32 protein-coding genes (1 of these 32 only partly in view) are annotated in these 48,611 nt (G+C 44.1%); 18 read left to right on the forward strand and 14 right to left on the reverse strand.

Annotated elements, in window-relative coordinates; genetic code table 11:
* From ACRN9H_RS08805 to gdhA, 6 genes are all read right to left on the reverse strand, one after another.
* A protein-coding gene (locus tag ACRN9H_RS08805) for a TorD/DmsD family molecular chaperone (RefSeq protein ID WP_432313339.1) crosses the window boundary here: on the reverse strand, window positions 1-469 show its 5' portion. Its footprint begins 191 nt before the window's first position; 469 of the gene's 660 nt are visible here — the first part of the coding sequence; it begins with the start codon at window positions 467-469; its stop codon lies beyond the left edge, outside the window.
* Between the two features lie 56 nt (window positions 470-525).
* On the reverse strand, window positions 526-1,188 hold the full coding sequence (locus tag ACRN9H_RS08810; RefSeq protein ID WP_432313340.1) for a DMSO/selenate family reductase complex B subunit: 663 nt from the start codon (window positions 1,186-1,188) through the stop codon (window positions 526-528).
* Window positions 1,189-1,202: 14 nt separating this feature from the next.
* Window positions 1,203-3,719, reverse strand: coding sequence for a DMSO/selenate family reductase complex A subunit (locus ACRN9H_RS08815; protein WP_432313341.1), 2,517 nt, complete (start codon window positions 3,717-3,719; stop codon window positions 1,203-1,205).
* 33 nt (window positions 3,720-3,752) lie between these two features.
* Window positions 3,753-5,762 carry an MtrB/PioB family decaheme-associated outer membrane protein gene (locus ACRN9H_RS08820; RefSeq protein WP_432313342.1) on the reverse strand — a complete coding sequence of 670 codons (2,010 nt, stop codon included), beginning with the start codon at window positions 5,760-5,762 and terminating at the stop codon, window positions 3,753-3,755.
* A 14-nt stretch (window positions 5,763-5,776) separates the two neighbouring features.
* A complete protein-coding gene (locus ACRN9H_RS08825; RefSeq protein WP_432313372.1) occupies window positions 5,777-6,703 on the reverse strand; it encodes a DmsE family decaheme c-type cytochrome in 927 nt (308 codons plus the stop codon).
* Window positions 6,704-7,874: 1,171 nt separating this feature from the next.
* On the reverse strand, window positions 7,875-9,221 hold the full coding sequence (gene gdhA, locus ACRN9H_RS08830; RefSeq protein WP_432313343.1) for an NADP-specific glutamate dehydrogenase: 1,347 nt from the start codon (window positions 9,219-9,221) through the stop codon (window positions 7,875-7,877).
* A gap of 1,093 nt (window positions 9,222-10,314) precedes the next feature.
* Between gdhA and ACRN9H_RS08835 the strand changes: the two genes are divergently transcribed.
* The 5 genes from ACRN9H_RS08835 (at window position 10,315) to ACRN9H_RS08855 (ending at window position 15,977) form a co-directional block, all read left to right on the forward strand.
* On the forward strand, window positions 10,315-11,988 hold the full coding sequence (locus ACRN9H_RS08835) for a ribulokinase (RefSeq protein WP_432313344.1): 1,674 nt from the start codon (window positions 10,315-10,317) through the stop codon (window positions 11,986-11,988).
* A 1-nt stretch (window position 11,989) separates the two neighbouring features.
* The gene (locus ACRN9H_RS08840; RefSeq protein ID WP_432313345.1) at window positions 11,990-12,697 is read left to right on the forward strand and encodes an L-ribulose-5-phosphate 4-epimerase; all 708 of its coding nucleotides are present in this window, start codon (window positions 11,990-11,992) and stop codon (window positions 12,695-12,697) included.
* Window positions 12,698-12,758: 61 nt separating this feature from the next.
* Window positions 12,759-14,261: an L-arabinose isomerase gene (araA, locus tag ACRN9H_RS08845; protein ID WP_432313346.1), complete on the forward strand. Its 1,503-nt coding sequence runs from the start codon at window positions 12,759-12,761 to the stop codon at window positions 14,259-14,261.
* Between the two features lie 121 nt (window positions 14,262-14,382).
* A complete protein-coding gene (locus ACRN9H_RS08850) occupies window positions 14,383-14,997 on the forward strand; it encodes a beta-phosphoglucomutase family hydrolase (protein WP_432313347.1) in 615 nt (204 codons plus the stop codon).
* 263 nt (window positions 14,998-15,260) lie between these two features.
* Entirely contained in the window at window positions 15,261-15,977 is a 717-nt protein-coding gene (locus ACRN9H_RS08855; protein ID WP_126491924.1) for a FadR/GntR family transcriptional regulator, read from the forward strand.
* A gap of 104 nt (window positions 15,978-16,081) precedes the next feature.
* On the opposite strand, the gene ACRN9H_RS08860 is transcribed toward ACRN9H_RS08855, so the two are convergent.
* Complete coding sequence (locus ACRN9H_RS08860) at window positions 16,082-17,017, reverse strand: glycoside hydrolase family 43 protein (RefSeq protein ID WP_432313348.1); 936 nt, start codon at window positions 17,015-17,017, stop codon at window positions 16,082-16,084.
* Between the two features lie 205 nt (window positions 17,018-17,222).
* Between ACRN9H_RS08860 and ACRN9H_RS08865 the strand changes: the two genes are divergently transcribed.
* The 8 genes from ACRN9H_RS08865 to ACRN9H_RS08900 all read left to right on the forward strand — a co-directional run bounded on the left by ACRN9H_RS08865 (window position 17,223) and on the right by ACRN9H_RS08900 (window position 26,772).
* Window positions 17,223-18,956 carry an IlvD/Edd family dehydratase gene (locus ACRN9H_RS08865; protein ID WP_432313349.1) on the forward strand — a complete coding sequence of 578 codons (1,734 nt, stop codon included), beginning with the start codon at window positions 17,223-17,225 and terminating at the stop codon, window positions 18,954-18,956.
* Window positions 18,957-19,016: 60 nt separating this feature from the next.
* Window positions 19,017-19,787 carry an SDR family NAD(P)-dependent oxidoreductase gene (locus tag ACRN9H_RS08870; protein WP_432313350.1) on the forward strand — a complete coding sequence of 257 codons (771 nt, stop codon included), beginning with the start codon at window positions 19,017-19,019 and terminating at the stop codon, window positions 19,785-19,787.
* A gap of 107 nt (window positions 19,788-19,894) precedes the next feature.
* Entirely contained in the window at window positions 19,895-20,950 is a 1,056-nt protein-coding gene (locus ACRN9H_RS08875; protein WP_432313351.1) for an aldose epimerase family protein, read from the forward strand.
* Between the two features lie 107 nt (window positions 20,951-21,057).
* A complete protein-coding gene (locus ACRN9H_RS08880; RefSeq protein ID WP_432313352.1) occupies window positions 21,058-21,999 on the forward strand; it encodes an ABC transporter substrate-binding protein in 942 nt (313 codons plus the stop codon).
* A gap of 33 nt (window positions 22,000-22,032) precedes the next feature.
* On the forward strand, window positions 22,033-23,532 hold the full coding sequence (locus tag ACRN9H_RS08885; protein WP_432313353.1) for a sugar ABC transporter ATP-binding protein: 1,500 nt from the start codon (window positions 22,033-22,035) through the stop codon (window positions 23,530-23,532).
* On the forward strand, window positions 23,533-24,645 hold the full coding sequence (locus ACRN9H_RS08890; RefSeq protein ID WP_432313354.1) for an ABC transporter permease: 1,113 nt from the start codon (window positions 23,533-23,535) through the stop codon (window positions 24,643-24,645).
* Window positions 24,642-25,604 (forward strand): galactofuranose ABC transporter, permease protein YjfF, encoded by a 963-nt coding sequence (yjfF, locus tag ACRN9H_RS08895; protein ID WP_432313355.1) that lies wholly within the window; start codon window positions 24,642-24,644, stop codon window positions 25,602-25,604. Before ACRN9H_RS08890 ends, yjfF begins: the two co-directional genes overlap by 4 nt.
* On the forward strand, window positions 25,597-26,772 hold the full coding sequence (locus ACRN9H_RS08900; RefSeq protein ID WP_432313356.1) for a glycoside hydrolase family 43 protein: 1,176 nt from the start codon (window positions 25,597-25,599) through the stop codon (window positions 26,770-26,772). Before yjfF ends, ACRN9H_RS08900 begins: the two co-directional genes overlap by 8 nt.
* A 308-nt stretch (window positions 26,773-27,080) precedes the next feature.
* On the opposite strand, the gene ACRN9H_RS08905 is transcribed toward ACRN9H_RS08900, so the two are convergent.
* Window positions 27,081-27,974: an MBL fold metallo-hydrolase gene (locus ACRN9H_RS08905; RefSeq protein WP_432313357.1), complete on the reverse strand. Its 894-nt coding sequence runs from the start codon at window positions 27,972-27,974 to the stop codon at window positions 27,081-27,083.
* Between the two features lie 135 nt (window positions 27,975-28,109).
* Between ACRN9H_RS08905 and ACRN9H_RS08910 the strand changes: the two genes are divergently transcribed.
* Window positions 28,110-29,060 (forward strand): GlxA family transcriptional regulator, encoded by a 951-nt coding sequence (locus ACRN9H_RS08910; RefSeq protein WP_432313358.1) that lies wholly within the window; start codon window positions 28,110-28,112, stop codon window positions 29,058-29,060.
* Between the two features lie 224 nt (window positions 29,061-29,284).
* On the opposite strand, the gene ACRN9H_RS08915 is transcribed toward ACRN9H_RS08910, so the two are convergent.
* From ACRN9H_RS08915 to ACRN9H_RS08925, 3 genes are all read right to left on the reverse strand, one after another.
* On the reverse strand, window positions 29,285-31,663 hold the full coding sequence (locus ACRN9H_RS08915) for a beta-L-arabinofuranosidase domain-containing protein (RefSeq protein WP_432313359.1): 2,379 nt from the start codon (window positions 31,661-31,663) through the stop codon (window positions 29,285-29,287).
* A gap of 192 nt (window positions 31,664-31,855) precedes the next feature.
* Entirely contained in the window at window positions 31,856-32,803 is a 948-nt protein-coding gene (locus tag ACRN9H_RS08920) for a glycoside hydrolase family 43 protein (protein WP_432313360.1), read from the reverse strand.
* A 100-nt stretch (window positions 32,804-32,903) separates the two neighbouring features.
* Window positions 32,904-34,319, reverse strand: a complete 1,416-nt coding sequence (locus ACRN9H_RS08925; RefSeq protein WP_432313361.1) for an MFS transporter — start codon at window positions 34,317-34,319, stop codon at window positions 32,904-32,906.
* Between the two features lie 213 nt (window positions 34,320-34,532).
* Between ACRN9H_RS08925 and ACRN9H_RS08930 the strand changes: the two genes are divergently transcribed.
* Together ACRN9H_RS08930 and ACRN9H_RS08935 are read left to right on the forward strand one after the other, a co-directional pair.
* Window positions 34,533-35,603 carry an arabinan endo-1,5-alpha-L-arabinosidase gene (locus ACRN9H_RS08930; RefSeq protein ID WP_432313362.1) on the forward strand — a complete coding sequence of 357 codons (1,071 nt, stop codon included), beginning with the start codon at window positions 34,533-34,535 and terminating at the stop codon, window positions 35,601-35,603.
* A gap of 2 nt (window positions 35,604-35,605) precedes the next feature.
* Window positions 35,606-37,501 (forward strand): family 43 glycosylhydrolase, encoded by a 1,896-nt coding sequence (locus tag ACRN9H_RS08935; protein ID WP_432313363.1) that lies wholly within the window; start codon window positions 35,606-35,608, stop codon window positions 37,499-37,501.
* Window positions 37,502-37,628: 127 nt separating this feature from the next.
* Here the strand turns inward: ACRN9H_RS08935 and ACRN9H_RS08940 are convergent, their stop codons facing one another.
* From ACRN9H_RS08940 to ACRN9H_RS08950, 3 genes are all read right to left on the reverse strand, one after another.
* Window positions 37,629-38,387: a sulfite exporter TauE/SafE family protein gene (locus ACRN9H_RS08940; RefSeq protein WP_432313364.1), complete on the reverse strand. Its 759-nt coding sequence runs from the start codon at window positions 38,385-38,387 to the stop codon at window positions 37,629-37,631.
* Window positions 38,388-38,604: 217 nt separating this feature from the next.
* Window positions 38,605-40,581 carry a glycoside hydrolase family 97 catalytic domain-containing protein gene (locus ACRN9H_RS08945; RefSeq protein WP_432313365.1) on the reverse strand — a complete coding sequence of 659 codons (1,977 nt, stop codon included), beginning with the start codon at window positions 40,579-40,581 and terminating at the stop codon, window positions 38,605-38,607.
* Between the two features lie 93 nt (window positions 40,582-40,674).
* Entirely contained in the window at window positions 40,675-43,497 is a 2,823-nt protein-coding gene (locus tag ACRN9H_RS08950) for a TonB-dependent receptor (RefSeq protein WP_432313366.1), read from the reverse strand.
* Between the two features lie 570 nt (window positions 43,498-44,067).
* Between ACRN9H_RS08950 and ACRN9H_RS08955 the strand changes: the two genes are divergently transcribed.
* A complete protein-coding gene (locus ACRN9H_RS08955; protein ID WP_432313367.1) occupies window positions 44,068-47,409 on the forward strand; it encodes a LamG-like jellyroll fold domain-containing protein in 3,342 nt (1,113 codons plus the stop codon).
* 150 nt (window positions 47,410-47,559) lie between these two features.
* Window positions 47,560-48,456: an SMP-30/gluconolactonase/LRE family protein gene (locus tag ACRN9H_RS08960; RefSeq protein WP_432313368.1), complete on the forward strand. Its 897-nt coding sequence runs from the start codon at window positions 47,560-47,562 to the stop codon at window positions 48,454-48,456.
* Window positions 48,457-48,611: the final 155 nt, after the last annotated feature.

The following is a 48,611-nucleotide window of genomic DNA, read 5'->3' on the forward strand; positions in this document are numbered from 1 at the left end:
ATGTGTTATTAGGCTCATCTAATAACTGTTGCAATAGTAAATCAATAGCGGAATAAAATAATGCTATATGGTCTAATGGCTGGTTATATTTCAACTCAAATTTAATACCTACTTTTTTATAGAAGTTAATGAGCTGAATAGTCGATTGGTCATTTAAAATTTGTTGTTCACCTAAATATACCGAGCCCCAAGGCATAGCACTGGGTTCGCCGGGTCCAAAATACAACTGACCGTAATCGAGCTTAATGTCGTTAATTTGTTCAGCTTGCCATGTTGATAGAAATTTATTTAATAGGATCTTACCTTGTGTATTAGATTCTGAACTTATCAATATTGGCCAACTTTGATCTAGCTGGTTGTCATTGAAATACTGTATAGATTCTACGGTGGGATAATCTAAAAAAACATTATGTAATAAACGTGCGATAGCATGTAGTTCAAGATATATATCAGTCGTTTTATTGGTCATTATGGTTTCCTGTATTTAAATAGATGCCCAGAAGGGCATCTATTTAATGAGTCGTGTTAAACTTCAGAATAATTCAACACTTCACCTTGGCGGCCACCATTCTTGTTCGCTTTAATGATCAAGTTTGGTGAGGTAATACTTTCTGGTGGTAGTGGTGCCGTATGTCCATCGCCATTACCATATTTAGCACGTAAGTTTACCATTGTATCAAAATCCAGTGCTCGTAATGGGCATGAACCGACACAAATAGGTTGCTTTCCTTCTGCTAATCGATCGTAGCAACCATCACATTTTGTCATCACTTTTCGCTGTGGATCCAATTGTGGTGCGTCATACGGGCAAGCTTCAGCGCAGCTACTACAACCAATACATAAATCCGTGTGAACAAGGACTAATCCATCTTCACGGCGTTTATGCATCGCACCAGTGGGGCAAGCTTTAACGCATACTGGTTCGTTACAATGGTTGCAACCAATAGAGGTGTAATAGGCGAAAATATTTTGCTCGAAACTACCATCCGCATTTGTTGACCAGCTACCGCCTCCATATTCATAAACTCGACGCCAGTTAATACCTTCTAATGCAGGAACCCCTTGTTCGATAGGGTTAGTTTTGCGGATAATATCACCTTGTCTGTCTTTACAAGAGATATGACACGCTTTACAGCCAGTGCACTTGGTGGTATCTAAATAAAAACCATATTGAGTTTGTTCTGTCATTTTTAATTACTCCATCAAGCGCTAGCAATTTGTACACGGTTTGTGTGTTGTGGGTTACCTTTGGCAAAAGGACTTGGCTGGTAACGAGTCAGAGTATTGATACATCCACCAATATCGATGATATGACCTGACGGACCGACTCTTCCTGAAGGGTCGGGTGTATACCAAGCTCCTTGGCCAAGGGCAAGCACACCGGGTGCTACACGTGGGGTGACCCTGACTGGTAACTCTATTGTGCCGCGTTTACTCCAGATAAGGACTTTTGCTCCTTGAGTAAACCCTTTTTTGTTGGCGTCGCCAGGATTCATCCACACAGCATCCTCAACAGCTTCACGTAACCAAGGGACGTTGTGATAACTTGAGTGTGTACGGCCTTTAGTGTGATATCCCATTAATTGGAATGGATAATCTTCAGATGTTTCATCATCCTCATAACCTTCCCAAGTCGCTTGGTACATCGGAATACTAGAGATGTAATCGCCTTTGACTTCATCATTAAATTCCCATTCGGCGCCTTTTTGCGCCATTTGTAATGAGAAAATTTCGATTTTTCCTGATGGGGTATTTACCTTACCAGTCCCATTAATGTAGCTCTCTAATGCTACTGTCGCTTTACCATCAAATGCGCGGAATACCCCTTGTTTTTGCGCTTCTTCGTATGTGCTAGGAAGCGGTGGGATTGCGTTAGCATTGTTACTATTTGTGCGCGTTTTTTCGTAAAGCTCAGCTAGCCATCCCGCCTCATCTTTACCTTCGGTGTACTCACCAAGCTTACCCATTTTGTCTGCAATTAATGCACACATATCGTACATTGATTTACATTCCCAAAGCGGGTCAATAGCGGCTTTCATTGCCACTAAATAGCCCATAATACCCGAGGCATAGCTGTCATTTACTAAGTCGTTTGACTCTAGCCACGAAGTATCTGGCAAGAGGATGTCAGCAAATTTAGCCGATGGTGTCATCCAGCAATCACACACAACGATGAATTCACACTTGGTATCATCTTCAAGTATTTTAGCGATGCCGTTTGAATCTGAATGCTGATTAATAAGCGCATTTGAGTTAAGGGCAAAGATAGCTTTTAGATCAGCACCGAGTGGCGTATCTAAGTCAGCAGTGCCTCTAATTCCATCTTTTCTAGCAGTCATTTCATGACCACGCTCAATCGCATCGGGGAAAGTAAAGAACGAGATAGATTCTTTTACTGGGTTAGATAAACCCGACATTCCGCTATTACTGAGGCTTCCTTGACTTGGAAGTGCACCATTACTCACACCTGGCTGGCCGACTTTACCAGTCAAGAAAGACAGCATGTAGCAAGAACGCATTGCTTGCTCGCCATTTGCGTGTCGGTTTACTCCCGCGCCAGTGATAATGAAAGGGGCACGTGCATTCATTATTTTGCTAGCGATTTTCTTAATATTGGTTTCGGATATACCACATACTTTAGCTGCCCAGCTTGGTGTTCTAGGACCTTTTGTAGAGAATGTTCCTTCGCCTAAAATATAATCTTTGTAGTTATCATCAGGATTAATATAGGGCACATAGGCTAGTTTCTTTGGATCATCAGAGCGTTCGAACTCTGCTTTTAATTTAATCAACGAGTCTTTGTCATAACCAACACAAAACTTATCTAAAAAGTTTTTTGAATTACTGTCAACCCAACCTGAGCTTATCATTTCATAGGCAATACCTTCTGCTAATGCAGCATCAGTACCCGGGCGGATAGGGAACCAGTTGTCCTCTTTTCCGGCCATTGAGTCGGTATAACGAGGATCAATCATGATGATTTCAAGTGCATCGTTTGCCTTGATAGCTTGCAAGAAATCATAGCCTTCACCTGATCCAGATTGGCGCATTTCACTGGGGTTGTAACCCAAACCAATAAATAAATCACTGTCTTTTAATGACAGTAAATTAGAACCTGAAGTACTACCAAAGCCGGTTGCAGCAGCGGCCTCATTTTGTTGCGCCCAAGAATAGTTACCATAAATATTAAGGAAACCACCATTAAGGTTTAAGATACGGTTAAAACAGTTTGAACTAGAGAACCCATAGTAGGCACCGGTTCCATACAGTTTTAATATTGATTTATTGCTATATTGACTGGCAATACGTTGTAGCTCGCTTGCTACTGTCGATGCGGCTTCATCCCAGCTAATCGGAACAAATTTTCCTTCACCGCGTTTACCAACCCGTTTCATTGGCGTTTTTAGACGATCTGGCGCATAAGTGCGTTGTCGTAAAGAGCGACCGCGTGCACAAGCACGGATTTGATGGTTGACCCCATATTCATCAGTAGTTTCGTTATCCGCCTCAACACGCGTGATAATCCCATCGCTACTAAACACTTTTACAGGGCAGTTTGAGCCACAGTTAACTAAACAAGCTGACCAACTGATACTCTCATCCGCTACCGGTGGTGGCGTAGGTGTGACATTGGCATCATCAGAGCCGGTTTTACAACCCGTAAGAGAAGCGGCACAGCTTAATGCGGCACTGGCTTTTAAAAAACTTCTACGTTCCATAGATATATCCTCTCGTAGCATAAACGATGCGTCTTAGCGCAATTTGTAGGTAAACGACAGCATCACTTGGTGTGCGTTGTAGTTATGGTTGATATCGCCCAAGGTAATCATCCCCGGAATATCATTAACCCCTACGTTGGCTGCATCGGTATCGAAATAGCGTTCATAGCGGTAAGTTAATTTGAGTGCCATTTCTTCACTCAGGGCATAATCTGCATACATGCTGGCACTGTGGTTGTATGAGTAATAATCACCATAAGTGCTAAACGTATCTGCATTGCCCACATTGTTATAAAGTAGGGTGTCACTAATAGAATTACTGAATAAGTAATCTATCCCCAGTGTCAAACTGTCTTGCATTAACCCGCTGTAGCTTAAGCCTGCACCTAGATTGATAAATTCATCTTCAATATCGTCCTGCCAATCGGGAGAACTAAAGCTTTGACTACCTACTTGATGAGAGTTAATCCACTGTTGGCTCCCATACACATAACCATCGACATACTGATTAAATTGGATATTTAAATTAGCGTCATAGCCATAATCTTCTGATTCGGTTAATCCTATCTTGGTGTTGTCATATTCGTCTTTGGCATAACGCGTTGTAACGTCAAGGCTCATCCAGTCAGTGGGGGTGTGGATGACTTTGAGTTCAAATGCATTACGGTCACGATCAGCGAGGTAATACTTACGTAATAAGCTGTTATTTTCTGATGAGGTGAGCGTACTCGCTTCGTATAGAGATCCACTGCGGTTGGCATGTTCTACTTTGAAGTTGACGTTGAAGTTGTCGACAGCACGAACATTGAACTTCATCCATAAATTATCGTCATTCGTTTGTTCTCGGTCGCTAAAAGTACGCTCGACTTCTTTGCGATCGTAGCCAGTTTGTAAGCGATAACCACTGGCAATACGGTAGCTTGCGTTGACTTTATAAGTATTACGCTCTAAATCGCGAGGGGTGTTTTGTCTAAAGGCTCCGGTTAAGCTATTAAAGTTGTATTGAGCAAACTCGGCGCTAGAGCTTTGGTTATCACGTTTACTGTAATCAATGCTGCCACCTAAACGTAAACGGTTAGTGAGCATTGAAGTCAACGCAAAGCGGCCGTCTAACGTATCGACTTGACCATCCCAGTTTTGCAGTGGATTACCGCTCATTTGGATTAGATTTTCATCTTGAATCATACGACCACTGACAATACGTCCATTCATTACTGTACGGTCGAGTTGGTATTGGCCAGATAACGATACTTGATGAGCTTGATTATCTGGTGCAGCCGAATACACATCATTAACATATGGAAGGCTTAAATTATCGATATTGTTTTCATAATAGCTGCCAAAATAGCTCAACTCAGTTAACCAGTTATCACCTAATAAGTGCAGCCCGGCATCTAATTGTTGAGTCGTTGAGTCTATTGGTAAGCCAAAATTTATAGGGTTAGGAGATACGAGGCTACTGGACTGATATCCTGTTTTATCTTCTTGATTATATTTAACAAACATGCCATAAGAATCTTGACCATATTTAAATCCTAAACCAACTTTTTCACGTTGTTTATTTAAGTCAAATTCATTAATACTGTTATAAGGCGTCAACAGGCCATTATTATGCCAAAGTGAACTTTGAACATCGCCAGCCTTATAGGTATTAATAGAATCAATATCTACATTAATTTTATACAAACCCGCTTGACCACCTGATAAGTGAACAAAACCATTGTCCATACCCAACTGGTAGGCTTGAATATTCGCGCGATAACCTGACTCACCTTGATATTTAATATCGCCGCTCACTGTTGCAATAGCACCATTGCTTGCTGTGCCAAAAGCGTTACCAGCATGAATATCATCAACGTCGTTATAACCCACAGCAAACGCAACTTCACCTTGGTATCCAGCAGAAGTCGTACAGCGATTACATTCGTAATTTTTTGTATTCACAGACTCCATATTGGCATTACCCACTGCGAAGTTAGCCGCCATAATAGGTGATGACATAGCTATCATGGATAAGGTGATTAAATTCAATTTAAATAACATAAACTTGCTCTCCATTAACGTTGCAACAAACTGCCCGCTGGATGATTCGAACCATGAATTTTGCTGTGACAATTTAAGCAACTATTACCACCGCCAAATGCATCCATACCCGGTTCTGGAACAACACGACTGGCGTGACCGTCATCGGCATGACATTGTTGACATAACTGTGGTGCACGGCTTTCAAGCATATTTTCATTTACACTGCCATGGGGGTTATGACACGAGACGCAGTTTTCTGTTACAGGAGCATGTTCCCACAAGAAGGGGCCACGTTTTTCAGCATGACAGCTGTAGCAAGTATCATTAACTGTGGGTTGGATCAGTGCACTTTCACTCATTGAACCATGAGGAGAGTGGCAATCGATGCAAGTCATCTGATTCCATTTCATTGGATGTGATGACCGCTTATTCATGTCAGCTTTTTCTTGGGTATGACATGAGGTACAAGTATCATTTACACTCAGCTTATCCAGTGCGGGATCTTTAGCTGCATGAATTGTGTGACAATCGCTACAAGCGATTTCTTCTAAGTTATGGGTACTGGTATGCCACGCCATCTGTTTTGGGTCATTATGGCACCCTTGGCAAACGGTATTTTGGGTGGGAGCGGATAATTTACTGTCTTTCCCAAAGGCAATCATCGGTTCTTTACCACCACGATTATGATTACCTTGTGGGCCGTGACATGCTTCGCACTGTAAGCCCGCCATAGGCGATTTATTGTGATTAGTTTGACCATGTACACCGTCAAATAGGCCCATCACTTTTTCATTCTTGCGGTGACAGACTAAACAACTATCCGCACCTTTAGGAGAATATTTTCCTTCGGAAAATTTCTCATTTAGTTGCAATTCAAGTTGTTCTGAGCTGAGATTGTCCCACGGAGCTGCAATTGCATTAAATGCACATCCGTAAACTATGAGTGAAAGCATAAACATGATCTGCTTACATACGTTCATAGTATTACCTGCCTTATTAATAATGAGTACCTAATAAGTAGTAGTTTATTGGTAAGCAGTTTATTATTCCAATAATAAAATTTTGAATAATAACAATTGTGATCGAGATCTATGGTTTAAATATAAGGAATAAAACATTGACCCAGATCAATGTTAATTTATTTTAAACGCTATTTATTAAATTAATTTATAACTGTGATTTATATAACAACAATATCTAGTGATATTGTGCATTTAATTTTTAACCATATAGTAAAATACAGGCTTATTGAGAATAGATATTATTACCCAATATTTATGCTTGGTAATAATGAGGTGCGTTTCTAACTTAAAAATCTCTCCACAAACATTCGGGGAGAAGTATAGTGTTTTATCAGCAAGCTACTTTATATCTTTAATCCAAAATAAAGGTGAGATAGGTATAAAAAATTACTTCGAAGAGTGTTTGATATTCTATTTATAGTTAATTTCCACGTTTCCAGTGCGCAGCTCAAGCGTCTGTTAAAATAATTCGTTAACTGAGTAAAATTCAGTGATGAAACTAATATTATCTAATTAGGTTAGGGGAGTCATAACTAAGCATCAAGACATGTAAAACTAACACCTCGAGCAAACGCTAATGATTGTGAACATACCATAAAAAAATCAGAGTCGCGAAGTGAGAAAAAGTCATTTGAAATGAGAACCACACTTTTACAATTAATCGTTGCTGTGATTCATTGCGTAATATTGATTTTTTACACATTCAACAGTAAAGTCAATCGCAGTAAGCGATTGCAAGATTTCTCATGGGGAATTAGACGCAACAAATTGAAAATAAAAGATTATTTAATTCAAGAGTTTGGATTCAAACGCCTACTCCTTCGCCATATTCGAAAGCAAAAAAGCCATTGATTATCAATGGCTTTTTTGCTTCTGGCATTTGAAAAATCATTTTCTCAGACCCAAAACGGATGACTGAGACATATGTACTTATTTCGCGCTACAAATTGCAGATAACTAATCATACGGAGACGTCGCATGCTCTTTATTTATCTGCTGACATCAAAATATCCTTGCTCATAATAAGCAGCGAGTTAAGGCCACAGGCAGCACCTTAGTTTTACTAGCAGTTATTCAAACTAGCATGCTTACTCATCAAGCTGGCGGATTAGTAAACACCCTGTGCCAACATGGCATCAGCGACTTTGACAAAACCAGCAATATTAGCGCCATCCTCGTAGTTCACATGGCCTTCTTCGTCCATGCCGTAATTCACACAGGTTGCGTGAATACTTTGCATTATCTTCTTTAGACGAGTATCAACTTTTTCTCGACTCCAAGAGAGACGCTGAGCATTCTGACTCATTTCTAACCCAGAAGTTGCTACTCCACCAGCATTGGCGGCTTTACCTGGCGCAAATAACACCTTGGCTGCGTGGAAGGCTTTTATTGCTTCGGCGCTGCTCGGCATATTTGCCCCTTCGGCTACCATTAGTACGCCATTGGCAATGAGCGCGACGGCATCTTCTTCCAATAATTCGTTTTGGGTGGCACAAGGCAGCGCGACTTGAGTAGGCAGATGCCAAGGCGTGCGATCACTAAAGTATTCAAATCCCATCTCGAAGGCGTAATCAGCTACACGCTTACGCTGCTCATTTTTTAACTCCATGAGTCTGGCGAGTTTCTCAGGGGTAAAACCTGACGGATCGTAGACAGTGCCATCCGAGTCTGAGGCGGTGATGACACAAGCCCCCAATTCCATCGCCTTTTCAATAGCGTATTGTGCCACGTTACCGGATCCCGATACTGAGACCGTCATGCCAGCCAGTGACTGAGCCTGATTAGCTAACATGGCCTCGACAAAATAAAGTAGGCCATAACCCGTGGCCTCCGGGCGTACCAAGCTGCCGCCAAAGGAAAGTCCCTTACCAGTGAATACACATTCGGCGCTGTTGGTAAGCTTTTTCATCATACCGGCCATGTAGCCCACTTCGCGCCCACCAACGCCGATATCGCCAGCGGGTACATCAGTGTTGGCGCCTAAATGACGATAGAGTTCCAACATCAGTGCTTGGCAGAAGCGCATCACTTCACCCTCACTTTTACCTTTGGGATTGAAATCGCTGCCACCTTTGCCTCCGCCCATGGGCAGGGTCGTTAGGGCATTCTTCAAGGTTTGCTCGAAAGCAAGAAATTTGAGCACAGAGAGATCTACCGAAGGGTGAAAGCGCATACCACCTTTGATGGGGCCGATGGCCGAACTGTGTTGGATGCGATAACCGCGATTTACTTGTACCTGACCTAGGTCATTGACCCAACTCACTCTAAACTGGACAAGTCGCTCAGGCTCAACCAAACGTTCTAGCAGCCCATGCTGCAGGTAACCAGGATTTTGTGCCAAAAATGGCCAGATAGAAGTAATAACCTCATTTACGGCTTGAATGAACTCTGGTTGGTTAGGGTTGCGCTGGGCCACTTGGGCGATAAAACTCTCTTTAGAAAGGGAATGACTCATCGATAACTCCTACTAGTAAATTACATCGGCTTTATGCCAGATAATGGCCATGCCCTATATCGACCTAAGTGCTACATGTTTGGTTTGCCTGACAGTCGGCTTACGAAAGAAGCCGTCTCATTTGTACCGTGACACCAATACATTAAACACCTAAAAGCGTCTTTTTATGCATTTAATTAACATAAATAGCAATATTTAGTTTTGTGTTAACTTCGGCAAAAATCACTAAATCCATATATTTTAAAAAATAAGCATTATAATATAGTAAGTTAACTATATTGTTGAGGGTGTGAGATGATGAAAAATAAATACTCAAGCAGCGTGTTTAAAGGTGTTGTTATATGCAGTGCCAGAATGAGGCACTTTTTAGATATTGAACCTAATCAGGAAGGGCAGGCAGAACTCTTAAAATAACAAGGTGCGCTTAGATTGTATTGATAATGCTATTGTTCATGATGGTTTAGATAATAATGTTTAAATTGTGGCCGAGTATGCAGAGCAGTATCACGGTTGTGCATTAACTAACAAACCAAACGTATATAAATGCAGTAGATGGATAGCTAACGTTTAGTCTTTGTCATTAATTGATTTTCAACGCACATACGCTAACAGCTTATTTGCTGACCTATTTCATTCTGAGCACGCACAACAAATCAGTAACGATGCAGCCATGTTGGCTGAAGTTCTATATATCGGTATATGATCCGTATTTGTTACATTTTTCACCAATTCACAATATCATCTATTCTCTAAGATTATCACTCTTGCAAATTTGATTAACCTGTTGATGTTGGCTCACCTTACCGAACGTAGCCTAGCCAAGTTCAATGCCTAAAATATTGATATAGTTAATATATTTATACTATTTTCATCACATACATCCTCCTTCTCATCTTAAAAGTGTATCGATACAAATCACTCTAGACACAACCATCATTTGTTGAATTAGTTTCTGATGTTAAAAAAATTATCATTCTTTGATAAAAATAATATTGTAATACCATTAAGCTATAGTAGTATTGTAGTACTAAATGATATTCACAATATTTGTGATCACATGGCTGATTGCAGAGTTCAATGTACGGGGATGCTAATGTCTAATGTTTTAGGGTCTTACGCGTTAGGGCTGGATTACGGCTCTGATTCTGTTCGCGCGTTATTGGTTGATACACAAAGCGGCGCTGAAGTTGCTACCAATGTGGTGTACTACCCACGCTGGAAAAAGGGACTGTATTGCGTCCCAGCTAAAAATCAATTCAGGCAACATCCTTTAGATTACATTGAAAGTTTAATTGAGGTTGTACAAGGACTTTGGGCTAAAGCACCCGCAGGCGCAGCGGCAAACGTTTGTGGCCTAAGCTTTGACACGACAGGCTCAACACCGATTGCTGTTGATGAAGCTGGCGTGGCATTAGCGCTAAAAGAAGAATTTACGTCTAATCCTAATGCGATGTTTTTACTGTGGAAAGACCATAGCGCGATTCTTGAAGCCCAGCAAATTACCGCTGCGTCTAAAGTCGCCAAAGAGAATTACCTTAAATATGAAGGTGGGATCTACTCATCTGAGTGGTTCTGGGCCAAAGCCTTATACGTACTGCGCCATGACACTGAAGTGAGACAAGCAGCTTACAGCTGGGTCGAGCACTGTGATTGGATCACAGCATTAATGACAGGCACCACTCACCCTAAGGTATACAAGGCGGGTCGCTGCGCATCAGGCCATAAAGTCATGTGGCACGAGTCGTGGAACGGTTATCCGCCCAATGAATTCTTTGTTGCTATCGATCCATTACTGGACGGAATTCGTGATCGCTTACCCGTTGAAACCTGCACCTCAGATAAAGTCTGCGGCACCTTAACCCCCGAGTGGGCAGCCAATCTTGGACTATCAACCGACGTTATCGTGTCGTTCGGCGCGTTCGATTGTCACGCGGGTGCGGTGGGTGCCAATGTGAAGGAGGGCGTACTTACCAAAGTGATGGGCACGTCGACTTGCGATATCACAGTTGCCAGTTATGAAGACATTGGCGAGCGCTGTATTAAAGGCATTTGTGGTCAAGTCGATGGCTCAGTCATGCCAGGTTTAATTGGTCTTGAAGCAGGGCAGTCAGCCTTTGGCGATCTTTACGCTTGGTTTAAAGACCTCACCACTTGGCCGATCAAACATATCAATACTTCTGCGTTATTTGACGAGGAAGTGAAAGCCAAACTGATTGCACAGCTCGAGGATGAGACTTTAACTGAGCTGGGTAATGCTGCAGCAACTATTCCCGTGGGTGACACTGGCATAGTCGCGCTCGACTGGATTAACGGTCGCCGTACCCCCGATGCAGACCAATCTGTGTCTATGGCGATAAGCGGCTTAACCATGGGCAGCCATGCACCGCAAGTGTTTAAAGCATTAGTCGAAGCCAGTGCCTACGGCGCCAGAGCCATCATCGAACGCTTTAAGGAAGAGGGCGTGCGAATCGATCAAGTCGTCACGATTGGCGGTATCTCTAAAAAGTCAGATTTCATTATGCAAACCTGCGCTGACGTGTGGAATTGCAACATCGACGTACTGGAAAGCGAGCAGAGCTGTGCCTTGGGCGCTGCAATTTATGCTGCAACCGCTGCAGGCGTGTATCCCGATGTGTTAAGTGCGCAAGCCGTGATGGCCTCGAATGTTGCCAAAACTTATGCACCCAATCCTGCCAATGCTGAAAAATACCAAGCGCTTTATCAAGCGTATTTAGCCCTAGGGCATTATGTTGATGGAGCGAAATAACATGTCATATCTTGAACTGAAACGCGAAGTTTATGAAGCCAATATGGAGCTTGAGAAGCGCAATTTAGTGACTTACACCTTTGGTAATGTGTCGCAAGTTGATCGCAGGCTCGGTGTAATTGGCATTAAGCCGAGCGGTGTGCCCTATGAGGATCTCAAGGCCGAAGATATCGTTATTGTCGATCTTGAAAACCAAATTGTCCAAGGGCGTTTACGTCCATCATCCGACACCAAAACGCACACTTATTTATACCGTCAATGGCAGAGTATTGGCGGCATCACCCACACACATTCGACTTATGCAACTGCATGGGCGCAGGCGCAAATCGCCATTCCTTGTTTGGGTACCACACAAGCCGATTATGTTTACGGCGAGATCCCATGCACAGCTGTGATGCGTGATGACCAAATCAGCCGCAATTACGAAGAAGAAACAGGCGTACAAATTCTCGATTGCTTCGCCGACAGAAATCCAAGCGAGTCACCTATGGTAATCGTAGCGGGGCATGCGCCATTCACTTGGGGAGACAGCGCGGCAAAGTCGGTTTATCACGCTGTACTACTCGAAGAAATCGCGCGAATGGCTTATCTGACCAAAACCTTGTCGCCAAGTATCACGCCATTAAAACAAGAGCTTATTGATAAACATTACTTACGTAAGCACGGTAAAGACGCCTATTACGGCCAAAACAATGTTCAGAGTAAATAGTGCCCAAAATCAATCAGCTTCACGTTACCAGCATCATCAAATTTATAGGGTAGAGAGCAATATGAAAGCATTCAAACAAAAGCAAGTGTGGTTTGTGACCGGTTCGCAGGATTTATACGGGCCTAAAGTGTTGGAGCAAGTGGCAAAAAATAGTGAGCAAATTGTCCACGGTTTTAATCAGTCAGACGCAATTTCAATGGAAGTCGTCTATAAACCTACGGTTAAATCACCCCGCGAAATCTATGCTGTTTGCCAAGCGGCCAACAGTGATGAAAACTGTGTAGGCGTTATCCTGTGGATGCACACTTTCTCGCCTGCTAAAATGTGGATCGCGGGTTTGAATGAACTCAGCAAACCTTTTATGCATTTGCATACTCAGTTTAATGCCGAGCTGCCTTGGGCCGACATTAACATGCACTACATGAACACCCATCAAAGTGCCCACGGTTGCCGCGAGTTTGGTTATATCGGCACCCGCATGCGCAAAGAGCGCAAAGTGGTAGTAGGCCATTGGCAAACAAACGATGTACAAGCCCAAGTGGACGATTGGTGCCGTGCTGCGGCTGGTTGGAACGAAAGCCAAAATCTTCGTATTGCACGCTTTGGCGACAATATGCGCCAAGTCGCAGTGACCGAAGGCGATAAAGTAGCGGCGCAGATTCAATTCGGTTACGAAGTGCATGCCTACAGTTTAGGTGAGCTAAATGATGCAATTAATGCCATTAGCGAAAATGATATCACGGCTCAAATCGACCGCTACGCGAGTGAATATGTCATTAGTAATGAATTGTTTAACGATGAATACCAACTTGACCGCTTAAGAAAAGAAGCGCAAATCGAACTGGGCTTAACCCAATTCTTAAAAGATGGCGAGTTTGGTGCCTTTACTAACTGCTTTGAAAACTTAACTGGCATGACAGGTTTACCAGGGCTAGCGACACAACGTTTGATGGCAAACGGAATCGGTTATGGCGGCGAAGGCGATTGGAAAACCGCCGCTATGGTACGCATCATGAAAGTCATGGGCCAAGGCCGCACCGGTGGCACTTCTTTTATGGAAGATTACACCTATAACTTTGGCGTGACAGACCAAGTGCTCGGCGCGCACATGCTTGAAGTGTGTCCGTCTATTGCCGCTGCTAAACCACGTTTAGAAGTACACCGTCATACGATTGGTGTGCGCTGCGATATACCGCGGCTGCTGTTTACTGGTAAAGCAGGACCTGCCATCAACGTATCGACTATCGATCTTGGTAACCGCTTCCGTATTATTCTCAATGAATTAGATACAGTGACACCGCCACAGGAATTGCCAAATCTGCCCGTTGCCTCGGCACTGTGGGAGCCGCGTCCAAATCTGTCTATTGCTGCAGCAGCTTGGATACACGCGGGCGGCGCGCATCACTCAGCCTATAGCCAAGCCATCAGCACTGACAACATAGTCGACTTTGCAGAAATGGCGGGGGCTGAACTGGTGATCATCGATGCTGATACTCGTATTCGTCAGTTTAAAAATGAGCTTCGCCAGAATTCCGTATATTACGGTCTAGCAAGAGGACTATAATCTCAAGCTAATAGTGCAAAGCCGCCTCAGGGCGGCTTTTCAATTTATGCACGTTAATGTGTGAGCGTCAGACGAGTTGAGCTGGTCAATTTATTTCAGTCTTAAAGGTTGGGAAAGCAGTATGTACGCAGATTTTGATGGCATTATTTTCGATATGGACGGCACCTTGGTCGATAGTGGCCAGCTGCATGAACAGGCGTGGCGAAAAACATTAACCCACTTTGGGATCCCTATTGATGGCGCATTAATGCGATCCTTAGCAGGCGTGCCGACAATTGGCACCCTTGAAATCTTAATTGCCCATTTTGGTGTAACACCGACCGCAACATGTGAAGCAATGAATGACTATAAAGAAGCCTTGGTTCGTGAAACCATGCACCTCTATGTTAAGCCAACCCGTTTAGCCGAATTTGCCAAGCAAAATAAGGGCAAGCGCCCTATGGCAGTAGGTACAGGCGCATATACTGAGGAAGCGGTTGAGATTTTAACCCTGTGCGGCTTACTCGAGCTAGTCGATTATGTGGTTGGTGCCGACCAAGTCGTCGCGCCCAAACCTGCACCAGATACATTTTTGCGCTGCGCCGAGTTGATGGGGATTGCCCCTGAGCGTTGTATCGTGTTTGAAGATGCGAAAGCAGGTATTCAAGCAGCACAATCAGCGGGCATGTTTGTGGTCGATGTCTTGATCGATTTTGATATTAAAAACGATTATTTCCTAACGGAGTCATCTCGCTGAAACCTGTCGAATATAGGCATAAAATGAGCCGTAACAGGTAAATTAACCCTGTCCCTAGCAGCCTTACAGTGTAAAGAAAAGCGTGAGAGTGGGGTGACGGCGAAAGGATGAATTAGCGCGAAACCCTCATAAATTCTTGGCTTTATGAAAATTACCTGTTACGTTTTTAAGGAAAGGTAGTATCATAACATTTGATCAATTTCGGCTTTTTTAGCGAGTTATTTTAGATTCTGTTCGGCTATATCGGGACATAAGAGGGCGCAATGGCAAATCAGGCAAACAACCGACCGCAGAATATCCACAACTGGGTGGCCAGCGAACTTGGCTCGCGTATTGTTGGCGGATTTTATGCTCCTGGTGAATATATTCCCAATGAGAACACCATTTGTGAAGAACTTGAGGTGTCTCGCACTTCGCTCAGAGAAGCCTTTAAAGTGCTGACCGCAAAGGGCTTAATTGAATCGCGTCCCAAACTGGGCACCCGTATTCGTGAGCGCCGCCATTGGAATATGTTCGATCCCGTGATTTTAAATTGGTTTTCTCAATCTAAACCCTCGCCTGAATTTTACACGTCGCTGTATGAAATCCGTGAGGTGTTTGAGCCCGCTGCTGCCGAACTTGCCGCGAAAAAACGTACCCCAGCGCAACTTGAAATCATAGCGGCAGCCTATGCCAAGATGGAAGCGGCGCAAGTGGGCACAGATGAGGTCTATACCTCGGATATTGATTTCCACATGGCGATTTTAGATGCAACCAACAATGAGTTTATGGTCTCTTTAGGCGTATCAATTCAGTCAGCTTTACTCGAAATTTTTAGATTAAGTAGTACCATCCAAGATGATTTCCTCGAATCACTGCCAGGCCACAAGGCCATTTATACTGCGATTGAAGCAGGGGACAGTGAACGTGCTAAAGCAGAAATGAATAAACTGCTCTCGACCTCCCAAGATACGCTAAAGAAGAATATCGAGCACAAATAGCATCACGCACATGCTTGGTGAACAACAAAAAGGTGAGCCGATATTCGGCTCACCTTTTTAGTTTCTACAACTGTCCTCGCACCATATTAGCCATCATCAGAGTATTACTGCGCCGAAGTAATGCCTTCCGTCGTCATCTGGATACGCTTAATCGTGCCATCTTCATTGTAATAAAGCGGGTCGATGGCAACGGTTCGTCTAAACTCGCCGCCACCATTTTGCGAGGCGCCGGTATGGTAGATAAAATAAGATTTGCCTTTAAATTCAATAATCGCTTGATGATTTGTTGGTGAGTTACCCGCCACTTCATTCAGTATGCCTTGGTACTTCCACGGGCCTTTTACATTATCGCTGGTCGCGTAGGCGATTTTTTCGGGGAAACCTGAGGCATAAGAAAGGTAATAGGTTTTATCCTTTTTATGCACCCATAGCGCTTCGGTGAAATTAGGCACATCAATAGCGTGAATCGGGCCATCGAGTTCGATCATATTAGGCTTTAGTTTGGCATAACGTGGCTTTGAGTTACCCCAAAAAATATAGGCCTGCTGATCATCATCAATAAATACCGCAGGGTCGATATCATCCCAGTCGATGTCTGTATCGGTTGTCATATCATTGGTGATCAGTGCCGTACCACGCGCATCCTTAAAAGGACCTAATGGGCTGTCTGCAACGGCCACACCAATCGCAAAGCCATTAATCTTGGCGTGTCTTGCTGTAACATACCAATAGAACTTACCTTCTTTTTCAATTATATGGCTTGCCCAAGCATCGCCTTTTGCCCACCTAAAATCCTTAACCGCTAACTTACTGCCGTGTTCAGTCCAATTCAGCATGTCCTTTGAACTAAAGACCAGCCAATCGTGCATCTCAAAGAAGGTTTTGTTGTCTTTGGCCACATCATGCCCAGTATAAAGGTACACAGTATCCCGATGGACCATAGCGGCAGGATCGGCAGTAAACACCTCGGGGAACACAGGATTAGCGGCAAATGCCGCCGAATTGAATACTAAACAAATACTCAAAAGTGCCTTTTTCATAATTCCTCTATTGTTTTTTGACATTTTAGTATTATAGTAATACCAATACTTTTACCCACTAGCAATCTTTAAAGCACAAATGATTAACGACTGCCTTTTTGCCACTTTGGGCGAGGGCAGAGCGGCATACAGTGGCGAGGTGAGTGTCAATGCGGTAACCGAGTGCATTCACTAAGGCACAGATTGTTATAACGAAGGTGTGAAAATGAATAATAAAAAAATAAAAGCACTTCGTTCGGCGAGTTGGTTTGGGAGTGATGACAAGAATGGCTTTATGTATCGCAGCTGGATGAAAAACCAAGGCATACCCGAGCATCATTTTCAAAATAAGCCTGTGATCGGCATTTGTAACACTTGGTCAGAACTCACACCCTGTAACGGCCATCTGCGCGATTTAGCACAAAGGGTCAAAAATGGTATACGTGAGGCAGGGGGAATACCGGTTGAATTCCCCGTATTTTCCAATGGCGAATCCAATTTACGCCCAAGCGCTATGCTGACACGTAATTTAGCGGCGATGGATACTGAAGAAGCGATTCGCGGTAATCCGATCGATGGTGTTGTCTTGTTGGTTGGCTGCGATAAAACCACACCCGCATTATTGATGGGCGCCGCCAGTTGTAACTTGCCGACAATAGTCGTCACTGGCGGACCTATGCTCAATGGCAAGCATAAAGGTAAAGATGTGGGCTCAGGCACTTTAGTCTGGGAACTGCACCAAGAATATAAAGCAGGCAATATCAGTCTGGCTGAGTTTATGAACGCCGAAGCCGATATGTCTCGCTCAACGGGTACCTGTAATACCATGGGCACAGCATCAACTATGGCTTGCATGGCGGAAAGTTTAGGTACAAGTTTACCCCAAAATGCCGCCATTCCTGCTGTAGATTCACGGCGTAATGTGTTGGCCCACATGTCTGGCATGCGTATTGTCGACATGGTGCATGAGGATTTAACGCTGTCGAAAGTATTGACCCGCGAGGCATTTATCAATGCGATAAAAACCAATGCGGCGATTGGCGGCTCGACCAACGCAGTGATCCATTTAAAAGCGATAGCAGGTCGTATCGGTGTTGAATTGTCATTGGACGATTGGTCACACGGCTACGATGTGCCCACCATAGTGAATCTAAAACCTTCAGGTCAGTACTTGATGGAAGACTTTTACTATGCAGGAGGTTTGCCAGCGGTGTTAAAGCAGCTGTTTAATCATGATTTATTGAGTAAAGACACCTTAACAGTGAACGGCCAAACCCTGTGGGCAAATGTAATGGATGCGCCTTGCTACAACGAAGAGGTCATCATGAACATCGATGCGCCCTTAGTGGTAAATGGCGGAATTCGGATATTAAGGGGAAATCTTGCTCCCCGTGGCGCAGTAATCAAGCCTTCGGCGGCCAGTCCTCATTTAATGAAACACAGTGGTAAAGCTGTGGTTTTTGAGAGTTTTGATGACTATAACGCTCGTATAAACTCTCCAGAATTGGATATTGATGAAACCAGTATTATGGTGCTCAAGAATTGCGGCCCCAAGGGATATCCGGGCATGGCGGAGGTAGGTAATATGGGATTGCCACCTAAGCTATTGAAAAAAGGCATTAAAGATATGGTCAGGATTTCCGATGCGCGCATGAGTGGCACCGCATTTGGCACTGTAGTCTTGCATGTTGCACCCGAAGCGCAGGATTTAGGTCCCTTAGCGGCGGTGCAAAATGGCGATATGATCACGCTTGATACCTTTGCGGGTATTCTGCAACTTGAGATCAGCGCTGACGAATTAGCAAATCGATTGGCTAAGTTAGCCTCGGTGAAACCCGCTCCCATCGGCACTGGATATTTGTCTCTTTTTAAAGAAAGAGTGCTGCAAGCGGACGAAGGTTGTGACTTTGATTTTCTAGTGGGATGTCGAGGTGCTGATATTCCGGCACATTCCCATTAAACATGGCGCCTTTTTCTTTTATAATGAAACCAAATAATTATTTTAAAAAAAGGTTGAGTTATGAAGTTGAGTAATCAGTACCCGAGCTTAAAAGGAAAGACCATTTTTATCAGTGGTGGCGGTACGGGTATTGGCGCCTGCTTAGTGAGATCTTTTTTAGAGCAGGGTGCAAAGGTTGCATTTGTAGACATTCTTGTGGATGAGTCAAATCAACTGGTTAACAGCTTATTGGCCAACCAAGCTGATGCAGTCTTAAAGTTTTATCCCTGCGATCTGATTGATATCGACGCACTAAAAACTGTGTTAGCAACAGTAGAACAAGAATTAGGGGCGATCTCAGTCTTAATCAATAACGCCGCCTGCGATCAACGTCATAGCATAGATGAAGTGACGCCCGAGTATTGGGATCACTGTATAAACACCAATTTACGGCATTACTTTTTTGCGGTTCAAGCTGTTAGGCAGCAAATGCAGCGCCTCGGTGGTGGTTCAGTGATCAACTTAGGCTCGATGAGTTGGCACAATCGTCAGTCTGGCATGGCGGGTTATACCGCTTCTAAAGCCGGCGCTATGGGATTGACCCGAGGACTCGCCGCAGATTTAGGTAAAGATAAAATTCGAATTAATACCCTAACGCCAGGCTGGGTGATGACTAAACGTCAATTAACCCACTGGGTAGATAAAGATACGGCAAAACATATCGAAGATAATCAATGTATCAAAGACTATGTGATGCCAGAAGATATCGCAGCCATGGCATTATTTTTGGCTTCAGATGATAGCAAACTCTGCACTGCACAAAACTTTATCGTTGATGGTGGTTGGATTTAGTCATTAACAATACCGTTTGTGGTTCATTAAGTCGTTATTTATTACGCGTGGATAGGCGAGGAGTGCTGCTGATAAAAATTTAAATACTAAAAGGTGACACTACCGTTATGCAACTCTCAATATCAACGCAAAAATTAACTCATGCCGCATTTCCTGGAGAGTTGCATTTAATCACCTTAACCAATAGCCATGGTTTGGAGGTATTATTATCTAATTATGGCGCGAGCATTTGGTCGGTTAAACTTCATGACAAAGAAGCACAACCGATTGATTTAAGTTTGAGTTACCAAAACATTCAAGATTGGGCAAAAAACCCTTATTATTTTGGTATTACTGCAGGCCGCGTTGCGAATCGAATAGGCGGTGCTCAATTCTCACTCAATGGCAAACACGTTCAATTAACGCCAAACGAAGGTAATAATCAACTTCATGGCGGCGCCCAAGGATTAAGCCATTGTCTCTGGCAATGTGAAACTCTGCGCTACCAAGATGCTGTCGCGGCAAGCTTCACCATAATCAGTCCTGATGGTGACCAAGGCTACCCAGGTGAGCTAGTGATAAAAGTTGAATACAGATTAAATGAAAACAATGAGTTAACTATTATCTATGAAGCAAAATCGGATCAAACAACGCCAGTTTGCTTAACTAATCATACTTATTGGAATCTAGCCTCCGATAAACAAAACGGAATACTAGGCCATTCTTTGCAACTCCAATCAAAACATATTTTAGCCTTAGATGCAGAGCAAATTCCTACGGGTGAATTAATCCAAGTAGAGAATACCGCCTTTGATTTTAGACAACCTAAAATGATTTTACGTGATATTCATACCTTAGATAATGGCTATGATCATTATTTTGTCATGGATAAAAAATACAGTAGCACATCAAATTTAAACGTCATTGCTAATTTGGTCGATCCTATTTCAGGACGTGAAATGGAAATAAGTACGACAGAACTAGGATTACAATTTTATAGCGGAAATTTTTTAGATGGCTCGCATTTCGATAATCACGGTCAGCCATTAATTCAATATCGCGGTTTATGTTTAGAAACCCATGGCTATCCAAACGCCGTTAATATTGATCATTTTCCGACTGTGATCCTAGAAGCCAATACCTTGTACAAACAAATTACGGTACACACATTTAAAAACATCTGAGCTTTATAAATTTTATAACCAGTAAATAACGAAACGTTTTAAGTTTGATCTTCTGAATTAAGAAGGTCTGGGGATTTTTGTCACTAAAATTTTGAAAGGGAATAATAATGAAAAATTTTAAACTAGTTTCAGCGTTCAGTTTATGGGTAGTTAGTGCCAGTTGCGCATTCGCGACAACTGTCGGGTTTTCACAGGTAGGGTCAGAAAGCGGTTGGCGAACTAGCTTCAGCGAGGCAGTAAAAGCAGAAGCCAAGCAAAGGGGCATTGACTTAAAATTTGCCGATGCACAGCAAAAACAAGAGAACCAAATCAAAGCCGTACGTAGCTTTATCGCCCAAGGCGTCGATGCCATTATTATTGCGCCAGTGGTCGAAACGGGTTGGAAACCGGTACTTAAAGAAGCCAAACGTGCCCACATTCCTGTTGTTATCGTTGACCGTAATATTAAGGTCGATGACGATTCATTATTCCTGACCCGCATTGCCTCTGACTTTACCGAAGAAGGCAGCAAAATCGCCCAATGGTTAATGGATAAAACCCAAGGAAAATGCGATATCGCCGAACTACAGGGCACTGTTGGTGCCACTGCCGCCATCGATCGTGCCGCCGGTTTTAATGCCGTTATCGCAAATTACCCCAATGCCAAGATTGTCCGCAGCCAAACGGGTGAATTTACCCGTGCTAAGGGTAAAGAAGTGATGGAAGGTTTCCTTAAAGCACAAAACGGCCAAGCACTGTGCGCCGTTTGGGCACATAACGACGAAATGGCACTTGGCGCCGTGCAAGCCATTAAAGAAGCTGGACTAAAACCGGGGACAGATATCTTGATTGTTTCGGTTGATGGCGTACCGGATTACTTCAAAGCCATGGCCTATGGGGAGGCCAATGCGACAGTAGAATTGAGCCCCTATTTAGGCGGACCAGCCTTTGATGTTATCGATGCATTCCTTAAGGGAAAAAAAGACCAATCTAAACTGATTAGCACTACGGGTGATGTTTATACCCAAGAAACCGCCGCCGCTGAATATGAAAAACGTCGCCTGCGTTAATCGACGATAACGCGTTTCTTGGGGAGACAAGCTATGAGCCTTATCTTAGAACTGCAGAATATCAGTAAGCATTACCCCGGCGTGAAAGCGCTAGAAGAGGTGAGTTTACGTTTATATTCAGGGGAAGTTCATGCCCTCTTGGGCGAAAACGGTGCGGGTAAGTCCACACTGGTGAAAGTGATGACAGGGGCACAATCCAAAGATGGCGGGGATATTGTTTTTCTGGGTGAAAAACAACATTTTTGTACGCCGATTGAGGCACAGAAAATCGGGATCAGCACGGTTTATCAAGAAGTGAATCTGGTTCCGAATCTTTCCGTGGCGCAGAATTTATTTCTGGGCCATGAGCCTAAACGTTTCGGGTTAATTCACTTTAACAAGATGTATGCCGATGCCCGCAGCGTGTTGACTCAGTTTAAGCTAGATATTGATGTCACCGCGCCCCTGTCGCAATACTCTATAGCCGTACAACAGCTTATCGCCATTGCCCGTGGCGTAGCCATCTCAGCCAAAGTGTTGGTATTAGATGAGCCAACGGCCAGCCTTGATGCGGACGAAGTGCAAGTGCTGTTTGGCATTTTGAATCAACTTAAGCAAAAGGGTGTGGCCATAGTGTTTATCACCCATTTTCTCGATCAGGTTTATCAGATAAGTGACCGCATCACTGTACTGCGAAACGGTCGTTTTATTGGTGAATATCTCACAGCTGAGTTACCCCAATCCCAATTGATTGAAGCTATGCTCGGGCGTTCATTGCTAGAGCAACTGGTTGATAAAAAGATTGAAGATAATCCAGCAAAGGGTACTTCAGCGGTACTTCTTTCCCTTGAGGGCGTGTCCGTTAAAGGCTCCATTCAAGCCATGACGCTCACGGTACCTAAAGGTCAAGCAGTGGGTCTTGCTGGCTTGTTAGGTTCAGGGCGCAGTGAAGTTTGCAATGCAGTTTTTGGACTGGATTTGCTTGAAAGCGGCAGCATTCACTTAGCGGGTAAAAAACTAAACCTTTCACAACCTGTAGATGCCATTCATGCGGGGATCGCACTTTGTCCTGAAGATCGCAAAATTGACGGCATCATTGGGCCTTTATCCATTCGCGAGAACATCATTTTAGCCTTACAGGCGAGAGTAGGATGGTGGCGCTGTTTATCGAAAGCAAGGCAAGAGGAAATTGCCCAGTTCTTTATCGATAAATTGCAGATCGCCACGCCCGATGCCGACAAACCCATAGAGCAGCTCAGTGGCGGTAATCAGCAGAAAGTGATCTTAGCGCGCTGGCTTGCCATCGAACCGATTTTGTTAGTGCTCGATGAACCAACCCGCGGTATCGATATCGGCGCCCATGCCGAAATTATCAAACTGATTAGATCCCTGTGTGACGATGGTATGTCGCTGCTCGTTGCCTCCTCCGAATTAGATGAACTTGTCGCATTCTCCAACAAAGTCGTGGTGATGCGCGACCGTTATGCGGTGCGTGAATTAACGGGATCAGAACTCACCTCACAACACGTTATGCAAGCCATTGCGGAGGGATAAATGAAAAGCTCAGCAGAAATGATGTCGCCGGAGGCTTTACCTATGAATAGCCAGCAAACAATGACCAAAGAAAAAACAGACCGTTATCAAGCGGGTAAGTCAAAGTCCTTCGGTCGTTATCTTTGGCCTTTATTAGCGTTAGCCTTACTGCTGCTAGTTAACTTGTTTATCGACAGCAGTTTTTTCCATTTAACCTATCAAGATGACCGTCTTTATGGCTCCTTGATTGATATTTTAAACCGCAGTGCGCCGGTAGCGTTGCTCGCGATTGGCATGAGTTTAGTCATTGCCACAGGTGGGATTGACCTCTCTGTTGGTGCTGTGATGGCAATCGCAGGCGCGGTCTGCGCTAACCTTTTGCTGGTGCCGGATATTAGCTTAGTGACAGTGGTATTGGCGGGTTTGATGGTTGGCCTCGCGGCGGGTTGCATTAATGGTGCCTTGGTCAGTTTTTTAGGGATCCAACCTATTGTGGCGACTTTGCTGCTCATGGTTGCTGGGCGCGGCGTCGCTCAGCTAATCAATCAGGGGCAGATCATTACCTTTCAACATGAAGCATTTGCGGCAATCGGTGTTGGGCAGTTTTTAGGCTTACCTATGCCGATTTGGATTGTCATTGGCATGTTGCTACTGACCCAATTATTGCTGCGCAGAACCGCTTTGGGACTTTTTATTGAGGCCGTAGGTTGTAACGCCAAAGCGAGTCGTTACCTTGGGATTAATGATAAATCCATCAAGCTGTTCGTGTATGCCATTGCCGGATTATGCGCAGCGTTAGCCGGCATGATAAGCACTGCCGATATTCAAGGATCAGACGCTAATAATGCGGGCTTATGGCTTGAGCTCGACGCCATCTTAGCTGTAGTGATTGGTGGCGCAGCATTAACCGGTGGGCGTTTCTCACTCGTGTTGTCGATCATCGGCGCACTGATCATCCAAACCTTAGCCACTACGATTATCGTCAGCGGTTTACCTGCCAAATTTAACCTGTTGATCAAAGCAATAGTGGTCTTGAGTGTACTGTTACTGCAGTCTGAGAAATTCAGACGTCAGCTATCGGGATTATTCAAACTTCGCACCTTCAACAGTGACAAGGCTGGAGACAAAAAATGATCGCTAAACGTTTTATACCCCTATGGATCACCGCCTCCTTGCTGCTGGTGATGTTTTTGATAGGTTCAATGCAGTTTGAAGGCTTTGCCAGTGTCAGAGTCGTGACTAACTTATTCCGTGATAACGCTTTTTTACTGATCACCGCACTCGGGATGACATTAGTGATCATCTCTGGAGGCATCGATTTATCCGTAGGCTCAGTGATTGCCTTAAGTGGCGTGCTCACCAGTGTATTAATTACCGAATATCACTGGCATCCACTGCTCGCATTTGCACTGGTTTTGCCCCTTGGCACACTCTTTGGTGCCTTGATGGGCAGCATTATCCACGTTTATAAGCTTCAACCCTTTATTGTGACCTTGGCGGGGATGTTTTTAGCACGTGGCATGGCAACCACCATCAGTGAAGAATCAATCGCGATTGATCATCCGTTTTACGATGCCATTGCTGATTTGAGCATTGCCTTGCCCGGTCATGGTTCGCTTGATATCAGCTCACTGATTTTTATTCTGTTTTTCATCATTGTTGCCGTCATGATGCACTACAGCCGTTTCGGAACCAATGTGTACGCCCTTGGCGGTAATGCGCAATCGGCAGAGTTAATGGGGATTTCTATCGCGAAAACCACTATCAGTATTTATGCGCTCAGTAGTTTTCTCGCAACCTTGGCGGGAATTGTCTTCACCTTTTATACCTTTTCCGGTTATGCGCTCGGAGCGATTGGAGTCGAGCTCGATGCCATTGCCGCTGTGGTGATTGGCGGCACTTTACTTACCGGCGGTAGGGGCTTTGTGTTAGGTACTGTGCTTGGGGTGTTTTTAATGGGCGTGATCCAGACCTACATTACCTTCGATGGCACGCTCAGCAGTTGGTGGACCAAGATAGTGATTGGATTATTACTATTTTTCTTCATCGTGTTACAAAAACTCTTGAATGGACGTAAATCTAGCCATGGATAAGTTAACCTCAATGACTCGCTCTAAACCTATTAGCTATAAGCATGCTAGCTCCCAACATGGTAACGCTAATCAAATTCACCCTAAATCAAGCCGTTTTTCGGCACTGGCGGTGTCAATTGCGCTGTCGGTTTGTATGGCAGGCCCTGCGAATGCAGTGCCTGTACTTGAGCATAAAGCTGTCGTTCATCAGGCCATTACCGCACAAAATACCAAATCCACTGTTCAAAACGCGCCTTTTATTGCCCGCAGCGCCGATCCTTGGGTAATTAAAGCCGACGATGGCAGCTATTACTTTATCGCCTCTGTACCTGAATTTGATCGAATAGAACTGCGCCATGCTGCTACGATTCAGGCTCTGAGCCAAGCACAGCCTAAGATCATTTGGCGTAAGCATGAGTCTGGGCCCATGAGCATCGACATTTGGGCGCCCGAACTACATAAGATTGATGGCCATTGGTATATCTATTATGCCGCCAGTGATAAAGACCTGCGTTTTCATAACCGTATGTTTGTATTAGGCTTAAATGGTGATGATCCGATGGCGGGTGAGTGGCAGGAACTCGGACGCCTTAAGACAGCGCACGATGCATTTTCCTTAGATGCCACCAGCTTTCAAGTAGGCGAACAGCGTTATTTTATTTGGGCGCAGCAAGATGAGGCTAAAAGCTACAACACGGGATTGGTGATCGCCAAAATGGTGTCGCCGACACAGGCGTCAGCACAGGAAACCATCATCACCGAACCTTTGCTCAACTGGGAAAGATTAGGTTTTAAAGTCAACGAAGGCGCTGCCGTGCTCATTAAAAATGGCAAAGTCTTTGTGACCTATTCCGCTAGCGCCACAGATGATCGATACGCTATGGGCTTGCTGTGGGCGGATCAAACGGCCGATCTCCTCGATCCCAATAGCTGGCACAAAGCACCCACATCCGTATTTAGCAGTAATCCAGTGCTTAAACGTTTTGGCCCTGGGCACAACAGCTTTGTACTGGCAGAAGACGGTAAGACGGAGTTAATGTTCTACCACGCCCGCAATTACCTTGAACTACAAGGAACGCCACTCACCGACGGCAATCGCCACAGCTATTATCGCGCGATATCCTGGTCAACAGATGGCATGCCACAGTTTGATAATGAGCTCAGCGATGCGCAAACGTTTGCTAAGTGAACCTCAAAATTTTTATAACTTATAAAGCGGCATAAGCAGTAATAATCGGAGTTAAAATAACCTTGAGTGAGCACAGACTGATGCAGATATTAGAATTTTTGTGTTTAACTCATACAGGCTTTCCATGGTATCCACTCACCTATGTAGTGACCAACAAAATTTGGCCACTGTTTTAGAGATTGAAATCCATAATATTACATTCATGCTAGCGAGTGAATCAGACTACCGTAGAGTGATTCACTCGCTACTTCGAGTACTCACTTATCCCGTTTATTCTTCACCCACAACTAATTAATCAAGAAGCTATATTACAACTTCAACGATTCACCATCTTCAGGAATTAATACTTGTTTTTCTATACCGTTTTCTTTCACAAACTCCCTGAGCTCTTTACGAGTCAATGCTGCGTGATTGACCGTATCCATGTGTACAGCAACAATGTTAGCTTGAGGTGCATGTTTAATAGCCCGAAGTGTATCCTGTTCCCCCATGATAATAGAACCTTCAAGGCTGTCTAAACGAGCATCACCCGTGTTAAGAACAACGACTTCAGGCTTAAATTGACGTAACGTATCTTCTACTTCATTACGCCAAATGGTATCACCGACAAAATATACAGTACTGTAATTATCTGCTTGTAACACCACCCCCATAGCTTCTCCTAACAGTTTAGCTACCTCTGGGATTGCATACATTTCATCCGTGCCATGCTGCCCACCTGTTTTGGTTAAACTAATGCCATTGAACTGAGTTTTAATGCCTAACACGCGCACATCTTTAAAGCCTTGAGCGCGAATAGTATTTGCATCTTCTTCATTTTGAACAAATAAAGGCAGCGTTTTAGGAATTACACTTTGTGCTGCATCATCCCAATGATCAAGATGTGTGTGAGTAACAATAACGGCATCTACATTGTCAATTACAGCTTTAGCTGTCATGGGTAAATCGACCATCGGTATGCGTATTTCACTACGGTAAGTACCTGCAAAGCCTGGATAGGTATCTTTCTTTGACAACATAGGGTCGATCAAAAATGTGGTATTACCATATGTAATTTTTGATGTTGCATTTCGGATATGCTGAAAGTGTACCTGTTGTGATTCTGCATGCAGAACTGGAACCGATTCGGCTAATGCATTGGTACTATTAATGATAGATGCAAACCCTAAGGTGAGTAGTGTACTGATAGCTTTGCTTTTCATAGTGTATCTCTTTGGCTGTTGATTAATGTAGCCATTATCCTTGGTACTTATGAGTATAAACATTGACCCAAATGACAAACTTCGAAACAATTAGGCCAAATAGTGATATAACGTTTACAAGTGAGCACTTTGCATATGCAAACACCAATAGTAGCTTTAGTTCTCTACCCCCATTTCAGTGCGTTCAATGTTGCGGTACCTCAAGCCGTGTTTTCGATGATGCCAGATGGCCAACCTATTTTTGATTTAAAAATTGTGTCAGTTGATGGTGAGCAACAACATGCGGATAATTGGATAACGATACAACCAGATGGTGGGCTAGAGTTATTGGAATTGGCTGATATCGTTATCATTCCTGGATGGCATGAGCTAAACAGTGCACCAGCACCTAATTTATCTAAAGCACTGGTTCGAGCCCATGAGAGAGGGGCAATGGTAGTAGGGCTTTGCTATGGCGCTTATGCGTTAGCTTACTCAGGACTATTAGATGAAAAAGAAGCGGCGACTCACTGGATGGCAGAGGACGATTTTACCGTTCGCTTCCCAAATATAAAGCTAAATACAAATGCACTTTATGTTGAGAGTGACCATATAGTCACATCTGCTGGTACTGCTGCGGCTTTAGACTGTTGCTTGTATATTTTGAGGTCTTTCTATGGGACAAAAATAGCGAATAAAGTTGCACGTATCTTAGTTGTACCACCACACCGAGAAGGAGGTCAGGCGCAATTTATTGCACAACCTATCCCAAAATCAACTCAAGATGCTGAGATCAATCGGTTACTGGATTATTTACGTGAAAACCTCGACAAACAACATTCCATTGCAGATTTAGCAGAGCGATTATTTATGAGTCGCCGTACCTTTACTCGACATTTCAACAATGCTACCGGTATGTCATTTGGGAAATGGCTTATTAACGCTCGTCTACAACGAAGCATTGAACTTCTTGAAAGTACGTCACTTTCTATCGAAAAGGTATCTGAAATGATGGGTTTTCAAACCGCAACGTCATTCAGACAACATTTTAATCAACGTTTTCAAGTTAGCCCAAGTGCTTGGCGTAAAACGTTTGCGGGAAACTAACGATGTTAGGGCTATGTTGGAAGCAACTCTAAAATAAACTATAAACGCCGATTTTACTGAGTGTTCGATTTTTACAAGCACACTATTTATCGAAACCCCGTTTTGGGCAAAAACACGTTAGCCAAAAGCTAACGTGAAATGAGTGGGTTCAGCCCGTGAAGCAGACTAGGCAAGTCTGATCCACTGTAACGATTTGTGACATAGACTTTATTACTCTCACACTATTACAGATGTTCAGTGGACTGCAGTAATCTTACTTCATATAAACCACCTGCAATCGAGCCGGCTTTAGCGACAAACTTAACGGTAAAGGGCTGAGTGGGGGCGCTCAGCATTTCGTCGGGAATAGGGTAGTCTTGGCTATAAAAGTCTGCGCCTTTTTCTCCGCTCAATGTCACTGTTGTGAGTCTCTTGCCGTTAATGTGGATCTCAAACTCTCGGCCTGTATCTAAGCCGAAGTAGGTGAGCCTTAATATCGGTGCGGTTTCTCCTTTTGCATTCAACTGATAACTAAACCAATCGTGGGCGTGGCGCCAATGGCGGGTGCCATTGAGTCCAGCTTCACTCTTGGATGCCTTAAAGAAATGATCGGCTTCAGGTTGTTGCTCACCGGGCAAGACTAAATCGAGAGTTTGCGCCGCAAGCTTAGCTTCAAATTGAGATTTCATACTCAGGGCTTGCTGTCGCTGTTGCCACTCATTAGGCGCACTTTGCCCAAAATAAACCGTGTAACGACTGTCGTGGAGGCGAAAGAAGGGGATCAGCTCTAAGGGCTTAGCCTGATTCATCCGCGCCTTGCCGGTAGAAAACTTAAGTTCACTGAACGGCAAGCGGGTGATCTGCTGCAAAAATGCGGTGCCATCGCTAATAAAAATCGGCGCTTGGTCGGGTTCGCACATAGGGCCTTTGGCAATGTGGCCCATGCGGCTACTATCACCGATAAAGTTTAAGGATTCATTGGCAATCGGCTGTGTTTTGGCCGCCAGAACAATCGGCCCATACAGGACTGAGTAATAAGAGCTTTTATCGGGTATTTGTTCTAACGTCACAGTCATGGGTAAGGTGATACTAATCTTATCGCCCTTATGCCACTGACGTTTGAGCTTGATGTATTGGCCTGCAACGGCGTTAAACTTTTGCGCTTGACCATTAATACTCAGCGTCAGGTCATTATGTTGCACCCACTGCGGGTATCGCACATTAAGGGTAAACTGCGCATCCTTGTCTACATTGATTTCTGAAGTATTAGTATCTGGGAACGAGGTTTTCTGCGTCAGAGTGATGCCTTTTGCCTGCCAATGCACCTTGGAATCGACAAAAAGATTCACATAGAAATCATCGCCCTCGCTGGCGTAGATGAGTTCACCGTACTTAGCGTGATTTTCAATCCCAGAGCCGACACAACACCACATGCTTTGCTGGGCAGAGGAATAGACGCGGTAGTGATCGGGCCTCATCGGCGTAAAGTACACAAGGCCGCCGTTGTCAGGATGTTGAGACGACAGAATGTGATTATAAAGGGCGCGCTCGTAGTACTCGATATAAGCTAAATCGGCTTTATTTTCATCGAGTAGCTTGTTTTCATACAGTAGCTTGGACAGCTTTAGCATGTTGTACGTGTTACAGGTTTCGGGCCCTTCGGCCGACTCCAACATACTGCTGAAATCTTCACTGGGGTGAAAATGCTCCCGCACACTGTTACCGCCAATGGATACCGTGCGTTTATGCACAACTTGCTGCCAGAAGTAATCGGCACTGTCTAACCAGGCCTTGTTATGACTCAGTACGGCAATGCGGGCAACGCCGACGATTTTCGGAATTTGCGTATTGGCATGTAAGCCTGTGAGTTTATCTTGATGATGCAAAAGAGGTTGTAGCAAAGATTGTTCGGTATAGCGCTGAGCTAAAGTTAAGTACTTCTCTTGCCCTGTAATAGCGTAAACATCGGCTAAAGTTTCATTTAAACCACCGTATTCGGTGCGCAGCATAAGTTGCAGCTGCTCGTCGCTCAGCTTATTGCTTAAATGCAGCATCCAATCGGCGAAATTCACTAGCATTTTTTTAGCTGTGGGATTATGGGTGTACAGATAGGCATCCTTCAAGCCTGCAAACACTTTATGGACGTTATACCAAGGTACCCAAGCTTGGTTAAGGGTAAATAAATCCGCCTCTATCTTACCTTGCTCAATTTGCTGCCATAGCTGACGGCTATTAGGCACACCGCCAAGATAACCATTACCATGGGCTTGCTGACACTTTTCTAACTCTACCACCATGTAATTGAGTCTATCGAGTACCGCTTTATCGCCCGTTGCCGCGTACATCAGCGCGAGTGCTGAAAGATAATGCCCACCGATATGACCATCTAAACCCGTATCTTCCCAATTCGGATAATTCTCAGCCGTGGTCACTATACCCGCATCCTTACGATAGGGCGCTAATAACCGTTCGGGATCCATCGACATGATGTAGTGCAAGTCGGTTTGCTGGGCATGCAGAAAAGGGCCGGCGGTAATACGCACATCATTAAGTGGGATAGCACTTGGCGCTGCAAAGCCGAGTGGAGTGAATAAACAAAGGCTTAAGAGTAATGCGGATTTCATGTCAGTATCCTTTTATTTGAGCGTAAATTTACCGTCCTTATGTACCGAATAAGTCATAGCGATGGCGAAGACAACTATTGGTAAAGGTTAGCCATACTAAAAGCACGCTAATGCGGCAGTAACAAAAAGGCCCCGAAAATACCAAAGTTTGTTGGTACAGGAGCCTTAAATTTAAGTCTTTAAAAGACGCATTTATTCTTGGATTGAAGGCTTGCCAAATACTGGCATCCCCGCATCATCCCAACGCAACGCCTTCACATAGGTATGACGATTGGGATCCCATAAAGGGTCGCCTTCAATTTCAGTGTAAGTGCGGGCGTGATACACCAAAAGATCGGTTTCACCATCTTCAGCAAGCGTAAAACTGTTATGTCCTGCACCGTAAACACCGTGCTCATAACAACTTGTCATCACAGGTTCTGATGCTTTATGCCATTGAGCTGCATCGAGTAAATCTGCATTCTCATCAATAGACAGTAAACCCATGCAATAATTTTCATCGGTAGCACTGGCAGAATAAGTGATAAAGATTTTGCCATGACGTTTTAGCACGGACGGACCTTCGTTCACCCAAAAGCCTTTGATCTCCCATGGATATTCAGGCTTGGTTAACATCACAGGCGTTGAGCTTATCTTGTCTGGTGTGTCCATTTTGGCAATGTAAAGATTGCTGTTGCCTTGGATGTCTGGAGCTTTTTGCGCCCAAACATAGTACAGCTGACCACGGTGTTCAAAGGTTGTCGCATCAAGGCAGAAGGTGTCGATACCCGTATCGAGCTGGCCGATGAACTGCCATTCGCCTGTCAGAGGATTGGCATCATTACAACGCAGCACATACATGCGATGTTGAAACAGCGCATCTTTAATTTCTCGGCTCGGCGCAATTGCAACATAGAGATACCAAGCACCTTGATTAAAATGGATTTCCGGCGCCCATACTAAGTCAGAATAAGCACCCGACTCCGGTTTATGCCACACATCAACCGGAGTGGCATCGGCAAGACCATCAATCGTGGCGGCTCTGCGTAACTCAATACGGTCGTACTGCGGCACTGACGCGGTGAAATAATAAAAACCATCCGTGTGCTTATAAATAAAAGGGTCGGCACGTTGTTCAATTAAAGGGCTGAGCGTTAACATCTTTTACTCCAAACGATTCCAAAAACGGATTGCAAACAAATGAACTTGAAAAATTGACATCATTGATCCAAATAGCAGATCTTTCATTGAATCCACACAGCTACACCGAGACTTGTGGATCGCCATTGCCGCCTTGAGCTTTGCGCTTGGTTTCAGGTGCGGCCTCTTCATCAAGAATTTCCATATCGGGTAGTGCTTGCTTGATATCTTCATAAACACGGTCAGATATTTTGTACTTAAACATCAACAACCCCATCAGCGCGTGGAAGGCACCAGGAATGACAGTTAACATCAAGGAAATCCCTGTCAGGGTGAAACTGCTTTGTACTTGCCCAGGTTGATAGTTGAAATAAGTCAATAACATACCCACCACAAAACCCGCGGCGCCCATACCCGCTTTTTGGGCGAATGAGATACCACCAAAAGCTAAACCCGAAACCCTGTGACCTGTTTTAACCGTGCCGTAATCGACCGATTCAGAAATCACCGACCAAAATACAGGTGCATGTAAATCCACCACAAAGGAGATGGCAAAATAGAGCACAAAGGCAAGTACGATATCGCCTGGCTGCACAGTAAAGAACATCAGCACACTTAAAACACCAACGATGATTTGGCTATAACGGAACAGCTTAAGCTTGCAGTAACGCTTAGTGATCCAGGTTGAGGCCACCATCGCCAGAATCGCGGCGCCAACACCGGTTGAGAGAAATGCCGACAGCATTTTGGCGTCGCCACCGAGGTAATAGGTCGCGTAATAGGCGGCAACTGAGCCGCGAATAACGTAACCGACTGTGCCTATCACGCAGATAGAACACAGCACTAACCATTGATCGTTCTTTAATAGCAACTTCAATTGTGTGCCAATAGGCTTAGTTTCTACTTTGTAGGCCACGCGCTCTTTAGTGGTAAAAAAACAAAATAAAAATAGCAGTGTTGCCATTAATGCCATCACGCCCATGGCCTTCTGATAACCCGCAGCAATATTGTCTCCTCCCCAAGAGGCCGCCAGCATAGGCACAATAATGGTCACTAAAAACGCCGCTATTTTGGCGAAGAACAAACGATAGCCATTGGCGGACAAGCGCTCTTTGGGGTTATCCGTTAATACGCTAATAATGGATATATAAGGAATTGTGACTGTGGTGAAAATAATCGTCACCAGAATATAAGTAGAATAAGCCCAAATCAGTTTGGCATTGTAGTCCCAATCCGGTGTACTAAAGGTTAAAAAGACTGACAGCCCAAACGGCACCGCCATAAACAGGAAGTAAGGGCGATAACGACCCCAACGTGTGGTCACTTTATCGTTAATAATGCCCATGAGTGGATCGGTGATGGCATCGATTAAACGAACCAGCAAAAACAAAATCCCCACATCGGCGGGTTTTAGGCCAAATATGTCGGTATAAAAGAAGGTAATAATTAACATCATTGAAGACATCACCACGTTCACGGCCATATCCCCAGAGCCGTATCCGATCTTTTCAATGACCGACAGTTTATGAGAACTCATCAGAAATCCTTATTATATTTTTTATAAACAGTGAGTTAATGTATCAGCAACACGTTATACCGTATTCCCCCATGTTAATACATTCTCTAACTGTTAATTTTCCCACATTGGATTGTTACTTATTTGTCTTGATAGTATGATAACCTCAATCATCATACAATAGCATAATAGCTATTTTGTAATATTTGGATCTTGTTTCATTAAGGAGAATTGATGCCACCTATAACTGTTACATCTAGAAAATACCTTAAGCGACATGTGAAGTTGCTCAACTGTGCTTTGCTGCTTGCCCTTACTGGCACAATAAGTCATGTCAATGCGGAACAGGTGAGTATTCATGATCCCGTAATGGCACAAGAATCGGGTAACTATTATCTGTTTAGTACTGGTCCTGGTATTACTTATTATGCTTCAAAAGATAGAGTGCATTGGGAATTAGCGGGTAGGGTATTTGACACCGAACCTACATGGGCAAAGCAAGTCTCGCCAGATTTTGGTGGGCATCTTTGGGCACCAGATATCATTGAGCACGATGGACTTTTTTATCTTTATTACTCAGTGTCGGCCTTTGGTAAAAATACTTCGGCAATTGGCGTAACTGTTAATAAGACGCTCGATAAAAATTCAAAGGATTACCAGTGGGTTGATAAAGGCATTGTGCTGCAGTCTGTGCCTGATCGCGATGCATGGAATGCCATTGACCCCAATATTATTGTCGATGAACAAGGCACGCCTTGGATGAGTTTCGGTTCATTCTGGCAAGGGTTGAAGCTCGTTAAACTCAATAGTGACTTTATCTCGATTGCCGAGCCGCAGGAATGGCATACCTTAGCCAAGCTAGCACGTCCTGCACTGCTAGCAGAAACCGAACCCGGCCCAGCGCAAATTGAAGCCCCGTTTATTTATAAAAAAGCGGATTTTTACTATTTATTTGTCTCCTACGGTCTTTGCTGCCGTGGTGACGACAGTACCTATCATTTAGCGGTTGGACGCTCGAAATCAGTGACGGGCCCTTATCTTGATAAAGCCGGTAAAGACATGGCTCAAGGTGGCGGCTCCGTGTTTTTTAACGGTACTAAGGCATGGCCAGGATTGGGGCACAACAGCGTGTATCAATTTGATGGAAAAGATTATTTAGTCTTTCACGCCTACGAATCCGCCGATAATGGCTTACAAAAACTCAAAATTGCTGAACTGACATGGAACCAAGGTTGGCCAGTGGTCGACCCTAACGCGCTCACCCAATATCAAAGTGTATTAGTTGACTCAGTAGGAAATAAATAACAATGACTCATTCTCTGACTACATTATTCGCCGTAATGGCGCTGTCATCCTGCTTGGGGGCAGGTATGGTTCAAGCATCGCCCATATCAGCGGACGATAACCGCATCACCAGCGAAACCTTTGCCAACCCTTTGCTCCGAAATGGCGCCGATCCTTGGCTTGAATATTTTAATGGTAACTATTATCTGACCACCACCACGTGGACCTCTGAGTTAGTGATGCGTAAATCGCCCACGATTGCCGGGCTTGCCGATGCTCCGGCGCACAATATTTGGAGTGGCACCGATAAATCCCGTTGCTGTAATTTTTGGGCCTTTGAGTTTCATCCGCTGCAAACCGCTGACGGTTCGCGCTGGTATGTGATTTATACTTCAGGCGTGGCAGAAAACTTTGATGGTCAGCGCAATCATATTCTTGAGAGCGAGGGCAGCGACCCTATGGGGCCGTACCAATTTAAGGGGACGCCTATGCCGGATCATTGGAATATCGATGGCAGCTATTTGGAATATAAAGACCAGTTATACTTCCTTTGGTCCGAGTGGCATGGCAAAGATCAAGTCAACTTAATCGCCAAAATGAGCAATCCTTGGACAGTGGAAGGCGAGCACAAGGTCATCACTCAGCCTATTCATGACTGGGAAAAGTCCGGTTTAAATGTGAATGAAGGCCCAGAGATTATTCAGCACGAAGGACGTACTTTCTTGGTGCATTCGGCAAGCTTTTGTAATACAGAAGATTACTCACTTGGCGTGGTCGAGCTCACGGGCGCCGATCCTATGGATCCCGCAGCGTGGACTAAATACGACAAGCCTTTTTTCAGTAAAGGCAATGGCGTCTATGGCCCTGGCCATCACGGATTCTTTACCTCACCCGATGGCAGTGAAGATTGGTTGGTTTACCACGGCAACTCTTCACCCACAGATGGCTGCAGTGGCACACGTTCCGCTAGAGCCCAACCCTTTAAGTGGGATGACAAAGGCCTGCCTCACTTTGGTGAGCCACTGGCTGATAAGCAACAATTACCCGTTCCAAGTGGTGAGTTTGGGCCATTGAAAGCCCAAGTGGAAGGGGTGAAATACCGCATTGTTAATCGGAAAATTAATCAATGTTTGATCACTAATGCTAAAGGTGACGTCAGCGTGAGTCGTTGTGATGATAAAGCCAGCACTTGGGTGATTGATCAGGCCAATGATGGCTTATATCGATTTGCTAACGTTGCCGAAGGCACTTTTTTAACCCAAGAAAACTGTCAAGATAGTGCGACATCGGGCATCAATGCCACGCCTTGGGTCGCCTCTCGTTGTCAGCGTTGGTCGGTTGATGCGAGTCATGATGGTTGGTTCCGCTTTGCTAATGAGCGTTCGATTAAAAACCTGCAAGCTGCTAATTGCAGTATCAAAAAAGGCGCAACTGTTGTTGCTGGCGAAAATCGTATGAGCGAATGCACTGATTGGCGTATTGAGCCAGTGTCGAAATTTGCCATTGTGAATGCTCATAGTGGACGTGTGGTGTCAGCGCAGCAATGTGATGTTAACGCGAATGCTAATATCGTCCAACATGAGTACACAGCGAATGCCTGCCAACAATGGCAGGCAACACCCACAACTGACGGTTATTATCGTTTGCAATCAAGTCAGTTAACCGCTCAAAATCGAGCACAATGTGTTATCAGTGTGGCGGGTAATTTACAGCTTGGCAGTTGCGATAAAGATGATAGTGAATGGCGCACTGAATACATGCCAAATGGTTCATTACGTGTGGTGTCGCGTAAGGGAGGATCGTCGATGAAAGTTGCAGGCGAGTCCTATGCCAACGGTGACAACATTGTGGAAGATGTATGGAAGAGCACTATTTCACAACAATTCTATTTCAGGGAAGTCAACAACCAGACACAATAGCGACAAAAGGTTTGTAAAAGTTGTTTGAAATGTCGTTTGAGTTGAGGTCGCTTAACGACATCTTGGTTGAGCCAGCGTTGCTCGGCGCTAAGCAGTAACTGATTCAGTTACTGCTTTTTTTATGCCCCTACCACTGGCTAATCGCCTGCCAAATTAATCGAATGGCCAACAGCGTCAGTATAATGCTAAAAGCCGTTTGAAAATGTTTATCGGCGACGCGTTTCAGCATTTTAAACCCAATCCACGTGCCTACGGTGCCGCTTAAAATCATGCACACCAACAGCGGCCACCAATCCGCTAGCGAGACACCCATGCCTTCAAACACCACAATTTTAACCCCGTGTTGCAGTGACATCGCCATGGCAAAAGTGGCGACGGTGCGAAAACGATCAACTTCCAATTGTTTAATAAACGCCGCAACTAATGGCCCAGTAGCGCCTGCAAATAACGAGATAAACGTGGTTATGGCGCCTGCGGCAAGCGTCCCTAAAGTACCAAACACCATTTTGGGCAGTTTAGGACCCCAGCAGGAATAAAGAATAAATGCAGCAATGGTGAGATACATGACTGATGGCGGCAGCGCCACCAACACAACACTCCCCAATAATGCCCCTAATATTGCACCGGGGAAAAATGCCGCTATGAGTCGCCATTCGATATAGCGCCAACCCAGAGCAGCACGGCCACCGTTCGAGCCCAATTGCACCACGCCATGCAATGGAATAATCAGTTGCGGCGGTAATACTTGCGCCATCACACCTAAAAGCATAACGCCACCACCAATGCCAAAGCAGGCAGTAAAAAAAGAGGTAAATGCGGCGCTTAGGGTGAGTAGGGCAAATATATCAGCGGGGATCGCATCAAAGAAAAACCATGAAGAGTGCATAAGTCGTATTCGAAAAGTGTGAGGGTGCTAACAGTAGCAAAATCGCTTGAGGCTTTCAAAGCTCATAAGCTGTCACTTAGCACAGCCTTGAGTCATTTTATGAGATGAAAAAATAAAGCGGCTTTGATTTAATCAATCTGAGCCGCTTACGATTATCCATGAGGCTAAATCTATTAAAATGCTTCTTTAGAATCTTTGTTTAGCTGAGTGCTTGCGCTTAACTTTTAGGTGTAATACGAATGATAAACCCATCATTACCCTGAAGTTTAATTTCAGTTTTAGCGGATAAAACCACCTTTGGGGTTTGAAAACCCCGCTCGCCATCGCTGACAATCATCTCAATATTTCCATCAATCGTTTGTAAAAAACTGAGATCGAGTGTGATGGTTTTAGCTTCTGCTTCGCCATTAATACCCGCGACAAACCAAGTGTCACCAGCACGGCGAGCAAATACGGCTAATTTACCGGGATAACCTGCGATAAAGCGGGATTCATCCCAATGAGTCGGCAATTGCTGCATAACGCTTTTAACAAAGGGCGGCACGGTTTTCATTCCTGCCGGTGTCTCAACTATGTGCTGAATGCCACTCACAAACAAAATCGGCAAGGCCAATTCAAAGGCATTGGTCGTTTTACGCTTAATGTTAGGAATATCGTTAAAGGTAGTTGGGGTGAAATCCATGGGATCAAATAGGTTACGAGTAAAAGGTAACATGGCGCAGTGACTCGCTTCCTTATCTGCCGCCTCTTGGAAGAAAGTGATCATTTCAAAGCCCTTTACCGCCTCTGCACTCAATAGGTTAGGGTAAGTTCTGCTCAGGCCTCTTGGCAAAGTCGTGCCATGAAAATTAACTAATAACTCATACTTAGCCGCATCGTTGAGAATGTCGTGATAGTAGGCAATTATGGATTGACCGTCACCGGCAAAGAAATCGATTTTCACGCCTTTAACACCCATATTATGTAACTTAGCAAACTCCTGTTGGCGAGTTTCTGCGGTCAATAAGCGACTTTTAGGGCTGTATTTCGTGGTATTCCAAGCACCTGATGAATTGTACCAAACCCAAATGCCGACATTTTTATCAGCTGCATAATCAACAAGCTGCTTGAGTTTGTCGTCACCAATCTTTTGATCCCAATCTGCATCAATGAGTGTGTATTGCCAGTGCATGTCTGCGGCATGATCGATAAATTGCTGCTGCACGGAATAAATAGTGGCATCATCTTTCAATAATCCCCAGCTCCAAGAAGCTATCCCAGGCTTGATAAAGCGAGTGTCCATTGCTGAAGGCTCTGCGAGATCTGTCCCTAATGTGGAATCGGCTATGGTCGCAAGAGAGCCAATGGCAATCACGCGCCACGGTGTCTGCAAAGGTAAGGTGCCGTGACTCAGCAGTGCTTTGCCAGTAAACACCTCGGCAGGCATAGGTAAACCTATGGCATATTCACCTTTGGGAGATCGAGCTTGCAGACGCGAAGCGTGATCATTTGCCGTCACGCCAGCTTCTGTAATCGCCATCCAAGTGTTATCCGTCTTATTGCTTATCTTAAACAGTGCAGGGAAAACCCAGCCTGCAGGTGAAGGGGACGGCTGACCGACAGGGATATCCATTTGATAATGTTCTTCATAGGATGGGTTAGTATGCTCCCAACCTGTTTGCGCTTCGGCAATCGGTTGCAGCCAAGCGCGGCTCTGCTGCGGCAAATTAAAACGAGTATATTCCTCGACCACACTCACGGGTTTTGGCGATTCATTGACAATGCGTTTATCTTCAAGCGCGCGATAGCGAAATGCCACGCCATCGTTTGAGACTCTAAAGGTGATTTCCAACTGCTGCATTTTGTCATTGGTGAGCACAAACTGTTGTTGATTCGCGCGATAGTCAACTTGGCTTTGCTTGCCGCTGTAGAGCTGATAATGCTCATTAACTTGTATGATATCACTGGGTTTTATCGAGCGAATATTATTTAAAAACTGCCTGTCTGAAAGCGCTAAACCTAATCTTGAAGCTAATAACACGGGCTGTCTATCTTGGGATATTTGATATTGTGCTTGATCGTGCGCATCGATAAAAAGCGCGACACTAATACGCCTATCTGGACTCGTTAGCTGACGATTTTCAGCCATAGCATCAACACTGAACATGGCAGAAAGTATGCTAAAAAGCCCCGCAATCAAGATAACCTGACGCATAAAAACTCCTTTTGTAGTTTGTCATTGATGTGAAGAAAAAAAGCTAATCAGAGGATTAGCTTTTTTATCAATGTTGCTGGCGACACATCATACTTAGAATGAGTAGCGAACCCCAAGTGCAAACGTACGTGTGTAGATGTTGTTGGTACGATTAAATAGAGTGGAATCCTCGTAGTACTCCTGATACACATCATCCAGAATATTAGTGGCATCAAAGCTTACGACCAAATCATCGGTAATATTGTAGCTTAACTGGAAGTCCAATGATTGCTCTGGTTTACGGTAGAGCCCCCGTGGCATCGCAAAAAATGCTGCATCGTAAGAGTTTAAGAATTCACTGCGCCATGTATATGACATACGGGCACTGAAGAACTCTTTGTCATAAATCAATGTTGCGCTGTAGGACTCATCGGAAACACCAAACATATCTCGAGTTGTGGAACCGATTTGGTTACCTGTTTCGCTATCATATTCAGGAATATCCTGTGATGAATCAAGTAAAGTCGCACTGACCTGAGTCCCTAAACCGTCGAGTAAGCTCGGTAATCCTTCTGGAAAATACACAGCGCCAAATTCAAACCCAGTGAGCTTACCATTAGAGGTATTACCAGGGCGGTTCAAGATATAAGATTCATCTACGCCATCGTCGTCATAATCATATAAGGTTTTGGTTAACGAGCTATAGACTAAGCCCTCAATATCTCGGCGGAAATAAGTGCCATAGACAGAGTTACCATTACCGAAATAATATTCCAGAGAAATGTCGTAATTTTGAGACGTCACTGGGTCAAGATCAGGGTTACCGCCATTGGCTGAACCAAAACCTGTATCTGTTAAATCAGGGGTGTAATACGTAAAAGAATTTAAATCTGCAAAGGCTGGGGGACGAATCGTTTCTGTGTAAGCAAAACGTGCCACAAAATCATCCGTCAACCAATAGCGCATAACTAAACTCGGTAGCAATGTTGAGCTAGTGTTAGAAGCCGTACTTTCTGCCGTGATGGTATTACCGGCAGCATCTTTGGCTTCATTATCAAAGAAGGTCATATCGGATTTTGAACCTTCATAACGCACACCAACTTGACCATCAAAACGTTTACCTAAGATCTCAGTATCAAAATCTGACATGACATAGGCAGCCCAAGAGCCTTCATCAATATCAAAGGTTTTTTGTAATACTAATTCATCAGCACTAAATCCCCATAATGCCTCATATTGACTACGATTTTTATGTAAATTATAGCCATTGATGACAGCCCATGAGCTAGGTACATTGGCGCGGCCATCGAAGAAGCCAGTCGTATTCGTGATCATCGATGGATCTAAATCACTAAAGGCAATTTTATTCGCACCACTGGCGGTGCGATTAGAATTAATCGCACCTCGCTGTTCATAGCGCGCACCAAATTGCAGTTTAGTAAATATGCCAACGTCGATGTAGAGGCTGCCATCAACAGTCCACGAAAGTGAGTCGCCTTCATCTTTGCTGCCGTTATCATAAAAGTCAGCGGTTTCCCACATTGCCGCATTAGTTAAATCTGATTCATCAACACTGGTGTCGGGATTATCTAAATAAGTCCAGCTTGGGATACCATCATCGGCATTGTAATCAACATTGACACCGTACGCGGTGGTTTGACCACGCATAGCGATAAATTCATTTTCAAAAGTACTTTGTTGGAAAACCATTTCGGACTTTAATTGGAAGTCTTCGGTAATATCCCATTTACCACCGAGGGCAAACACGTAACTATCAGTACTGGCTTTGCTGTAATCACCACTAGTGAAGTTATAAGCGTTATAAGCTGTACGCGATTTAATCACGTTAGTACCATCGTAAACTTCAATACCATCACTAACGACTTGATTCCAATTAGTAGGTGAGTCAACGGTGCTAAATAACATAGAGTTAAAGCTATCATTACGGTAACCGTTATAGAAAGCTTCAAAGGTATATTCAGAGGTATCTGTGGGAGCCCATTGTAGCGAAATATTAAATGCAGGGCGTTCACGTTCACCCTCAAGGGAATTTCCAAACATAGCATCACGGGCAAGTAAATATTCTTTGCCATCAATTGTCGCGCCAGCGCTAGTATCAATGCCATGGGCCGAACCTACGTTCCAACCGCTATTGATACGAGTTCCATCTTCCACAAAAATAGGAAAAGAGGCGCCAGGTGATACGGTTTCATCTTTGTAATTAGTGCGGATATACGACAGGTTAACCAACGCACCTATTTCGCCTAAGTGAGTACTCCAGCGATCACTTGCTAATACGCTAAAATTAGGGTCAATTTTATCGGGTTGATCCGAGTAAATACCTTTTGCAGCGACGGAGACTTTACTGTCTTCAAAATCAAATGGTCTATGGGTTTTAATATCAATCTGACCCGCAATACCGCTGCCGATTTGCGCGGATGAGCGAGTTTTAAAAACTTCGACACTACCAAGTAGCGCTGCTGGGATATCAGCTATCGCCACCGAGCGACCCGTAGCCGTAAATATTTGGCGACCATTAACCGTAGTAGTGACGTCATTTAAGCCACGAATACTCACAGTATTAGTCTCACCACTTGCCCTGTCGGTCACTTGAACACCAGTAACACGTTGCAGGGCTTCGACGACGTTATTGTCAGGAAACTTACCCACATCCTCGGCCACAATAGCCTCAACAACTTGAATATTCTGGCGCTTAAGCTCAACAGCTTTGTTTAAACTACCTCGAATACCCTGGACTTGAATGACTTCCATCTCTTCATTTCTTACAGGCAGGTTTGCAACTGGAGCCTGTTGCTGAGATACGGTAGCCTCGGCTTCCGTTTGGCTCTGTTGTGCCACATTTTGATCTGCTGCATACGCAGCCTGACTGGTCAATGCAAAAATAATTGCACTGGCCAAATAAGTCTGTTTAAACATCTAGTTTATCTCCGGTAGTTATTATTTTTGATCCGGTAAGCCTCAGGCACGAACGGACATCCCGGTCTTGTGTATCCCACTTCAAAATCACGCATACCCCAGTGTGTTCTGAAAAGTTAAGAATTTGTTCATACTCTTTGCGGCGAATAGCGGGATATCCTCTAGCGTTGCAAAGTTAATCATGTGTGGCAATTGTTAAATCATATTGTATGACTAATGATGTGTCAACTAACGAAGATGTTCAATCTCTATTCAATAAAATGTTGATAAATTTTGTTAACCTCACAAATTTAAAAAACTAAATTATTGATAAATAACAGGTTAAACGAAATAGATTCCTAATAACTAGATTACGTCCATCTATAGATAAAATTATTACCACAGTCTCAACCCCATAAAATCGTCATTTTATTCGTTATATAAATCAAAATCCGTCACAACATGTTTACTTATTTTAATAGAATGGTAATGTTAATCTTGTGTTACTGTATTATTGTAATACATATATGCCGTAATACGTTATCGCAACTACCATTAACATTAATCACAACAATAAAAGGATCGACGCTCATGGTGCTTCAACGCTCATTCGTGTCTGTAAGCTTGATTTTGGCACTTGCTTCCTGTGGTGGGGACGACAGTAGCTACAGTGCTAACGACACAAACACTTTTAAACTCCCAGATCCCGTTACCTCGGCGGATCCCGCCATTGCTGGTGAAATCAACTACACCAATGTCGCCGTCCATGACCCATCAATTATTAAAGATGATGATGGAACCTATTATGTTTTTGGTAGCCATCTTGCGGTGGCAAGTTCAAAAGATTTAATCAACTGGACGCAAGTTGCATCTGATGGTGTTGAAGCCAGCAGTTTATTTGAGACCTATGCAACTGAAATCGCAGAAGGTACGGCTTGGACTGGCGGCTTTATGGGCTCATGGGCTCCCGATATTAAAAAATTAGCCGACGGAAAATATCACTTTTATTACAATTTCTGTGGTGGACCGACTGTAATAGACTGTGTTTCCCGCTCATATTTAGGTATGGCAACCTCTGACAACATAATGGGTCCTTATGTCAACCAAGGGTTATTGTTAAAAAGTGGCCATGCCGGCACGGAGAACCCTGGGTTAAATGGTCAAAACTACAATGGCAATACTGATCCTAACGCGATAGACCCTGCGATTTTTTATGATAAAGATGGTGGTCTGTGGATGAGTTATGGTTCTTACTCCGGTGGGATTTGGGTCATGCAGTTAGATCCAACAACGGGTAAGCCACTTGCTGATCAGGGCTATGGCACTAAAATCATGGGGGGAGGTTACAGTGCAATCGAAGGCTCTTACGTTATCTACAGCCCTCAATCTGAATATTATTATATGTTTACTTCATTCGGTGGTTTTGCTCAGAATGATGGTTATAACATACGTATTTCACGATCAAAAAATCCCAATGGACCGTATGTTGATGCCTCTGGCCAAGATATGATTGGTGCAACAGGCAATTTGGATGGCATTGCGCCCTATGGCGTAAAGCTCATGGGAAACTTTTTATTTGAGACTCATCCTGGAGATGTAGGTACAGACCATGGTTATATGTCACCAGGACATAACTCCGCATTTTACGATGTTGATACTGGTAAGTACTTCTTAGTTCTGCATACTCGTTTTCCAGATACCGATGAAAACCATAGCGTGAGAGTTCATGAAATGTTTATGAATAGCGATGGTTGGCTAGTAGCCTCACCGCAGCGTTATGCACCTATTTCGGGTGATAATATCGTCGATGAAGTCGATATTACCGGTACTTACCAATTTATTAATCATGCAAAAGATATCAATACAACACCGCATAAATCCGTTTATATCCAGTTAACACGAACGTGGACGAATAAAGGCTCAGTCTCTGGCGATGTGACTGGAACTTACTTACAAGGTGATGATAATCAAATTACAATCACTCTTGATGATTTAGGTTCGTTTGAAGGTGTGCTTGCTTGGCAATGGGATGAAAACCTAGACAAACTCGTTCCCACCTTTAGTGCATTATCAACTGATGGCGCTAGTATTTGGGGCTCAAAATTACTCGATAAGACAACAGACCAAGTGCTGACCGATACCGCTAATGGGATCAATATCGGTAGCGAAGTAACGGAAGGCTCTATTCTATTACCCACACGTGGAACCCATGGTGCCACCATTACTTGGGCGTCCAGTGATGAAGAGGTGATCCGAGTTGATGGTACGGTTATTCGTCCCAATGCAGGGGAAAAAGATAAGGTTATAACATTAACTGCCACCATTATGGTTAATGGCAAAAAAGTGACCAAGACTTTCCAAGTGACCGTGTTTGCGAGAAAAACCTATAACCGTATCGCGCAATATAGTTTCGAAAATAACTTAATCGATTCATTGAGTCTATTTGCCGCGGGTCAACCGACCGGTGACAGAATATTTAAACCTGCAGATTCAGTTGGTTATAGTGCAGGATTTGAAGGAGAAGCACTTGCACTCGATGGTGCCCACGGCGTATTACTGCCAACAGGGATCATTTCAAGCTATGAATACACAGTCTCATTCTGGGCAAATCCAACTGTTATCACCGGTTTTTCAACGGCATTTTTTGGTGCAGTCAATGAGGAAACTGCAGCCGATGGCAGCAAGTTCTCCGATACTTGGGTAAGCATGCTGCCCCAAGGCTGGGATGGCAATACCATGTTTTGGAGTAACGGGAACGCCTGGTTTGATGGGGTAACGGGTGAGCGTATTCCTGAAAATACTTGGTCACATGTTGCGTTTTCGGTGAGTAATGGGTTGGTGCGTGTATTTATTAACGGTGTTGAAAAATTCAGTCGCGGCAACCTCAGCGATTATTTCAGTGGTCAACAGGGTGTGTTTGGACTTGGGGTTAACTATTGGGATCTGCCCTATAACGGATTGATTGATGAACTTAAGGTGTACGAAGCGGCATTGACTGCGAATGAAGTCAAAGCATTGGATATCGATAAATTACCTGATAGCGAGCTGTTAAATTCTGCAGTAAACATCCTCGATTTAGGCGACTTATCTTCGGTACGTGAGAATGTAGATTTACCTCTTACGGGCCCTTATGCAGCCGCCATATCTTGGGTATCTTCAGATCCAACGATCATCGACACAAAAGGTCGCGTAATCCAGCCAAGCCGTGATGAAACCGATAAAGAGGTCACGTTAACCGCGACGATTAAGTTGGGACAAGCGACACAAACCAAAGTATTTACGGCAAATGTAAAATCAATGGCGCCACCCAAGCCTATAGCGATTTATAGCTTTGAAGATAACCTAATCGACAGTACGGCTAACTTTGGTGCTGGCAATATAGTCGGTAACTTGATTGGCACAACTGGCGGGGAAATCACCTTTGCCGAGGGGGCAGTGGGTAAGGCAGCTGTATTTAACGGAGCATCTGGTATTGAATTGCCAAATAACCTGATTAAAAGCAATCGCTATTCAGTCTCGCTTTGGCTGAATCCTAAAGTCTTGAATAAGTACACTAGTGCGCTATTTAGTTATGCGAGTGCTACAAGCTGGACTAGCGTATTACCCGGCGGTCAAAACGACTATGAACGTATGGTGCTTTGGTCAGGCGAAGCTTGGTATGACGGTAGAACAGGCTTTACTATGCCAAAAGAGACTTGGTCTCATATGGTATATACCGTCAGTAACGGTAATGTGAAGGTTTATATTAATGGTAAGTTACTCTTCACTGGCGCTAACTTCCCAGATATTTTCTCAACATCGACCACAAAATTTGCTGTTGGAGTTAACCTATGGGACGTACCGTTCACGGGTGCTGTTGATGAAATCAAATTTTACGATGAAGCAGTAACAGAACAAGACGTGCAAGAGTTGTTTAACGAGTCTACTCAATAAGTATAAACACCTTGCTCAAAAAGCATCCATCTGGATGCTTTTTTATTTACAGTCTAAACAGATTGATAGCGTCCAATTATAGTGAGCCACATTGCTAAAAATACCGATTTGTAGAAAGATAACAACTCATCCCAAATAAGTGATTTTATAATGAGTAATATTGGTGTAGGTGAATTATTAATGACCATCCCCGTAGGCAATATATTAGGGGAGGGAGTGTTATGGGATGAACATAATCAATCCATTTGGTGGACTGATATAGAAACTGCACAACTATTTCGCTATGACATTAATAGTGAACAACTAAACACATTTCCTATGCCGTACCGAGTAGGTTCATTTGGATTAACTCAATATGTTGACCAACTGATTGTTGCCTTTGACCGCGGTATTGCTTTATATCATTTAAAAACTAAAAAAGTACAATGGCTGGCTACACCAGAATCACACCTTACAGATAACAGATTTAATGACGGACGTGTTGACAGGCAAGGGCGCTTCTGGGCCGGTACTATGGTCGAAAATGCCTCTTATCTAAACAGTAATGCTGCGCTTTACTGCATAAACCATAAAAGCCAATGTGTAAAAGCATGTGAGAACATCAGTATTTCAAATGGGCTCTGCTGGAGTCCAGATGGACTCACTATGTACCACGCTGACTCACAAAAGCATGAAATATTTCAATATGATTTTGATCCAAACACCGCAGCAGTTAGCAACAAGCGTTCATTTGTCACTACAGAGCAAATGATTTCCCCAGACGGTTCAGAAATCGATGCCGCTGGATATCTCTGGAATGCCCAATGGGGCGGCGGTCAAGTGGTTCGTTATTGTCCCAACGGCAACGTTGATCTTACCCTCAAACTACCGGTTACCAATCCAACCAGTATTGCATTTGGGGGGCCAAACCTCGATAAGCTTATCATCACCAGCGCAAAAAATTCACTCAGCACAGAACAGAGAGCTATCGAACAATTAGCAGGTGATGTTTTTATTTATCAACTAAACGGCATTAAAGGCTTAACCATCAATAGATATGGACTGTAATCTACTACATTACCTATTTAACATAATATACATTGTGCGCAGTTTTGTATGAAAGGGATTAGATGTGCCGATAAGTGTCGTTATCGGCATTAGCGCGTCATTTCTCCTCGGCTCAGGCTTCGCTCGTCGGCATTCCTTGCTATGCCTTAGCGATG

The sequence above is a fragment of the Shewanella sp. MF08487 genome (assembly GCF_050848685.1).
GTDB classification, from domain to species: domain Bacteria; phylum Pseudomonadota; class Gammaproteobacteria; order Enterobacterales; family Shewanellaceae; genus Shewanella; species Shewanella glacialipiscicola.

Excerpts from the sequence above, each read along its gene's own strand:
- ACRN9H_RS08930 (WP_432313362.1), top strand. The coding sequence starts at position 34,533 with ATGCCACCTATAACTGTTACATCTAGAAAATACCTTAAGCGACATGTG.
- ACRN9H_RS08825 (WP_432313372.1), bottom strand. The coding sequence starts at position 6,703 with ATGTTTATGCTTTCACTCATAGTTTACGGATGTGCATTTAATGCAATT.
- ACRN9H_RS08945 (WP_432313365.1), bottom strand. The coding sequence starts at position 40,581 with ATGCGTCAGGTTATCTTGATTGCGGGGCTTTTTAGCATACTTTCTGCC.
- ACRN9H_RS08915 (WP_432313359.1), bottom strand. The coding sequence starts at position 31,663 with ATGAAATCCGCATTACTCTTAAGCCTTTGTTTATTCACTCCACTCGGC.
- ACRN9H_RS08925 (WP_432313361.1), bottom strand. The coding sequence starts at position 34,319 with ATGAGTTCTCATAAACTGTCGGTCATTGAAAAGATCGGATACGGCTCT.
- ACRN9H_RS08820 (WP_432313342.1), bottom strand. The coding sequence starts at position 5,762 with ATGTTATTTAAATTGAATTTAATCACCTTATCCATGATAGCTATGTCA.
- ACRN9H_RS08900 (WP_432313356.1), top strand. The coding sequence starts at position 25,597 with ATGGATAAGTTAACCTCAATGACTCGCTCTAAACCTATTAGCTATAAG.
- ACRN9H_RS08890 (WP_432313354.1), top strand. The coding sequence starts at position 23,533 with ATGAAAAGCTCAGCAGAAATGATGTCGCCGGAGGCTTTACCTATGAAT.
- ACRN9H_RS08855 (WP_126491924.1), top strand. The coding sequence starts at position 15,261 with ATGGCAAATCAGGCAAACAACCGACCGCAGAATATCCACAACTGGGTG.
- ACRN9H_RS08920 (WP_432313360.1), bottom strand. The coding sequence starts at position 32,803 with ATGTTAACGCTCAGCCCTTTAATTGAACAACGTGCCGACCCTTTTATT.
- ACRN9H_RS08815 (WP_432313341.1), bottom strand. The coding sequence starts at position 3,719 with ATGGAACGTAGAAGTTTTTTAAAAGCCAGTGCCGCATTAAGCTGTGCC.
- ACRN9H_RS08950 (WP_432313366.1), bottom strand. The coding sequence starts at position 43,497 with ATGTTTAAACAGACTTATTTGGCCAGTGCAATTATTTTTGCATTGACC.
- ACRN9H_RS08955 (WP_432313367.1), top strand. The coding sequence starts at position 44,068 with ATGGTGCTTCAACGCTCATTCGTGTCTGTAAGCTTGATTTTGGCACTT.
- ACRN9H_RS08875 (WP_432313351.1), top strand. The coding sequence starts at position 19,895 with ATGCAACTCTCAATATCAACGCAAAAATTAACTCATGCCGCATTTCCT.
- gdhA (WP_432313343.1), bottom strand. The coding sequence starts at position 9,221 with ATGAGTCATTCCCTTTCTAAAGAGAGTTTTATCGCCCAAGTGGCCCAG.
- ACRN9H_RS08810 (WP_432313340.1), bottom strand. The coding sequence starts at position 1,188 with ATGACAGAACAAACTCAATATGGTTTTTATTTAGATACCACCAAGTGC.
- ACRN9H_RS08840 (WP_432313345.1), top strand. The coding sequence starts at position 11,990 with ATGTCATATCTTGAACTGAAACGCGAAGTTTATGAAGCCAATATGGAG.
- ACRN9H_RS08880 (WP_432313352.1), top strand. The coding sequence starts at position 21,058 with ATGAAAAATTTTAAACTAGTTTCAGCGTTCAGTTTATGGGTAGTTAGT.
- ACRN9H_RS08865 (WP_432313349.1), top strand. The coding sequence starts at position 17,223 with ATGAATAATAAAAAAATAAAAGCACTTCGTTCGGCGAGTTGGTTTGGG.
- ACRN9H_RS08940 (WP_432313364.1), bottom strand. The coding sequence starts at position 38,387 with ATGCACTCTTCATGGTTTTTCTTTGATGCGATCCCCGCTGATATATTT.
- ACRN9H_RS08860 (WP_432313348.1), bottom strand. The coding sequence starts at position 17,017 with ATGAAAAAGGCACTTTTGAGTATTTGTTTAGTATTCAATTCGGCGGCA.
- ACRN9H_RS08850 (WP_432313347.1), top strand. The coding sequence starts at position 14,383 with ATGTACGCAGATTTTGATGGCATTATTTTCGATATGGACGGCACCTTG.
- ACRN9H_RS08910 (WP_432313358.1), top strand. The coding sequence starts at position 28,110 with ATGCAAACACCAATAGTAGCTTTAGTTCTCTACCCCCATTTCAGTGCG.
- ACRN9H_RS08935 (WP_432313363.1), top strand. The coding sequence starts at position 35,606 with ATGACTCATTCTCTGACTACATTATTCGCCGTAATGGCGCTGTCATCC.
- araA (WP_432313346.1), top strand. The coding sequence starts at position 12,759 with ATGAAAGCATTCAAACAAAAGCAAGTGTGGTTTGTGACCGGTTCGCAG.
- ACRN9H_RS08905 (WP_432313357.1), bottom strand. The coding sequence starts at position 27,974 with ATGAAAAGCAAAGCTATCAGTACACTACTCACCTTAGGGTTTGCATCT.
- yjfF (WP_432313355.1), top strand. The coding sequence starts at position 24,642 with ATGATCGCTAAACGTTTTATACCCCTATGGATCACCGCCTCCTTGCTG.
- ACRN9H_RS08885 (WP_432313353.1), top strand. The coding sequence starts at position 22,033 with ATGAGCCTTATCTTAGAACTGCAGAATATCAGTAAGCATTACCCCGGC.
- ACRN9H_RS08835 (WP_432313344.1), top strand. The coding sequence starts at position 10,315 with ATGTCTAATGTTTTAGGGTCTTACGCGTTAGGGCTGGATTACGGCTCT.
- ACRN9H_RS08960 (WP_432313368.1), top strand. The coding sequence starts at position 47,560 with ATGAGTAATATTGGTGTAGGTGAATTATTAATGACCATCCCCGTAGGC.
- ACRN9H_RS08870 (WP_432313350.1), top strand. The coding sequence starts at position 19,017 with ATGAAGTTGAGTAATCAGTACCCGAGCTTAAAAGGAAAGACCATTTTT.